Raw genomic sequence first — 54,372 nt, 5'->3', positions numbered from 1 at the left:
AGCTGCCACAACTCCATCGGCGCCCCGCGCTCCCAGCGCTTCCACTTGCGCGAGCGCCGATCCCGCACGCTCGGGTCGATCAGACCGGCCCGCACCAGCGCTCGATACACCGCCGACTCCGACGGCACCGGATGGACACCTCGCTTGGCCAACTCGAACACCAGCCGCCGCGGTCCCCAATACGGCCGCGACCGCCGCAACTCCAACACCGCCGCCTCCACTATCGCCGGCATCTGATGCGGACAACTCACCGGCCGATGCGACCGATCCACCAGCCCCTCCAGGCCCGCGGCTTCATACCGGGCCAGCCATCGGTGCAGCGTCTGACGCGCCACCCCGAACTTCTCTGCGGCCTGCGACACCGACAATCCGTCACTGATTACCGCCATCACGGCCTGATACCGCTGCTCAGCCACACTTAACTCCCTCATCTAGGGAGTGTCACCGATCAGCCGAAACAACTGTCACGCATCAGCCGAAACACTGACACGCATCAACCGAAGGCGAAATGTCACGCATCAGCCGACGTCATACATTATACGTCTGGTGCCCCCACTAGGACTCGAACCTAGGACCTGCGGATTAAAAGTCTGGATCATGCGGCGTGAGTTACGGAAAAGTGACGGACGCCACAATGGGATCCGGAGGCCTTGACGTAATTGCGATGCAACCGTCACCAAACTCAAAGAAAACTCATGATTTAGTTCCGGCCGTGACAATTAGACATCCGTTGATTGAGCAGTGGGAGCTATGGCAATTCGCTGCCAGGCGGTCCGACGTAACCATTAGCGAAAGGATCCGAGTCGTCACTCTGTTTGCGGAAGAGACTGGCTGCTCACCGGTTTCGGCTCAGCCCATCGAGATAATCCACTGGATGAACAGGCACACAGAATGGTCTGGCGCGACAGCAGCGACTTACCACAGCTATTTGCGGGCGTGGTTCAAGTGGCTAACAATTATGGACCACCGAATCGACGACCCAATGGTCAAACTGGGGGCACCCCGTTATCCAGAAAGGGTTCCCCGCCCCGTCAGCGATGACGATTTAGTCCGCTTGTTGCTGACCCCAATGCACCACCGCACGCGGGTGATGATTCTCCTCGCGGCGCTCGGCGGCCTACGCGTCGCGGAGATCTCACGGGTCCGCGGCGAGGACATCGACATCGCCAAGCCCGCGATCCACGTCGTCGGCAAGGGCAAGCGCAGCGCTTGGCTGCCGCTGCACGTGCTTCTCGTCGATGCGGCCTTGACGATGCCGACGCGGGGGTGGTGGTTCCCGGCGAACTCGCGGCGCCCGGGCGACCATGTGCATTCCAAATCGGTCAGCGACATCATCGGCAACGCGATGCGCCGCGCCGGCGTGCGCGGCACACCGCATGGGCTCCGGCACTGGTACGGCACCACACTGCTCGATGACGGCGCCGATCTGCGCACCGTGCAAGAGCTTCTGCGGCACCGCTCGCTGTCGACCACCCAGATCTACACCTGTGTGACCGACGAACGCCGAGCCGCGGCGGTCGGTCGACTGAATCCTTTCCGGGGTGCCTCCTAGATTTGTCGCGCGTACAACAGGAAGGAGTTACGATCCCGCTGTGAGGACCCACGCGCTCCTGCTGGCTTGCGCCCTAACCGCATTCGCAGCCACGCCATCAGCCCGAGCCGACAACGGCGATGCTGACTTCATCAGTTTCCTCGAGCAACACAACCTCGGGTGCGGCGAGGGCGCGCTGAAATGCAGCAGCGATACCGAGCTGATAGGTATCGGCCACTCGGTCTGCTACGACATCGACAACAACGGCCAGACCCCCGGCGAAGCCGCCAACAAGCTCGTCGCCATCGGCGATGGGTGGCTCAACCGTGAGCAGGCCTCCGTGATCGTCGCGGCGTCTCTGGTCAATTACTGCCCATGGGACAAGTTGTGAGCGAAGAGACCGAGACTGCGGAATCGGCCGATGAGACCGTCGCGGGGACGTCGCATGGCGCGGGTGGTGACGAGACCGAGGTCGTCCCGCCGGTCACCGAGGTAGCCCCGGAGTTGGCGTGGTCGGCCTGCGAAGACGAGGCCGGCCTGGAGCCGGCGCCGGCCGCCGGCCGATCGTGGGCCCGCACCTGCGGCTACGCCGCGCTGATCGGAGTGGTGCCGGCCGGCCTGTTGATCCTGATCTTCGGCTTCCCGTGGTACTGGTTCAGCCCGCGCTCGAGCGCACCTGCGCCGAGCGTGGCGGCCCCGACGCCGGCGCCCACGGTCGCGGCGCTTCCACCCGCCGGCAGCGCGCCCCCGCCGGCCGTCCGCACGCTGGGGCCTGTGGCTGTGCCACCGCCGTCAACGGTGACCGTCACGGCAGTGCCGCCGGCGACAGTGACCGTGCAAGCAGCGCCTACGCTGCCGCCGACGGACAGCAGCTGGACGCCGGAGCAGCTCGCAACCTCGACGTGCGATGTGCTCTGGGGCGGGGGCAGCCAAGCCGATGCGATCCAATTCGTGCGGAACAAGACCGGGTGGGATTTCGGGCCCGCTCAACGCTGGACCGCTCAGGCGACCTCGATCACCTGCCCGGGAGCCGGGCACTGACCCGGCCGGCTCACCACCGGTCGAGGATCATCGCGAGGATCGCGCCCATGAGCACCACCACCGCGGTCCAGCCGGCCACCAGCACCAGCAGCGGGTGATCGGCCGGCCTCATAGTTCGATGTCGAGTTCGGGAGGGATCGGCGGGTAGTCGGCGCCGGGCAGGTTCTCCTTGATCCAGCGGATTGTGCGCCGCATCCATGCCTCGGCGATCCGGAACTTCTTCTCCGCGACGTCGCGGGCCTGGCGGTCGGCTTCGGCGAGCCTCTCGGCCTTGTCGATGCGTTTGGCGTTCTCGACGATCTCTTCGCCCTGCTCTTGGAGCCGCTTCTCGATGGCGTCGGTGTAGCGGGCCCAGTTCTCGCTGGCCGCCGCGTAGGCCTTGGTGAAGGTGTCGTTGATGGCCGCCTGCGCGGTCGCCTCGGCGGTCTTCGTCGATGCGCGGGCGGCTTCCAGCGCGGCGTTGGCTTGGATTGTGGCGGCGTTGGCCTGTTCCTTGAGGGTGTCGATCTGCTCCAGTGAGGCTTGGTGGTTCTTCTTGGCTTGGAACAGCACCCCGAGTAGGCCGATGACGGCGACCACGAGGGAGCCGAAGACCGGCCCCCAGATCGTCCAGTTCACCGGCCGGCGCTGCGGCGTGGCCTGGCCACGACGTTGCGCAGCCAGCTGGCCGTCCGGTTGGGCACCTTCAACCCGACGACCGCGTACAACACCACGCCGAGGGCTTCGTAGCCGCCGTGGGAGAGCGCGTGTGGCCAGTCGAGGGCGCCGAGGTCATGTCGTGGGGCGTCCTGCCACGCCGCCAGCAGTGCGGCGGCGAACGCCACTCCCGCGAACTCGAACGTGTTGGCCGCCCAGGTCCAGCCGGGCCACTTCCAGTTGATCGCCACGTTGGCCTTTCAGGTCTAGGAAACCCCGCGGGGCGGCAGGTGTTTGTCGCCCGGCGGGTTTCCAGTCAGGTCAGGCCGACAGGAAGGCGTCGACGTCCTTGACGAACACCTCGGCCTTGGCGATGAACGCCTTCACCTGCTCGGGCAGCGGCAGGTCTTCGATCACTTGGAGCACGGTTTCGGCGTCCTTGACGAGGGTTTCGGCGTCGGCCTTGAGCTGGGCGGGATCGATAGTGGTCATGACGGTATTTCCTTTCAGGAGAGGGTGATTCGACTGCGCGGGCGACGCTGCCCGCGCAGGGCTCTAGGCGAACTGCGGTGCGACCACCTGGGTCAGGTAGTTGATCATCGGGGTGATGTCGTACGCGTAGTGGTCCGCTGACGGGCCGGCGGCCACGAATTGCAGGCCGTTCCAGATCGCTTCGGCCATCGCGATGACCATCGTGATCGGGTTGACGAACTGCTCGACCGCGGCCTCGATCAGCGCGACGAGGCCTTCGATGGTGCCGCCGAAGTCCTGCGACACGATGATGTTGTAGATCAGGGTTTCGTCGTGTCCGACTTCGGTTTCCGCGGTCCACGGGTCGGTGCCGATGGGCGCGTTGGTGTACAGCTCGGTGGCGCCCCCGTCGGTGCCGAGCCACACGAAATCGAGCCAGTTGGACGGGGTTTGGGCCGGGGTGAGGCAGTCGGGGCCGGAGATGCCTCCGGTGACCTGGCCGTCGCGCAGGCCGGGCATTCCCCAGCCGGCGTAGGCGTTGCCGTTGGCGTAGCCGGGTGAGCGCAGCGGGTTGCCCCACATCAGCGCGGCCGGCACCCGGGCTTGCAGCCCGTTGGCGAGGATGAAGTCGCGCCACCACCAGCTGCCGCAGATCGCGCCCTGGGAGTAGCCGATGGGGATGATCAGGTTGTTCGGCCACACGTCGGTCGCCAGCCGGACCCCTTCGTTCTTCCCGTCCAGCGCGGAGGCGCCCATGTTTGGGTTGAAGATCGACGCGGGGTAGTTCCCGACGGGCTGCCAGGTGAACACGTTCGGGAACGCCGCGGCGGCGGCCTGGGCGACCGCGGCCGGCTGCGGCCATCCGGTGTTGTCCATCGCCGACCCGGTGCCCGCCCACGTCATCAGCACGATCGGCAGCTCACCGCTGATCGCCCAGGACACGCCGGTGTGGTCGACGAACGCCGACGTCGACGAGACACCGGCCAGGGCGTCCATGATGTTGGCCCAGGTGACCGCAGCGGTCACGACGCGGCCTTCGGGGTGGGCTCGCCGGCCTGCTGGTACAGCGCGACGATCATGTCGAACCAGTCCAGCCCCTTGTACAGGCGCAGCCCGACTTTGCCGCTGGTCGTCTCGACGTCGAGCACCGACGAGGTGGTCTGGCCGGGCGCCTCGGGCGGGAAGTAGACGCCCGGGCCTTCGTACTCGTGGAGCTGGTCGACCTGACGGTAGGACAGCGGCGCCCCGGTTTGGGCGTCGATGCCGGCCAGCGCGCACATGACGGTCTGCGCGATCGCTCCCGCATTCGGGCTCATGGCGCCGAGCTTCGCCGGGCCGCCGATCGTCGCCAGGGTTTGCACCGGCAGCAAACCGAAGATGTGCGCGGCGACCGCATCGACCAGGGTCAGATCGTCGCCGTCGGCGATCTTCTGCGCCAGCACCGCCAGGGCGTCGGGCTTGCCGGCCAGCTGCGGCCACGCGCCGAGCTGCCCAGCGATCGCGTCGATTTCTTGCTGCTCGGTGGATTCTGGCTGTGTCACGGTTCCTCCTGTAAACAGTTGTGCGAGCTGGTCTTCGGTGCCTTTGAAGGCGTTGCAGTCGACGGTGATCCCGGCGACCAGGGCTTGGTCGGTGAACTGCCAGCAGGTGGGTGTGACGCCCCCGTAGGGCGCCCAGCCGGAGCCTTCGTCACCGCCCGCGGCTTCGTAAATCTGTGAGGCGTAACCAGTGCCGCCCGGGTAGGCCGAGGAGACGATCGCGCCGGCCTGGGACAGGTCGCCGCCTCCGACCTCGTCGAAATACCAGCGCGGACAGTAGCCGACCCCGACGGTGATGCCGGCGGCGTTGAACGCCGAGGCGACGGCGTAGTAGTTGGCGAGGTCGCCGCCGTTGGCCTCCCAGTCGAACATCGCGTTGGGCAGGCCGCCGGCCGCCAGGTAGGTCTGCGCCTGGGCGCCAAGGTTGTTGGTGGTGACGTAGTGGTAGCCCAGCACCGGAAGGTTGGCGTCCCGGCAGGCCTGAAGGACGACCGGCCAGAACGGATCCTCGTAGTAGTCGCCCTCGGAAACCTTGTGGCACATGCCCGAAAAGCCCTGCGGGATCAGCTGGTTGACGAAGTCGACCGCGTCCTGCTCGGAGTTCCAGTTGTTGTTGGAGCAGTCCGGGTAGAACAACGTGCCGCCGGCCGGCCCGCCGAGGCGCGGGAAGTCGGCGACCGGCGAGCGCCGCAGCGCGGACAGTTCACGTTCGGTTGACCAGTGGCTGATGTGTGCGAGGCGGTCGGTGTAGCGGACGTGGTCGTCGCCGTGGCGGCGCACCTCCCACTGCAGTCGCCCGTCGACGACGACAGCGGTGGCGGTAGCGCCGGCCTGGTAGCGGGTTTCTCCGACCAGCTCGGGGTGACCAGACGATTTCATAGCAGATTCCTTTGCGTGAGTGCGTGATTGGGGAGGTTCAGTCCATCAGCCGGCGCTGATCTGCTCGCCGGGGTCGGCGTCGTCCGGGCGGATCCCGCTCGGCGGCTCGCCGGCGTCGGCGTCGTCGACGCTGACCCGGCCGCGCTTGCCGCGCGGCGCTTTTGACATGACCGGGCCGGTGTTGAGCAGGTTCAAATCCGTTGCCAGCCGGTTGAAGTCGACACCCTCCGGGGACTTGCCGCCGGTGAACAGTTCCTCGGTGAGCGCGACGACCGCGACCGTGTTGTACGTCGCGTAGAAGGGGGCGGTGATGCCGCCGTGACCGCCCCACGTGAACAGGCCGGCCTCGGTGCGGCTCGCGGCGTCGACGACGGGAATGTAGTGGCCGCCTTCGATGCGATGCCGGCCACGGAGCAGATGCCAGGGCTGGCCGGCCTCGAACTCCGCCTCGCAGTAGTCGGGCACCTGGATACCGATGCCGACCATGTCGAACAGCGACAGGGCGATCAGCAGCTCGTCGAAGTCACCCGGGGTCAGGCCGGCGTAGGCGACGATCTTGTGCCGGTTGCCGTCGGCGTCGACCAGGCCGGTGTTCTGCCGGAACTCGTACAGCTCGTGCACGTCGGTGCCCTGGTCGGTGCTCGGGTCACCGGGCACGTAGCCGGTGATCTCGGAGTAGTTCTGGACCGCGGTCTCGTCGGTGAAGTTGACCGTAACGCCGCGCAGCGCGTTGGCCAGCCGGATCTCTTCGATGCTGCCCGCGATTGCGCAGTCGCCCAGCTGGTCGTTCATGAACATGTGCGGCTGGATCGCATCGGCGTGGCCGAGTGGGTATTTCAGCGACTCGACCGACGGGAGGTCGCTGGTGTAGTAGTCGCACAAGCGGACTCGGGGTTGGGCCACAACGGGTTTGAGGCCAAGGCCGTATTTCACGAGGGTTCTCCTTCTGTCAGCCGCCGGCTGGCGGTCTGGTGACGAATCGGACGAGGCCGCCGTATTCGGGTTCGGGGCGCGGCTGCTTGGGCGGTGTGCCGCCGCGCGCGGGGATCGGGGTGGGCAGCGGTAGCGGTGTCGGGGTCTCGGTGGCCGGTAGCGGTCGCGCGGCTGCCGGGGCCGCGGGGACGGTGTTGTTTGGTGGCTGCGTCCACCACTGCTGTGGCGCCGACAGCGGCCCGACCCGCGTGGCGTTGCCGAACGCTGCCCGGACGCTGCTGACCGCGACCGCCGGCGCGGCTACCGCCCCGGTGGCTTCCGCCGAGAGTCGGTTGAGCGCGTTGGCCACCGCGGTGCCGGGTGCGCTCATCGCCCACAGCGAGGAGAACAGGCCCAACACGGCGAACGGGACGTCGTAGGGCCCCGACGACAGGAACGACTGCAGGTATTGGCCGAGCAGGCTGCCGTTGTCGAGCCCGAAGATCGGCACATTGTTCGGGTTCAGCAGCGACACGATTTCCTGCGCGATGCCTGCCGTGGTGGCCGACTGCGGTTTAGCTGCTAAATGGCTGATCTGCGAGGGCGCGGTGAACGGGGATAGCTGGGCTGCTGCGGCCGAATTGGCTTGGTAGTGCGCCATCGCGGCGGTGTCTTGGGCCCACATCTCGAGGTACTGGGCTTCGAGGGCGGCGATGGCTGGGGTGTTCTGGCCGAGCAGGTTGGTCGCGACCAGCACGCGTAGTTGGGCCCGGTTGGCGGCGACCAGCGCGGGCGGCACGGTGGCGGCGCGGGCTGACTCGTACGCTGCGGCCGCGGCGCGCGCGGCGTTGGCGGTGTGCTCAGCTTGCGCGGCGGTCGTGGTCAGCCACGCCGCGTAGGCCAGCGCGCTTGCGGTCATCGCGTCGGCGGACGGCCCGCGCCAGGATGCGGCGAGCCCAAGCACCGTTGAACGGAAACCGGCGGCGCTTTCGGCTAACTGCGCAGAGATCGCATCCCAGGCGTGTGCTGCGGTTAGGAATGGGCCAGAGCCCGCACCGGCATACATGCGGGCTGAGTTGATCTCTGGCGGCAGCAGCCAAAAGTCCACCCGCTTAGGTCTGTTGGATGATCAGGTTGAAGGTCTGGTCGTACTGGCGGCCGTACTCGGTGACGATGTGCACGATCACCGGGTAGACGCCGCCGGTGACGCCGCCGGTGAGCCACCCGGTGGCCTGCGTGGTCGTGACGTTGACCGACACCACCGTCAGCCCCGGGCTGACCGGGGTGAAGGTGGCCGCCGCGACGCTATCCCCTGTTCCGGCAAGCCAGTTCGTGAAATCGAAGGTGTAGTCCAGCACCGCGTCGGCGGCCTGGGTCCAGGTCGGGCCGACCCGGCCGAAGCTGGTCACCACCTCGGTGCTTCCGACCGGCACCGAGTAGGTGCGCAGCGGCGACGGGGTGTGCACCCGATAGTCGGCCAGGCTCGCCGATCCCACGATGGGGCCGATGACGGCCGAGACGTTGAGCGTCACCGGCGCCGGGAGTAGGTTCACCGCGACGGCACCCCAGGCCGGCGTGTAGGCCGACATGCTGGCCGCGGACACCACATACGGCGCGCCGGCCGCGTCCCCGAGCAGCAGGATCTGGTCGGCGCTGCTCGAGTTGACGATCGCCCGTTTCGTCTGGTTGTAGCCGAACGCGTTCGCCCGCGGCGTGATCCCGTGCGCGGCCACCAGCCTCGCGGCCGGCTTCGTCGACGGCGCGGTCAGCTGATTGAGCGCACCGTTACTCGAGACCGGGGTGTCGAATCCCAAAGCGCCGATGTAGGACACCGACTGCGCCGTCATGTACACGGGCGCTGAGGAATTCACCTTGATCGTCTGCGCCCCCACGGGTGGGTCGATGACCCCGAACAGGTACAGCGAGCCGAACGGGTAGAGCCACGGGTTGCTGCTGTAGAGACCGTACGTTTCGCTGGCGAGCAGGGTCATCGGTTTGCTGCCGACTTCCGCGGTCAGGGTCACCGCCGCGGTGTTGTAGATGTTGACCGCGGCGAGCAACGCGGTGGCGTCCGCGGCGAGGGTGTGCGCGATGCTGCCCTCTGCGAGGTAGCCGGCTGCGTCGGTTCCGACTGCGTCGAAACTGATTGCGTTGCCCAATAATCCGACACCGAGGCCGGCCCATTCCTCACTGGCGGCGGGCGCGGTCGCGGTGAAGTCGACCAGGCCGCTGCCGGCGGCGTCGCCGATCAGCAGCGGCTGGTTGGTGTTGGCGACCGAGGCGATGTTGGCTCGGCTGGTCTGGTTGTAAGAGGCGAACGAGTCGCCCCCGGCGGCGACGGTGCAGCCGAACGCGTTGACGAACAGCGGCGCGGTCGGTGAGGTGACCGCCAGCGCTGCTGACGCCCCGGATGCTGTTGTGCCGGAACCGACACCGGCGACTCCGGAGTAGCTGGCGGTGGCCAGCGCCAGGGTGCGGGCACCGGATTCGGTGCCCATGCCCGTCACGGACGCTGTCACGGTCTGCGCGCCCGTCGGCGGGTTCAGGAGGTAGAACAGCTGCACCATGCCGGTGTTGGAGTTCCAAAACGCTTGGGCTTCGGGGACCGGCGTCATGGCTTGGCCGCCGAATTCGACGGCGAACGTGGCCCGGATGCGTCGACCGTCCCGACCCATTCGACCGCCGCGATCACGGCGGGATTGGGGGCGCTGCGGCTGACGTTATGCGTCGTCGCCGGTGTGCTGCCGGTGGTGGCCGATCCCGCGATCGATGCGATTGCGGTGGTCGACGAGTCGAAGATGACTGCCATGTCAGGACGCCATCCCGGTGGTGGTGAGGTTGCAGACGTTGAGGAGCAGCACGTCGCCGTCGGCGACGGTGACGGGCGGGTTGGCGGCCAGCGTGAACATGCACACCGCGGAGGCGTCGCCATCGAAACCCGTCCACAGGCTGACGGCTTCGATGGTCTCGCCGGTGGTCATGTTCCACGACGGCGCCGCGCCGGTGAGCTCGGTGGCCCCGTTCGTGGGGGTGTCGACCGCGAGCTGCTGACGCGACGTCACCGCGGACAGGTTGGACGTTCCCGCGTTGCCGGGATCCCCGTTGTGCAGCTGCGCGCAGACGATGGGGACGGTCAGCGGCACGTTGTTCAGCGTCGCGAGAAAGAGATCCGCGAACGCGGGGGTGATTCCGTAAGCCATGAAATCCGCCTTAGGAGTGGGTGATTTGGAAGATCCCGGCGGCGTTCCAATCGATCTCGAACGTGCCGTCGGTGTCGGAGACGAGCTCTCCGTAGTTCACGTAGCCGATGAGCGGGTTCGACGCGGCCGCGCCGGGTGTGACGTCGACGATCGCGGCGTACTGGGCCGAGATCGTGGAGTCCGGTCCCCATGAGATGTTGTTGGCCGTAAATGTCAGCGTGTTCGACGCGTAACTGGTAGTCACGCTTGAAAGTGCTTGCCCGCCAGCGGTGTATCCGGTTCCAGTGATCTCCTGGGCGGCGATGTCGGACTGGTAGCGGTGCGCATCCGACGGGGTGTAGCCGGAGCCGAGCAGCATCACATGGAAGCTGTCAGTGTTGAGGTTGATCTGTTTGTTGGCAAGGGATTGCAGAAAACCGCCGTAGAGGGCTGCTGTCATAGTCATCGGATTGTGTTGGCCTTTCGTGTTATTGCCATTCGACCAAGAGGTGTCCGTCGCTGCCGGGGCGAATGCGCCGCCGACGCCGCCGTTGGAGTTTCCGTTGCCGCCGCTGCCGCCGCCGGCGCCCGCGTTGCCGCCTTTGCCGCCGGGGCCGCCGTGCCCGGAGCCGAAGATGACGATGCCGACACCGCCGCCGCTGCCGCCGCCGCCGGCGTCATGGCCAGCAGCGGCATCCGCGCCGGGTTGGCCGCTGCCGCCGACGGAGCCGCCGCCCGTGCTGGCTGCACCGCCGGCCGCAGACGGTGAGTTGCCGCCCGCCCGCCGCCGCCGCTGTTGCCGGAGCCGCCGCCCGCCGCCGCCGCCGACTTCGTTGACGGTGTCGCTGGCGCCGCGCCGCCGCCGCCGGCGGTCGTGCCGGTGCCTCCGGCGCAGCCGGGATGGGTGACCACCCCGGTCACACCGGCCGCCGTCGGGGTGCCCCCGGCGCCGCCGGTGGCTCCGCTGCCGGGCTGGCCGCCGCCGGCGGTGAGGTTGACGTTGCCGGACCGGAAGAACGTGTCGCCGCCCGCGGCCGCCGCGGTTGCGCCGCCGCGGCCGTAGCCGGTCGAGTAGGTGGTGCCAAGCAGCGAGCGGGGAATCCAGACGCGGTCGATACGGGCGCCGCTGCCGCCGCCGCCCATGCCCGAGGCGAGATGGTTGCCGACACCGTTTTGGCCGGCCGCGCCGCCACCATTGGCGGTCACCCAGCAGCCGTTGCAGCCGGCCGGCACCGCCTGGTTGGTGTGCTCGACGTTGGTCTCGGTGAACGGGGTGAACGTTGGCCCGGCCGCTGACGGGACACGCATCTGCGCGGCTGCGGCGGCTGCCGGCGCGGCGATACGCGCGCTCGCCGAGACGGTGGGCGCCAGTTCGGTGGCCCTGGCTTGCGCGGTCATGACCGGGATGACCGCGCTGCCAGCCAATCTCGGCATCAGCGTTTGCGCGGCGGCAGCCATCGTCGGAACCGAGACGACCGACTTGGTCGTGGCGGTCGGCGCCAGCGCGGCCGCCGTGGCTGTCATCAGCGGCGCCGCGACAGCCTCGCGCGTTGCCACAGTGGGCGCCAACGCCGCCGCCGCGGCCATAGCCAACGGCACCGCCACCTTGGCGCCGGCCGTGACCGATGGCGTCAGCATCCCCGCGTTGGCGTGCATCGTCGGTGCGGGCGTCCGGTACGTCCGCACCACCGGCGCCAACATGGCCGCGGCCGCGTTCATCGGCGGCACGGCGACAACACCGTCAGCAGTGACCCTGGGCGCCAGCATCCCGGCCGCGGCGCGCGCGGTCGGCGCCGTCACGGTCTTGGCCGGCGCCCACAGGCCGGCAGCTGCGGGCGCCCACTCCAAGCCGCACGACCCCAACACGAGCGTGTCCCCGTCAGCCACGGTGACCGGCGGCTGCGCCGGGAGCGTGAACATGCACATCGCGCTCGGATCACCGTCAAACCCCGACCAGAGACTCACCGCCGCGACCGTTTCCGCGGCGGTCACCTCCCAAGACGGAGGCACGCCAGTCAGCCCGACAGCGCCCGTGTCCGGCGCGGTAACGGTCAGCTCCTGGCGCGCCGTGATCGCCGACGGGTTGCTCAGTCCAGCCGAGCCCGGAGCGCCGTTGTGCAGCTGGGCGCACACGATCGGTACCCGCGGCCGTCCACCGCTCAACGCCGAGAGAAGCAGGCTGGCGAACGCCGGTGTCATACCGTAACTCGCCAACCCGCTCCTCCTCTCAATGGTGATGCGTTGTGTTCCAAAGCCATTCGAGAAGCACCCCGAGAAGCACAGCGGCGCCCAGCGTCCAGGCCGACGTCACGATGTCGGCGACCGCGGGGCCCATCGCGAACGGTCCTACGCGGTGGCGGTGATCGGGGTGCTGGCCGCCGATGTCGCGGTGATGCCGTCGGCGCCGGTGACGGTGTAGGTGAACGCGAACTCGTGCCCGTCGACGAGCCCGGTCACGGTGAGCGTGACAGTGTCGCCGTCGACGATCGGGTCACCCGAAAGTTCCGCTGCGCCAGTGGCGTCGGCGGTGAGGTCGGTTTGGGTGACCTCGTAGTTGAACGGCCCGGTCGCTGTGTTCGGTTGCGGAAAAACGATTTCGGCGCTCAGACCAGGCTGCGCTGATACTGTCGGCGCGATCATCATGAATCCAGTGATCACGATTTATCCTGCCGTTCCGGTGTTAGCGATTTCGCAGAAGAAGTCGGCGGATCCGCCGCCGACGATGGTGTTGCGGTAGGAGCTGGAGTTGCTGTAGGACACGAACCCCGGCTGGACGTAGTCGCCGGCGTCGAGCTGCACACCGATGAACGATGCACCCTTTTGGATGTAGTACGGCAGCGCTCCCGGGGAAGTCAGGCAGATGACGTCGGTGTCATACAGCAGACCGTTTTTGAAGATCCCGACACCGAAATAGGCATAGCTGGCGCCACTTTTCGGCACCCACTGGGTCATGACCCGCACGTTGTAGATGGCCGACTTGTGGACGGTGAGCTTATTGGTGGACGGGTCGTAGGTGTAGTTCGAGGTCTGCGCCTGGATGTTGTTGAAGTAGTTGGCCGGCGCCAACGTGCAGTTGATGTTGTTGGCCAACGTGATCGTCGACAGGTTGCCGGCTTGGAACACGTCACCGATGATCGGGCCCGGAGCGTCGTCGACGAACCCGAACGACGCCATCTGGGAGGGCGCCATTCCCGCGTACTGGGCCAGCCCGAAGCCGCAATACCGGTATGCGGCACCGTAGTTGGTCACACCCGAGGTGTCGAGGTATTCCAGGATCGCGACACCGTTGACGATGATTTGAAGCAGCGGATGGTTGTTGCCGTCGAACCCGCAGGACAGCGAATACGCGGCGCCGGCGTAGAACGTCGGTTCGCTGGGCGTCCACTGCGCCAGCACCGTGTCTGTCCCGTTGACCACGTTGTGGATCGAGTACAGGATGGGGCTGATCTCGGCGTAGACGTAGGTGGTCATCGACGCGTTGGAGCGGCCGATCAGGATGTCATAGCCGGAGCCTTCGGACAGGTTGAAGTAGTTGTAGGAGCCGGGCGCGTTGTAGTAGACGGCGGAGACGATCTGGTCGTCGGTGTTGGTCGGGGTCGGGTGCAGCGCCAGCCCGGTGAAATTGGCTGTGCCGCTGGGGTTGAGCTGCGCATAGCCTGAGCTGTTGATCCCGAGTGTGCCGTAGCCGGCCGGGGTGTAGGTCTCGGTGAATCCGGCCAGTGTGGCGGTGGAGAAGTTCAGGAAGACGTTGATGCCGTTGTTGGAGTCGGCGGCGTCTTGGGCTTGCATCGACTGCACCGCGGTGTTGGTGGCGGCGATCGTCGCGGCGGTGGCCTGCAGCACGAGCTGGGCGTCCGCGGCGGTCCCGGTGCCGCCGAGGATCCCGCCGAGTCCTTGGATGATGGCGCCGATGATGTTGGCGACGCCCTGCACGGCGGAGACGATGAAGTTCGCGACGTCGTCGATCACCTCGGCGCCGGTCTTGAGGATCAGCGTGGCGATGTCGGCGATCGCCTGCAGGGCTTCGGCCCCGAACGACGCCAGCGCGGCGAACGGGTTAGCGCCGGCGCCCAGGCCTCCGACCAGCGCCGAGGCCACCCCATTCGCGGTGCCGGTCGACAGGTTGTGCGCGCGGCCGATGACCCCGATTTCCTGGGTGGACGGCGAGTCCTGGGGCGGAACGTTGTGGATCGCCGGGTTCGGGGTGATCGCCGGCGGGTCCGACGTCGCGTAGGTGGGGTCGATCGTCATAGCGGCACGAAGCTCGGCCGGACCTGGAAGCTGCAGCGGGCGGTCGTCGACCACTGGTTCGCCGACGCCGTCTGGTTCTCGGCGTACAGGTAGATCGTGGCGGCCTGCCCCGCGGGCACGATGTTGGCGCTGCCCGGCCCCAGCCCGTAGGAGATGGCTTGAACGGTGCCCGGGGATGCGCCGGGGTTGCCGTAGCCGTAGGCGCAGATCTGCCCGGAGGGACCGTTGACGCGGGCCACCAGGTCGACCATGGTGTCGACCGCGCCGACGACGTTGGCTTGGGCTTTGACTTCCGGCCACCACGCCAGCAGCTGCGCGGGTACCTGGATGGCGCCGATCTGCTTCTGGGAGTTGGTGTTAGCCGGGGAGGCGACGATACCTGTTGCGTAGTACCAGTTCCCGACCGGGACGGGCTGCCATTGCGCCTGACCGCTGCCGGGATCCCAGCCGATCATGTATCCGGCCGCCGCGGTCACCCCCCCAAGAACCTGCGAGATCGTCGTCTGGCCGTCTTGTCCCGGCGGGCCGGCCCAGTTGTAGAAGGTGAGGCTGAGCGCGACCGGGTTGCCGTTGGAATCCCATTCGGTTTCAACGACTTCGGGGTTGGGTGAGGGCAGCGGTGTGCCGTAGGCGACCGGGATCATCTGGAAGGTGAACTTCACCGCGGGCCCGGGGGGGCCGGGCTGCACCGCCGGGAACGAGGCTCTGCCACCACCCGGGCCGAACACCACGATCCCGGCGCCGGAGGCGTTGTTGAACGCGGCCGGGAACCACACCGAGCCGTTGAACGTCACCGACCCGTCGGGGTTGGTCGACCACGTATTGCCCGGCAGGTAATAGGTTTGGCCGTTGTACGTGACGTACATGCCGTTGGGGTCGGCATAAAACGCTGGTGCTGTCACGTCAGGTTGCCTCCTGAAAGAATGATGTTCACATAGGTTTCAAGGCCCGAGATTTTCCGCAGGATCTTCGTCGGTGCGCCTTCTTCGCTTTTGCCGTCACCGATCTGCAGGGTTACCCGATTGCGTTCGGTGCGTGAGTCTTTGATGTCGAGCAGCTCGACGTAGTCGATATAGAGCGTGCCGCGGCGAATGTAGAACACGAGGGTTCCGCGCCAGATCTCGCGGCCGACCGCGAACGGCTGGTTGTCGATGAAACTGATTTTCGCCGAGGGGTATCCGCGGATATTCCACAACGCCGAGGCCTGCGAGAACAGGGAGTCGATCGACAGCGCGCCTTCACCGGAGGGAAAGAACTTCTCGGCGAACATGTACGGTCCGCCTTTGAGTTTCGCGTCGTAGTTCTCCGCGACGGAGAAGGCGAACAGCACGTTGTCAAAGATGCCGTCCAACAGGCTGTTCGGTACGCCGGTGACCCCGAGGACGATGGTGATCGCGTCGATAAGCCACTCCAAGGTGGCGTTGATCAGATCGTTGATCCACTTCGGGGACTGGCCACCGATGACCGCCTGGTAGGCGAGCGGGGCGTGGTGGTCCACGCTGAAGTCGATCATCCCCGATTCGACGACGTCGAGGTTGAAATACACGCTCGGCGGTATGAAGTCCACACCGATCGTCGGGGCGATGTACTCGCCCAAATCCGGTGTCAGATAGGAGGCTTCGTTGTTCGGGTTCAGCAGCGGCGCCAGCGCGTTGCCGAGCAGTGAGCCTTCGAGCTGGGTGAGGTCGACCACCAAGCCCTCGAACGGGCCCCACGGGCCGGTGAACCCGGAGCGGTCACGCAGCGTGATCACACAGGTGGCCACCGTCAGCGGGAACCACAGCCCTTCGGGCTGGGGGTCGCCGGGCACCCACATGGTGGCGTCGATGTCGAACCCGTTGTCCTGGACCTGCTGGTTGACCAGTTTCCAGATCGAGTCCATGCGGCCGTTGATCTCGATCCACGCCGAGGTGTCGTTGAGGACGTCGGGTGAGATCACGCAGATCGGGGTGACCAGCATCTGCATGAGGTCCATCGGTTTGGCGCCGTCGCCGTAGAGGGTTTCGGTCAGCCACGCGATGAAGTCCGGGTGCAGGGAGGTGATGTTGTTGACCAGTTCCCACAGCCGGAACTGCAGCCGGAAGGCCTGCTCGCGGATCAGGGTGGCGATCACGGTAAGGCCTGGTCCGATGCCGAACCATTCGCCTGGTTCCTGAATGAATATGGGCAGGAAAGGATTTGGCCACGTCAGGATCCGGTCGAGCCATGTTTTGTCGCCGACGAGCTCGCAGGCGACGGTTTGGATGCCCTGTTTGGATTGGTCGTGGGCGACGTCGATGCGGCCGGACCACCGGTAGCCGGGGTCGGTGGGATGCCACGGGGAGTTGCCCTTGGTGTAGATGACCGGCACCACGATGGTGTCGCACTGGATCGCAACCTCGGCGAGGTCGTCGTCGCCGTCGAGGGTCAGCGATCCCGCCGGCAGATCCTTGCGCGGGTCCATCAGATGCAGGTCGACGTAGCGGCCCGAGCAGTCCGGATCGATGCACGTGTAGTACTGGTCGTAGACGGCCAGGGTGGCCTTCGGTGACGGTATGAGCTGCGGTGTCGCTGCGGCTTTCGCGGTCTGGATCGCAGTCAGCGGGTTGCCGCCCCTCAGTGCTTGGATCAGGGCGGTCGCGGTGGGGGCGGTCACGCCGGGTGAATCCTGCGCGGGGTCAACGACATAACGATCTGGGAGGACGCGGTGCCGCCGGTGATCGACACCGGGATCTGTGACAGCGTGACCTGATCCGGTGTGGCCACACCCGGTATCGGGGTGTCATAGACCCCGGACAGCAGTTTCTGGAACGAGGTGTCGGTGAGGTTGTTCATGTTCACCACTCGCTGCTGGCGCGGCAGCGTGGACAGGAACGCGACGTCTCCGGCCTTCAGCGGCCCGACGGTGATCATGTTCGTGCTGTTGGGGCCGTTGCCGAATCCCCACGTTCCGGGCCCGTAGAACAGGATGTCGGGCCAGCCCTCCTGGGTGCCCTGGTTCGACAGGCCGACATACCCGGTTTCGGCGGCCTGGTTGTTGTCGGCGCCGGCGAAATAGGCGATCGGGGCGGGCTGGGCTTCGTTGAAAATGCCTTGCCCAGTGGTCATTCCGAATCCGGTGTAGCGGTTGTCCGGCCCGAGGGGGCTGGTTTCGCCGGCCTCGGTGAACGAGACGACTTCGGTGCCGTCGAAGCGGGTCACCGCGAAGCTGCGCGGCACGCCCGGGACCGCGCCTGCGATGAACTGCCAGGTCTCCCCGGGCAGCGGCGCGGAGAACAGGTCGATCACCCGGTAGAGCATCGTCACGACACCGTCGACGACGCAGTAGACTTCGATTCCGCCCCAACCGAAGTCGCAGAACACGCCGTTGCCGTTGGCGTCCATTCGGGCGCCGATGACGGTGGTGGCTTCGCCGAACAGCACCACACCGTCCCAGCCGGCGCCGAGGGTGACGGTCACGACTTGGTTGTCGGTGTCGGTGGGCTGGGCGGTGTAGATGTTGAGCACGCCCTGGGTGGAGTTACCGGAGTCGGCCCAGTGGACTTGGCGGTCGGCGCCGACGTACTCGTAGCCGGAGCCCTTCGGGTTGTAGATGGTCGACCAGCCCGGCCCGAGCCCGGATTCGGTTGGAGTGGCGAAGTTGTCGGAGAAGTCGGCGTAGGTGGGCCGCCAGGAGTCGACGACGGGGATGGTTGTCCAGAAGCTGTCGTCGATGCGGCAGATGTGGGTCATGTCCCACACCCCGATCTCGCGGGGGGTGAGTTTCATTGCGTCGCCCCAGGAGTCGGGCATCAGCCGGACCTGGGCGGTCCAGTAGCCGCCGTCGGGGGTGATGTATTCCATCGTCAGGGTGGTGTCGCGTGGGGTGGACCAGGCTCCCATCCATTCGTCCATGATCTGTTGCAGCACTTGGGGTGTGCGGGCATGGACTTGCAGCTTCAGCTTGATGATGGCCGGGTCGTACACCTTGCCCTGGTAGGTGACCCCGTCTTGGCGGGCGGCCTGCAGGTCAAGGTTCTTGAACTTCGCGGCCATCCCGACCGGGTTCTCGACGCACAGGATGCCGTCGGTCACGCCGGGGAACGGCGCCAAGCCGCCCATCAAGTAGAAGATGTGCTGGCGGTCGGCGCTGGTCACCCACAGGTTCGGGAGATCACCTGCGGCGAGCTGGTCGGCACCGTAGGGGGTGATGGTGCCGTTCGGCCACATGCTCACCCTGTGTATGCCTGCGATGCGCCCCACGTCGTGCCGACCGCGCGGGCTGAGTTGTTGATGGCCATCTGCGAATTGATGTCCTCGTGCAGCTGCTTGGGGTCGTTGGCCTGCACGTGCACGGGGCCCATGATCTGGATCGGCGCCTGCGGCTGCGTGTTACCGACGTTGGCGTACTGGTCGGAGGAGGCGTTGGAGGCGAACGGCTGCTGGGTTTGGCCGGCGGTGTTCTGCTGGCCGGCCGGCCGCACACCGGTCACACCCATCAGCAGGCGGCCGGGGATGGTTTTCGACCAGTCGGCGCCGGTGGCGTCGGAGTTCGGGATGAGTGCCTCCAAGATGCCTTCGACGCCGATGCCGGCGGCTTGGGCGCCGTAGGCGGCGGCGCGGTTGAGTTCTTGGAAGCCGATGTTCATCGCTGAGGAGACGGCGCCGCCGGCGCCGCCGAAGGTGCCCATGTCGGCGCCCATCGCGGCGGCCTGGGTGGCCGCGCCTTCGAGGCCGCCGATGATGCCGCCGGAGAAACCGATGCCTGGCAGGGCTCCTTGCCCGGTTCCGGGCTGTTGAACATCAGCACCGGGTGTCGCGGTGTCGGACAGTCCCTGCTTGGATCCGGGGCTGACAGCGCCGGGGCCGGTGGGTTCGTGGATGCTGGCGTTGTCGCCGGGCTTCGGCGCGCCCGGCGGCGGCTCGATCGCGGGCCCGCCGGGGGCGCCGGGCGCCTTGACCATGTTCTGCGGCTGCTGGGCCGGCGCCTGCTGCTGCGGCGGAGGCTCCGGTTGATCGGTCACCTCGCCGCCGGGCGCGTAGTAGCGCACCGACGTCGGGTCGATGCGGCCCTGCCGGATCGCGTCCATGAAGCCGGGTCCGTATTTGTCGACGGCCTCGCTGGGCTCGACATACTCGTGAGGCGACAGCCACGCCGGGATCGTGTCCGTGCCGGACGGGCCTCCGGTGGCGAAGTAGCCGGGCTGGCGGAGGTCGAAGAACTGGCGTGCCTGGTTGCCGAGCTTGGGAAGGTTGAGCCCTGTATTCCACGACGGGGCGTTCGGGTCGTGCCACCAGCTTTGGCCGCGGGTGGACTCAGTCCAGGGCGTCGGCGGCGCTGAGGGCGGCCCGGGCGGCTGCGGCCCCTTGGTGTTTCCGCCCAGCCGTGACAGGTCGGGTTGCATCTTCACCGGAGGCGCAACGGATTTCGGCCCCAGGTTCGGCAACGCCGGGCCGGAATAGTTCCCGTCGGGCCCGATCATGCCGTGCTGCTGCGCCCACGCCCGAACCTCCGCAGGCAGCATGTCGGCGTCGGGTTGCGGCCTCGGCGCCGCGGGCGCGGGGGCCGGCGCAGGCGGTGCGGGATGCGCGAAAGCGTTGCGCAGCAGCCGAAGTTGCTGATCCGGTGGCAGCTTCGCAATCTGGTCGGCGGTCAGCGGCCCGTTGAGGTCGGCCGGGGCGGATGGCGCACCGCCGCCGGACGCGCCAGCACCAGCACCAGCCCCGCCGCTGCTGGGTGTCGGTCCGATGGTGTTGCCGCGGGCTGTGTCGAGCCCGGCGGCGGCCGCGTCGTCAGCGCCCGGCGCGCCTGGCGGCGCGGCGAGCGGGGCGGGATTCGGGAAGCCGAACCGCGCCGCGCCGAGACCACCGGGGACGCCCAGGCCGCCGAAGCCGCCACCAGCGCCCCCCGCGCCGGGTGGGGCTTGGCCGATCGCGGCCCACGCCGCGGTCTCCAACGGCCCCAGCACCAGGTCTTCGAGGAACCCGACGGTCCACTCCGCGAGCCCGGGCAGCCCCTTGGACAGCCCGAAGCGGTCGGCCAGCGGCACCGGCAGGAACGGGTTCTCGCCGCCGCCGGCGCCGCGGCGGCCGTGCATCGCGTGGAACGTGCCGCGCTCGGCCTCGGCCAGCCGCTGCTGCTCCTGGGTGCGTTCGGCCTTGAGGTGGCGGATCTCTTCGTCGAGGCGGTCGCGTTCGGACTGCTTGGCGGTGGCCTTCAGCTCCGAGCGGCGTTTCTCGGCGTTGTCGATCTCGGCGTCGAGGTGCCGCAGCCGTTCCTCGGCCGCCGCGACGCGCTGCGGGTTGGCCGTGTAGTAGCCCGGCTGCCCGCCCGGGCCGGTGCCCGGTGTCGCGCCCGGCGGAATGCCGCCGCCCATTCCGCCGAAACCACCCGCGCCCATGCCGGCGGCGAAACCGGGCATCCCGGTGGCCGCGCCTTCCCCGTACAGGGTGGGCAGGAACATGTGGTAGTCGAACTGGGAGCTGGCCGCGCCGGCCGCGCCGGCGCCGACCCGGAAGTCGCCGTGGCTGCCGCCAGCCTCGGCGTTCTCCCCGTTCGACAGGGTCATCGCGGCGTGCCCGTCGTTGGGGTTAGGGCCATGGTCGTACCAGCCCACGCTGATGGAGCCGGGGCCGCCGATGCCGGGCTGGAAACCCAGCGCGGCCAGCCACTGGCCCATGTTCTTCGTCGTCGGCAGGTTCGTCGCCGGCAACCCCATCGCCCCGAGAATGACCCGGCCGACCATCCCCGAGCAGTCGTCCCGGGCGCCCTGGCTGTAGGGGGTTCCGGCCAGCGACGAGGCGACCGCAACGTCGGGGGCCATGCCGCCGTAGCCGAGCGCGCCGCCGCCGGCGCGGCCGAGCACGATGCGGCCGTTCATCAGATCGGAGCGGAACTTGTACACCTCAGAGTGGCCGCCCATCTTCTGCACCTCCTGGTGGGTCAGGACGTGCTCACCGTCGGCGCCCCAAAACAGCGCGGAGTCATGGCCTTTCGGGCCGGGCGCGTGCAGCGGGCCGCCCTCGGCGTGACTGGTCAGCTGGTTATACAGGCCGACAGCGAAACCACCTGCGGCACCAACACCGGCGCCGATCGCGGTGCCGACGCCGGGAATGATCGAACCAGCGGCCGCGCCGAGCGCCGCACCAGTTGCGGTATCGGTGCCGACCACGGCCGCGCTGTGCAAGAAGCTGTTCGGGTCGGTGTGATCCTGGGCCCACTGGCCGCCGAGCTGCGCCCCGATACCGAGGATGCCGGCGGCCTTCAACCCCGACAGCGCGGTGCTGAGTCGGCTCGTGGCCACCTCGGCGCCTTCCTCCTGGGCGATGATCGTGCCCAGTCCGGACGCGATGGGACGAAGGATGGTGCCGACGATGTCGATCGCCTTGAACGTCAACCACGCTCCGCCGAGGCCTTCGAGCGCAGTGATGACGCCGTGCGCTATGCCCGGGTGCTTGGCTAGTTCGTCACCAACCCACTTCGCATCCTTCGCGACCTCGGTCATCACCGGGACGAAAGCGCTGCCGATCTCTGCTTCGGCGGCGCCGAACGCCGCATGGGCGTCACGCATCTTCGCGTTGAGCGTGTCCTGGGACTCGTGGAAGCCCTTTACCGTGCCGTCGGCTTCGGTGTACGTGGTGGCAATCGCCTTGATGCGGTCGTTCGTCTCTTGCGCGTGATCGCCGGAAACCTGCAGTGCCACAGACTGGCCCGCGACCGTGCCGGTCATGTCACGCATCGCCTTGCCGAGCGTCTCAATCGTGTCGCGCCCGATACGCAACGCCTTGCTGTAACCGTCGACTTTGTCGTTGAGCTGCGCAAACTCCATGAGCTTTGCCCGGTCCTCGGCGACGCTGTCCCGCGCGGCCTTGGTGTAATCCTTGACAGTGATCTCGTTGTTCTTCAACGCCGTCGCCAACTGCGCGGCGTGCGGCGACATCTGCGTGATCATCTCGTCGAGATCGGCAGCGGCCTGCGAACTCTTGAAAAGCTCACCCTGATTGAGCTTCATGCCCGGCAGCAACTTCGACTGCACCGTGTCGAACAGGTACTGCATCGTCCCGGCCAGACCGCGCTCCGAAAACTTCTGACTCACCTCGTCGGCGTTGATTCCGAACTGCGCCATAGCATCCCGCGCGGGCTGAGACTGCCCGGTGAACGCGTTGATCGCGTTGCGCATGTTCTCGGTCGCCTGCTCCGGTGATGTACCGGATTGGGTGAGCTGCGCAAGCGTGCCCCACACGTCTTCGAGCTTGAGATGCGCTGCGGCAGCGACAGGTTCGACCGAATGCAACGCGCCAGCGAAATCCTGGAAACTGGTTTTCGCCGATCCGACAGCGGTCACCATCTGCGACATCAGCCGTGCTGCTTGCTCCGGTTTGACGTTGAAGTCGGTCATGGACGTGGTGAGGCCATTGACCACTTCCATCAGGTCGGCTTGTTCCGAGCCGGCCCCCTGGGCCGCGGCGTCGAGCACCTTCAGGCCGTCGGCCCCCCGGAAACCGGCCTTCTCGATGGTGTACATCGCGTTCATCAGCTCAGTGGTGGTGTAGCCGACCTTGCCGGACATCTGCAGTACGCCGTCAGAAATCGTCTTCAGGTTGCCGCTGAACTGGCCGCCGATCATCTCGCCGGTCTCGCCGGCAGCGGCATGCAGCTTCATCAACTGCTGCTCGAGATCGCCTGCTTTGCGGGTGGTGAGATCCATCGCGATTCCAACGCCGGCCACCGAGCCGATGCCGGCGGCGTTGAAGATCGGGTTCGCCCCGAGCTTCTGCAGCCGGCTGACCGAGTCCGCGGTCTCGTTGCCGGCCTTGGCCAGCCGGCCGTGCGCGGCTTCGGCCGCGATCATCGCGTCGATATGGTCGCGCTGCGAGCGGGCGAGCATCGCCTGCGCCGCCGCGGTGCGGCTGCTGTCGTCCCCGTACTTCACGGTGGCCTCGGCGAGCCGGCGCTGATCGCGGATCATCCGGGCGGCCGCATCCGCTTCCACGTCCGCGGCGCGCCGCCACTCCTGCTGCAGCGCCAGCAATTCCCGCCGGGCGGCGGTGCCGTCCACCGCGGCGAACGCCTTCGACAGCGACCCTCCCAGACCGTGGGAAATGTCGTTGCCGACGCGGGCGAAGTGATCGACCAGCGCCCGGGAGGTCGCCATGAGCGCGCGCTGGTCTATCCGAGATTCAACGTCGAGGTATACAGGCACGGCTCACCGCCTCTCGTATGAGTAAGCGCCTCGGTGGACATGGGCTCTGGCTTTGGCGACCAGGTCGGCGCGTTTCTGGCGCTCCCGCTGCGCGAGCACCTCGTGCAGCGGCTCGTACAGGCCCGCGAGGTCCGGGGTGGTGTCGCGGCCGTCGTTGCGCAGCATCACCAGCTCACGCACGTTGCGGGCCGCGATCTTGCGGTCGAGCGTCCAGTCGACGTATTCGCCCACCACGGCAACGTCTTTCGGCAGTTTGCCGTAGCCGGGGATCAGCAGCAGCTGGTCCTTCAGGTTCGGGTCGGGGCCGCGGTATTCGACGACCCGGAAGGTGCGCTCGGCAGCCTCTTTGAACCGTGAGGTCTCCGGCAGCTCGGCCAGCAGCTCGAGCAGCTCCCGGCTGGACATGCGGCCTTGGTGCCAGTCGCGGATGTGACAGCCGGGGTAGTAGCGGCGAAGGTCAGACGCTATCTGGGTCGGGAACAGCCGCCACAGCTTGATCGCTTCCAGCACTTTTGGAATCGGCGGCCCGCTTGTTCGCGATGACCCGGTTCATCTTGGCCCAGATGAACGACACGTCGTTGGCGCGGCCGCCGGCGGCCTTGAACGCTTCGTAGCGGTCACCGAAGATCGCTTTGGCCAGCTGGATGCTGTAGTTCTCCACCAGCACCGTGTTGCCGTCTGCGTCGGTCTTGCGTGCCGGATCCTTCAACGCGCCACGGGTTTTCACGGTGCCGTCGTCGTTGAGGACGTCGGGGTGGCGGTCCCAGGACTCGACTTCGAGCTGCAGGGCGTCGTAACGCTGCTGCTGGTCGTCGTCGAGCAGGGACGGGTTGGGGATCTCGAACACGTCACCGCGGGGGGTGCGGATCTTCTCGCTGGCGACGTAGCCGAGGTAGTCGGCGGCTTGTTCGCGGGCGGCCTCGAACGAGTCGTATTCGGACACGAGGGTTTCCTTGCTGCGTGGGCGGTTGCGTAGGCATCGCCGGGGCGAGCGGCCCACGCAAGCGCTCGCCCCGGCGATGGATGGGTGTTACGAGTCGGTCGAGGTGAACGCGTTGGACACCGGCGACGTCACCGTGGTCTCACCGCTGGTCGCCGTCACCTGCACACCGCCGTACGCCGTGGAGGCGGTCAGGCCGGTGAGCTGGATCGTGGTGAAGCCGCCGGCGACCGTCGGGGAGGGCGCGACGGTGGCCGCCGCCCAGGTGTTGCCCTGCTGGATCTGCGCGGTGTAGGCGGGGCTGGCCACGTCGGTCGGCGTCGGGAACTGCACGTTGGCCGTCAGCCCGGTCACCGGCGTGGCGAGAGGCGCGAAGGTCTCGAACTCGAAGTCACCCGAGGCGTTCCACTGCGACCCGGCGTAGCACGTCCACTCCGCCTGCTTGGAGAACGGGTCGGGCAGCACCTCGTAGGTCAGCTGCGAGCTGTACGGGTTCTTGCGGGCGAGGTCTTCCTTGCCCTTCTTGTCGGTGATCACGTGCGGCAGCACCCGGGCCAGCAGCTGGCCGTCGGTGTCGACGATCATCGCGATGATGATCCGGTCGACCGGCACATCGGTGTTTCCTCGCGGGATGATCAACCCCGGAGTGCCCAGCGCGGGAACACCGTTGACGAGCGGCAGCTCGTACTTGAGGTAGCGGGTCAGCGGCGTCTCCTCGAGCGGCTCGAACACGATCTTGTCGTCGAGCTTGGTCAGCACGTTGCGCGCCGAGCGGACCTGCTGGGCGCTCGGGGTCTGCTGCATCGTCTGATCCGGGGTGATCGACGTCGAGTCCTCTTTCAGCAGCCCGACATGGTGGAAGCCCAGGTTCGCGCCCGGCGCGGTCACCAGCAGGTCGGGCCGGATCGACACACCATCGGCGGCGAACGGCGTGAACAGGTTGACCACCTGGCCGTTGGGCAGCGTGGCCGGGCCGAGGCCCTTGGCCGGGTCGGCGAGGTTGAACACGCTGCCGTCGGCGTTGAAGTAGTCCCGGATGAAGATGTCGGTGATCTGGCCGTAGCGGATCGCCAACGGGTTCAGGCCGGGCTGAATCAGCTGAGCCCAGCTGGCACCGGTTGCGGGCAGTCCAGTCATTGCGATGGTTTCCTCTCATGCGAAACTGCCCGCACCTGAAATCAGGTGGGGCTCAACAGGGTTCGTTGCTAATTACGTGGTCGGTGTGAAACGCAGCAGCGCATCGTAGCGCGCCACGTACCGCTTGATGTGGGGGTCGCGGTATTCGGCGAACACCGGCGGCATGTGCGGGCAGATCCACGCCCCGGCCGGCCGGCCGTCGGGCATGATCACCACATCGCCTGGGGTTTGGGACAACAACAGCTCGTCGGCGTTCCAGGCGGCGTCGCTGGCCGCCGCGCGGCCTTCCGCTTGGTTGGTGCCCTTGGCGTAGGTGTGCACCGACACGGTCGCGTCCAGCACGTATTTGTCGGACTTGTTGACCACCGAGGTCACCACGTAGCACGGCAGCGGCGTCTCCTGGTCGCGCTCCGGGCCGACCGGCAGCCCCAGCGGTTCCAGCTTGGCGATGAAAAACGCCTCCGGGGCCGCGGGGCGCCCGTACTTGAGGGTCATCGGCGACCCCGCCGGCCGCGGCCGCGGGCGGCTTTGAACGCCGCCGACCGCGCCGTCCGGGCCTGCTCCACAGCGCGGCGCTGCGCCGCGATGTGATGAGCGCCGGCGCCGGCCGCGGCCAGCTTCTCCAGGCGCTCCAGCTCGCCGCGCAGACGCCCCTGCGCGTGCTGCACGCCCTCGTCGATGATCGGCCCGGTGCCGCCGAAGTACTTGGCGGTCTTGGCGAAGATGGCGTCCTCGGGAAAGTGGCGGGTGCCGACCTCTTGCCACAACGCGATCGGGCTGTTCGACCCGACCCGCAGATGACCGGGCTTGCCGGTCGTGCGGACCTTGATCGACTCGCGGAAGTCCCCCGGCGCGCCCTCCGGCGGGGCGGTGCGGCGATCATCACGGCCGGTCTCACCGAACACCGGCGCCAGGTCGCGGGCGTAGTCGCGGACCTTCTCGGCGAACTTGTGCAGCTCGTGCTCAATCTCCACCGAGTGCAGCCCGGCGGCGATCTCCGCTTCGATGGTCATCGGTAGACTCCGTCCGTCCACGAGATCCACGTCCAAGGGCGGCGCCAGCCCATCCACATCCGTCCTGGACGTCGGCGATCGCGCTTGCTGGTTCTCATCCGGCCTGCCATTCGCACACGATCCACGCGTACGACGGAGAGCCGTCGATGTCGTACTCGATCTCCGGCAGCCCTTGGACCTTGTAATTGCGTTGCGCCAGAGCGTCATTCGGGCGCTGAGGCTGGATCCACATCGAGTTGTCGATCGCCACGGGGATCGGATCGTCGTTGCTGTCGAGAAGCGGGTTGCCGGACTGGTCGAACGTCGGAATGCCGAACCCGGCCACGTACGGCAGGAACGCCCACGCCCGCTCGTGGCTGGTGATGGTGTCGGATTGCTCCTCGACCGGGCCGCGGGTGTAGGGCTCGAACGCGCAACCGAACACCCAGGCCACCACCGTCGGCGCCTTGACTGGCTGGAACAGCGAGTCTGTCGCGCCGGTGGGCTGAAACTGCACGACCGCAACGGTTTCCCCGCCGGGATAGTCACTCATTGTTGACGTCCCAGTAGTCCCAGCCCTGGTTGCCGAATTGGTCGGACCACCAGGTGGGCCAGCCCTGATCCGGGTCGTCGGCGTCGAAGTCGTTCGGGCAGCACGACGTCATCGGCACCGCTTCGAGGGGAATGCCCAAGAGCTGCTTGTGGACGTTGGTGAACTCCAACGCCCGCATCGGGTCGCTGAAGCTGCCGCCGTCCATGCGGTGGCCGGTGGTGCGGGAGAACGACGCGAGCTTGCTGTACCGCTGATAGCGCACAGCGCTCGATACGACGTCCCACACGACGAACTGCGCCGACGGATCATCGGCCGGAAGGTTGGCGCCCTGCGGCCCGTTGTTGTAGATCCAATTCGACGCCACCTGCAGCAGCAACGTGACGATCGCCCGCTGCTGGACGGTCAGCGGCGGCCCGTCCCACAACGCCGTGAACCCGGCCAGATCGAGAAACGGCGTCGGCGACGGCGCGGTCATCTCACCCGAGCAGGTCGATGAGCTCTTGCTTGTTCTGCTTGCCCAGGGCGAGCAGCTCATCGCGGTCATGGCCGAGCGACGCCCCGTAGTCCGCCCACTTCTCGACCGGGGCGGTCTTGGCGGGCTTGGCCGCCCCGGCGCCCCCGGCCGCGGGGCTGTCGGCGGCGGCCGCAGCGGGGGGCGTGTCGCCGATCTCCTCGACCAGGCCGAGCCGCAGCCAGCGGTCACGCTGCTCGGGGCCGAGCCAGTGAATGATCGCGCCGGCGTAGCAGTGGTGGTTTCGGCCTTCGCGGTCCTTGGCGACGACCAGCGGGGCGGTGACGCGGTAGGCCATCACACACCCTCGATCTGCACGATCGCCTTGGGCTCGATGATGATCGGGGTGGTGACGCGCCGGGCCCGGATGCGCCACCGGTCATTCTTGTCCTCGCGCATCGTCTTGACCTGGATCATCGAGCGGCCGTCGTCGTTGGCTGAGCCGTCGGACTGTGAGCCGACGTATCCGGGGGCGGGCAGCTCCTCGTCGACGAACGCGCCGAAGACCGTGGCGTCGAGGACCGCGGCGAACGGCTCGAACGGGCCGCCGGGAAGGTTCGGCGTGGACAGCCACGTCTTGCCCAGCATCCGCACCGCCAAACCGGTTTCGATGCCCTCGAAGATCGGGTTCTTCGTCACGCCCTGGGCACCCATGTCCTCCCGCGGCAGCGCGGCGGTGATGTTGGGGTCGCCCATGACCGCGGCGAAGGTCTGCAGGTCCAGCACGACGGTGTTGGCGCGGTAGCCCTGCTTGAGGGAGCGCATCAGCTCCTCGGCGAACATGACGTCACGCAGGATCTTCGGCGCGTTGCTGCCCGAACCGTTCCAGTTCGCGCCGCCGGCCGGGCTCGAGCCGCCGATGGTGGATGCGCCGGCGTTCACCGACTGGGTGATCGCGGCGACCATCGCCGACATGACCACCGAGTCGATCTGGGCGACCATGCTGTTGACGATCTTGATGAACGCCCGCGCGACCACGTCGAAGTTCTGCCGGGCGATCGACTCGTCAGTGATCGGCGTGTCCAGGCCCCACTTGACGACGTTGGCCATCTGCGCGGGACCGGTCGGGACCGGGGTCAGCGGGTACTCGTCGCCGGGCTGCACCGCTTGCGGGGTGTTGGCCGCGAAGATCGACTCGATCTGTTCGTAGATGACCGACCCGTCTTTGGTGTAGAACTGCCCGGTCAGCACCTTGTTGCCGATGAAGATTTGGTCGGCGATCAGGCGCAGCGCGCGCAGCACGGTCGTCGGGTCGTTAAGGTAACGACTGATCGAGTAAACGTCTTGCGTGGCAAGGTTTCCGGTGGGAAAGCCAGGAGGCTCGAGAATGGGCATCTCGACCTAGTCCTTTCTGGAAGTGCTGCGGCGCAGCGGGTTTCGGGGTTGAAAAAACCCCGACCCACTACGGGAGTCGGGGTGCGTGTGGCTGGTGCTGGCGGCCGGTCAGAACTCGCCGAGCCGGACGGCGACCTGGCCGTTTGCGGCCGCGCTCCACGCGTGGCCGATCACCTGGTCGTAGGTGGTGCCGTCGCCGAGGTCGGCGACTGCGCCGTTCGCGGCGGCCACGACGGGGTCTCCGGCGTTGATCGCGCCGGCGGCGGCCAGCAGGTGCACGCCGCCGAAGTACACGCTGACCGGGGCGCCGGAGGCGGCGCTGGCCGCGGCCACACCGACCTGGGCTGAGGTCGCCGCTGAAGTCGGTACGACGGTGGGGTTCACCCCGCCGCCGACCAGCGTGCCGCCGGTGATCACGACCAGCTGACCCTGGGTGATCGCCGCACCGGCGATGCAGGATGCCTGGGTGCCGGCGAGATAGAGGGGGACGTAGTCCTGTCCAGCCATGTCAGTTCACGCTGCCTTTCGTGGTGGGGAATCCGAGACGGGCCATGACCCTGCCGTGGGCGTAGTCCTTGGCCTGCTGCTCGGGGTCGGGGGCGCCCTCGAAGCCGATCTGGCCGGCCACGCCCTGGTGGCCGACCTCATTGACGGGGATCAGGCCGGCCGCCAGGCTGGCCAGCACCTGCTTGGTGCCGTCGCGGTCGGCCTTGAGCGCGGCCAGCCAGTGGTCCTTGCGGGCCGGGGCGATCTTGCCCTGGCCGATCGCGGCCATGACGGTGCGCTCGTCTTCCTCGGCGATCTGACGGGCGCGCGCCTCAACACCTTGCGCGGCAGCGGCTTTCAGCTCGTCGAGGGTGGCCTGCTCGATCTGCACCAGCCCGTTGACCACGCCGGCGGCCGCCGCGACCGGCGCGGGCTGCGGCTCGGGTTCAGGTTCGGCCGCGGGCGCCGGAGGCTTGAGCTCGGCGATCTTGGCCAGCACGGTGTCCTCGTCGGCGGATGCGTCGATACCGAGCGCTTCGGCGACCTTTTCGGGTAGAGCCACGATGGCCCCTCCTTCTGTTTCGGAAGCCTCGCCGGCTTCGATCTTGATTCCGAACTTCTTCGCAGCAGCCTTGATGCGGTCCTTGATCTGGGCCAATTCTGCTGCGCTGTAATCCTTTTGGTTCTTCGGCATGTTGATGTACGACCACGCCGCGCGAACATGCTCAGCGGTGTCGATCGGGTACTTGCCGTTCTTCGGGTCCGCATACTTGACGTCCCCGTACGGCTTCGGGGCGTCGGCGGCTTCGATGGTCAGCTCGATCGCCTTGCCGCCGACCTGGCCGGCCGCGGCGATGTCGTACAACCGGGCCACATCCTGCAGGCTCTGCAACGACTCCACACCCGGGCGGGTGGCCCCGAGCAGCGCCAGCCCGGTCAGCACGAACTCGTGCTCGCTGCCATCCGGCGCGGTGTAGTCATACAGGCCTTCGATCGAGCGCGACGGGTACGCCGACGGCAGGATCTCGGCCAGCCACTCCGGGACGCCGACCATGTCACCGATCAGCGCCTGCCCGTCCTCGGAGGCCCGCAGGTTATCCAGCCAGCCCACCGCCGGGTCACCGGAGAAGCGGGGGTCGTTGTGGCCCAACCGGATCACCGGCTTGCGCAGCAGCCCCTTGTCGTGCGCGTCGATCGCCGCGGCGATCTCCTTGGTCGTGCATTCCCACTCGCCGGTCGACAGATTCCACTTGCCCACCCGCATCAGCTCGACGCCGGGCACGGTCACGAGGTTCACCACAGTGTCAGCTCTCCTCTTTCGGCATTGATGGTCAGCCGGCGGCCGCGGCGCCCGGCCGAGGCGTTGGCCGCGCCCTTGTACGGCAGCGCCGGCAACGCGGTATCAACCGGCTCGGTATCGGCCGGCACGTCCGGCTCAACCACCGACGACGGGGGCTTGGGGAACTGGGCCGGGTTCTCGGCCTGCAGATCCGGGTCGGCGGCCGGCAAACCGAGCTGCTGACGCTCGAACGCCTCAAGCTCGGGGTCCGCGGTGAGCAGCCCGGCGTTGACCAGCATCTGCAGCGCCGCCGCGGAGGCGTCTTGGCGGGAACCGATCTCGTCGACCACGAGCATCGGGCAGCCCGCGTCGACACCGAAGTTGATGTCCACCAGATCCTCGACCACGTGGGCCTGGGCGGTGTCGCGGATGTCGTCGGCGACCTGCTGCACACCCTGGGTGAACGTCGACTCCTGCACCGACGCGAGCGCATATGAGCCGCCGCGGTCCAGGTTCAGGAAGTGCGCCAGGGCGCACAACGCCATCTGCTTGTCGTGGTACTCGATGGCCATCCGGATGAACCCCGACGGCAACTGTCCCTGCACGCCCATCAGTTCCATCTCGGCGCCGAACGGCAACGCCACACCGGCCGTGTTGCCGCCCCGGAACTGCCGCGCGATGTTCAGATACGGCTGCAGATCCGAGCTACCGATACTGGCCTCAGAAACCGACTGCGGGGCAATGACTTTCGGGACACCGACACCGTTGCGGCGCGCCGCGGTCGCCTCGATGCGGATCAGCTCGTCCTTGAGCAGCCAGTGCTTGTAGGCCGGCCGGAACAAGCTGTTGCCGATCCACTGCCCCGGGTCCGGGTCACGCACATACACGACGAGCCGCGACACCGGGATCTGCAGCTGCAAACCACTCATGCCGCCCTGCATCGTCCCCATCGGAGCCCCGAACGCCGTCCCGGGCGGGTACTGGGTGATGCCCACCAGGCCCCCGTCGAGGGCGACGTCCCAGTAGGCGATCGTCGAGGACGGCCTGGGCGCCAACTTCCGCAGATAGGCTCGCCCGTCATCACCGATCCGGTACACCTGCTCGAACACCTGATGCCCGAACTGCTGATGCCGCAACGCGAGTTTCAGGTGCTTGGTCCACGAGAACCGGTCCCTGGTGCGCGGTTTCGGCTGGGGGTCGTTGTCGCCGACGATCGGCAACCCCAGGTTCGTCGCGACGAAGTCGACGATCTCGTCCTCGGCACCGTTCGGGTCGATCCGCCACGGCGTGCGCAGGATCGGCAGCGCGATCGCGTAATACACGCTGGCCAGCCGGGAATCCTCACGCCACATCCGGGTGTAGGTGCGAACACTGTTGGGCCACAACAGCTCCGGAACCTGCTCGAACTGGTCCCACTGGCTGAACGCCGACAGCATCCCCGGGAACGGGTTCGCGAACCCTGTCTCGGTGACCGGCGCCGCGGTCTTGGTGTTGTGCCCTGCAACCTTGCGTGGTAGGCGCTGCCTAACGGCCGGTACGCGCGTGTTCGGCGCCACTCAGCCTCCCTAACAGGTCAAAACGGAGCGTTCATGGCGTCGAATTCACGCTCAAAATCGGCTCCGGATGTCTCAATTTCGTTGTCCGCCAACGGCGCAGCCGACCGCGTCGGCGGCGCAGAGAACGTCAGCAGACCCCAATGCGCCAACGTCGCAGCCATCAGCTGCACGATCTGCCCGCCCGGCTTGCGGTCCCACGCGAACCGGTCGCCCGGCAGGTCTCGTTTCGACGCCGAGATCACCGCTTCGTTCAGCACGGCCTGGTTGGAATGGGTGATCTGGGCCGCTTCGACAGCCTCGACGATGCCTTCGCAGGCCAACGCCAGCTCGGAGGTGTTCGTCATCACCGGCTCGATGCCAGCCTCGATCAGATACGGCTTGAGGACCGCCGCCGGCGACCGGGACTCGATCACCAACGCTGCCGGGTCAGCCTGGGTGACGATGTCGACGAGCTTCTCGACCACCTCAGTCGCCGACGCCGCCTGGTTGTAGCCGATCTCGATATGGGCGTGCCCGTCAGCAGTGCGCGTCGCCCCGGCGATCGCCCACAGCTTCGTTACCGGATCGCGGTCCACCGCAATCACCTGCGGATAGATGTTCACCAGATCCGGCGATCCGTCCCCTAGCGCGTCCCACTTCTCGATCGGGAAGATGTGGACGTCGGTGATGTCCTTCGGCCACCGGCCGACTGAGAGCCGCTCGACCTCCCATTTCGCCAGATCACGCCGGAACGCCGCCAACTCATCTTCGATGTACTCCTCGGTCACCAGGTAGTCCATCGACGGATTCGCGGCAGCCCAATTCGCGCGGTCCTCACGCCAAACCCGACGCGCCGCCGGATCTTCCGGCGGCTCTGGCGCCGACCATTCCAGCCACAACAGCTTCGGATCATCACCAGCTAGCGCGCGGGCCCGCAGCGACGCCCACTTGCCGCAATACTCGTGCGTCTCCTCATCAGCCGCGGAACCCAGATACCAGATCTGCGGGTTCTTCGCCGTGGTCAGCAGCGGCATGATCGCCGCCTGCGACGCCGGCGACCAGATCATCGCCTCGTCGATCACCAGCCGGTCCACCGAGAAGCCACGGCCACCGGATTTCGTGCGCGTCCGGAACCGGATGATCGACTCGTTCTTCAGCCGAATCGACTCCCGGCCGTTCCCGCGGCGGATCTGCGCGACCTCGTTCTCCAACAGCGGGTGCGACAAGATCAGCGCTTCGAGCTTGTCCATCGACTCCATGGCCGTCTGGAACTCGTGCGCAGTGTGCAGGATCGACACGCCCGGCTCGTTGATCATCCAACCGAGCTCGACGACCTCGATGCCGCCGTTCTTGCCGTTCTGCCGGGCCACCAGGACGCCGACCTCGAACGCCAGCCACCGGCCCGCGTCGTCGGTGGCCATGCCCTCGCGGACCACCAGCTCTTGCCAGGGAATATTCTCCCGGCCCGCGATCTTGGCGCACTCGAGCGCATCCAAGCCCGCGGTGTAGTCCCGGGCGATCTCCGGGCGCGGGAAGTGACTAACCCGCGGCGTCTGCTTGCCGCGCGGCTCTGCGGGCCGCGATCTCGTCAGCAATCGTGGTGGCCTTACTGGTCGCAGGGGGATCCTCCGCCGCGCCGGCCGACGCTCCATGCGTCTCGTACGACAAACCGTTCAAGATCCGGTGCAACGCCGACGCCGCCAGCCGGGCCTCGCTGCGAACCGGATCCATCGGATCAGCGCGCAGGATCTTGTCGTACTTGTCGAGCCGATCCGTCAGCCGGCAGGCTTCAGCGACGAGCACCTTCGTGTCGATCGGTGTCTCGGGCCGCACCAGATCGCGCCACAGCGCAGCTGCGCGGCGACCAAGCTTCACCGGCCGAATCGGATCAATCGCCATGAGCTGCCAAAATGGTGCGTTTTCCGTCCGGGGGAGAGAAAAAAGCGACCGGGCGGCGGTCGCCGTGGCCCCCCTCCCCCTCGATTTTTTCGGCCGGGGGGTGGTACAACGGGCGGCACATTGTTTGCTGGGAGGGTCGGGGCGGCTGGGGCCGGCCGCGCCATGGTGACCGTGGGACCGGTGACCGGTTGCATGGGTCCATGCAGGTGTTAAGGCCAGGTCATGGCCGTGTGGCCGAGGTCGGGCTGATTGTGTGTCGCGCGTCTGCCGGTGAGTGCTGGGCGTTGGTGGTCGCGGGTTCCGTCGCCGCGTTCGCTGTTGCAGGTGCCGTGGAGTAGGCGGTCGGCGAGGGTGCCTCCGGCTGAGCGTGGGATGGAGTGGTCACCGGAGAGCGCCTTGTGGTCCCAGTTGAGTGTGGGGTCGCGGTACATGGGTTGGCCGCACCACCAGCATGGGGTGCCGTCGATGTGGTGGTGTTTGAGGCGGGCGACTTGCTGTTTGTGCCTGTGGCCGAGGCCGCGTTGTGTGGTGGTGCGGTGATGGGTGCCGGGCACGGGAGGGAGCGTCCCGGGGAGTGGTGTAAGTGATGGCGGCGTGTCGGTCCCTGACGTAAGAGGGCCATCGCGTGAGTCTCTGTGGTGAAACGACCAAGAATCACTACCGAGAGGAACATCGCGATGGCCCTGGACCAGTCTGCCTTGCTGGAGGTGCTCGACGCACTGCGCACCGCCGATGCCGGTGAGCGGATCACTCAAGCCGCCGAAACGATCTACCAAGCCTTGATCGACGCGGAGTTGACCGCGTTCATCGGGGCTTCTCCCCATGAGCGCACCGAGACCCGCTCCAATCAGCGCAACGGCTCGCGTCCGCGCACGCTGTCCACGGTCGCAGGGGACCTGGAACTGCGGATTCCCAAGCTGCGCACCGGGTCATTTTTCCCGGCGTTGTTGGAGCGGCGTCGCCGGGTCGATCAGTGCTTGTTCGCGGTGGTGATGGAGGCCTACCTGCACGGCACCTCCACCCGCAAGGTCGACGATCTGGTCAAGGCACTGGGTACCGATACCGGGATCTCCAAAAGCGAGGTCAGCCGGATCTGCAAAGACCTCGACACCGAGGTCGCGGCCTTCCGGGACCGGCCGTTGGGTGATCAGCGCTTTCCGTATGTCTTCCTCGACGCCACCTACTGCAAGGCCCGGGTGAATCATCGGGTGGTGTCGCAGGCGGTGGTCATCGCCACCGGGGTGGCCGCTGACGGGCGCCGCGAGGTACTGGGCTTTGAGGTCGGAGACTCCGAGGACGGGGCGTTCTGGACCGCGTTTTTGCGGTCGTTGAAATCCCGCGGTCTGGCCGGAGTCCAACTGGTCATCTCCGATGCCCATGCCGGACTGCGCAGTGCCATTGACGCCGTGCTGATCGGGGCCGCCTGGCAGCGGTGTCGAGTGCACTTCCTGCGCAACGTGCTCGCCCAAGTGCCCAAGGGCTCCGCAGAGATGGTCGCCGCCGCGATCCGCACCGTCTTCGCCCAGCCAGACGCCGAGCACGTGCGCGAACAACTCGACACCATCGCCGGCATGCTCGGCCGCCAGTTCCCCAAGGTCGAAACCATGTTGCGCGAGGCCGCCGCCGACATCACCGCCTTCGCCGACTTCCCGGTGGCCCACTGGAAAAAGATCTGGTCAACCAACCCACTGGAGCGATTGAACAAGGAAATCAAACGCCGCACCGACGTCGTCGGCGTGTTCCCCAACCCCGCCGCGCTGTTACGGCTGGCCGGCTCGGTACTCGTTGAGGCCCACGACGAATGGCAGGTCGCCGACAAGCGCTACCTCTCCGAGACCAGCCTCGCTCTGCTCGACGTCAGTGACCAAAGTGCCGAAACCATTGCCCCCACAGCCGCTCTCACGGCATAGTGGCTACCACAGAGCCACACGCGGACACGCGACCGCTCTTACACCACTCCACGGGACGTGACCCACGGGGATCAGGCTGGTGGTGTGGGGAGTTCCGGTGGGCCGTCGACGATGACGGTGAGCACGAAGGTGCGGTCGTCTTGTTGGGTGACGGTCATGGTTGCGGGGAAGCGGGGGTGGCTGGTCATGAGGTGGGCGAATTTGCCGAGCCATGCGCCGATCTGGTTGCGCTGCAGGCGTTTGGTGGCTTCGTGGAAGGGCAGCAGCTGGGCCAGGATGGGCGGCGGCTCGAAGGGGTGGTTCATTCCCAGCACCGGTGGTTGTGGCCGATGGCTTCGATGCCTTGCCGGTAGAGCTTGGCGGTGAAGTGGTCTGGCCGGTTGGGGTCGAGCTGGAGGTTCGTCAGCGTGTGGATGGCGCAGGCGCAGTGTGCGCAGTATGCGGTGGCGACGAGGTAGGGGCCGAGGTTGTCAGTGGGTGCGGGGTCGTTGGGGTGGCTGATGGTGTAGCCGGCGCTGGTGATGTGGTGGACGATGGCGCGGGCGACGTCGAGGGCGCGGCGGTTGATCTTGTCGGCCATTTCGGGTGAGTGTCCGACGGTGGAGTGGGAGAGCAGTCGGTAGCGGACGGGTTGGCCGTCGGGGCCGGGGATGGTGAGGTTGTGCAGGTTGTCGGCGATGAGTTTCGCGACGGCCTCGTTGTTACTGGGCATCGGCGTCTCGCAGCGAGAACTTCCGTCCGGATTGCTGAAGCACGTTGAGCAGTTCTTCGGTGTCTCCGTCGAAGTGGACCTTGTACGACGGCGTGAGTTCGCAGAATTCGGCGTGGCGGCGCTCGGGTGTCACGTAGTCAGCGGGCGGCTCGAATTCGACCGGGTGGATTACCAGGGAGCGCACGAACATGTTGACCGTTGCGGCGAGGCAGTTTTTGCCGTCGATTCGGCTGAGTTCGAGTACGGGTCGGTCGGCCGGGGCTAGTAGTTCGGCACCGTTGATTTTGATGCGCCGCGGCACGAGGGCGCCGACGTCGTCGTAACCGTGTCCGGCTGGCCAGTCTTCCCAGACTTCGATATCGGCGCCGCGTGGTTGGGTGTTGCCCGGCATGTCGGCCATTTGCGTGGACCTCTGTGAAATGCGAAAAGCCACCCGCGTTTGGGGTGGCTTGGGTGTTTTTGGGCGCGTTGAAGGCCCGTTGGTGTGTCACGGTAGCTGAGGGTGGCCGCAGATGCAATTCCCCGCGCCGCTTTGCGGGTCGCGTTGGTAGGGGTGCATTATGCCGATATTCCTTTGCTCTTCTGTCAAGGTTGGAGGGGCGGGACGACACCGGAGCATCGCCCCGCCCTGAAGGTGCCTTGTCCCGATGTCTAAACGGGGGCCAGCACCTAGTCTGTGGTCTTTCATGGCTCACCGATAACCGTGCGTTCCGTCAGCTGGCCATTTTGGCTTTGCCGGTCTTTCGGTCCATGTGGCGCTTGACTTTTCGGACGTCGGCGAGCCGGTATTCGGGTGTGTCTTCGCTGGAGTGGCGGGTGAAGACTCTGCGGCCGTTGGGGCGTACCCAGATCGCGGGTTTGAGTTGGTGTTCGCGGACCCAGCGGGCGAAGGTGCGCCAGTGCACGAATTCGCCGAGTTCGCCCATGATTCCGGTGGTGTAGCGGTCGGCGTCGGTGCGTTGATTGCCGATCAGCACCTCGCGGGGGAATGTCTTGTTGTCGGCGTTGTTGAGGGTGCGGTTGTAGAGGCGTTCAATGTTGTGGGTGGTGCGGCACAAGGGGTTTGGGCATGTGACTTCGATGGCGTCGCGGGGCGCGTAGAGGGCGAGGCCGCAGATTTTGCGTTCGATCATGGTGTCGCATTGGCCACAGAAGCGGGGTGCTGGTGGCCGGTTGATGACGCGTTCGATGTCGTCGACGATGGCTTTGATTTGGGCGTAGCAGGCGCCGGCGTCTGGGCGGCGGGCGATGGCGTGGACGTTGGCGGCCAGGTGTAGCGCGAGGTCGGCGGTGCTGGTCATTAGTCTGCGTCTCCTGCGGCGAGTGTTTCGGTGTTGGTGTTGACGGCGGTGACCCAGTCGAGCAGTGTGGTGTGGAGGTTGTCGAGGATTTCGGTTGGGCTTCCGGCCCATTGGGTTTCGGCGGTCGCGTTTGCATCGGGCCCGAGGCGGACGAGCAGGGGTGTGGTGCGTTCGTTGGAGCGGCGTGCCGAGCCGCCTTTGCGGGTGCGTCCCCAGGCTTCATCTTGCAGGGCGTCGATGCGGCCGGGTGATTGGTGTTCGATCCACCAGCGGCCACCGCTCTTGGTGCGGCCGCCGACCGCGGGCTCGGGCTCGCCGAGTGTTGGTGCGCCGACCCACTGGCCGATCGCGAGGCCCTGCAGCATCTCGTACAGATCCTGCTGGCATTGCGTGCACAGGAATAGTTCTGAGTGTGCTTGGCATTGTTGGCAATTCGCCACTTGTCAGCAGAACCTTTCATCCGGGACGTACCAGTCGGGTAGGCAGGATCGGCGTAGGTAGGTGACGTAGGGGACGGCGGTGATGTGCATGGTTGCGCCGTCCCAGTGGGCTTGGGTGTAGACGAACGCGAATGCTGGGTGTTCTTCGATGGTGAGTACACCGTTGAGGCCGTCGACGAGTTTGCATCGGAATTCGGGTGTGAGGCCGGTGATGGTCAGGTGGATGCCGTCGACGAGCTCGGCGGCGCGGATGATGTTGCCGGCGAGGTCGCCGACTGGCAGCAGTCGGATCTGCTGCGGTTCGACGGTGGCGACGGTGCGGGCGATGTGCTCTTTGAAGTCCTGTGACCAGAAGTTGACGAGGGTCATCGTGTCACCAGCTCGGGCCATTGCACCGCGGCGAGGTTCGCGCTGTGGCGTTCCTTGACGGCGAAGGGCATCGGGTCGCCGGCGTGGAACGCTCCGATCGCTGCGAGCACGAGGGCGTCGGCCTGGTCGTGGTTGGCGATGCGTGTTGCGGGCCACCAGTCGCGGACGGTGGCCAGGACGGTGCGTTTGTCGGCGTTGCCTTTGCCTGTGGCCCATTTCGCGCGGGCGGCGTAGAAGACGGCGAGCTGGTCGTTCATCGTGTGAATCCGGCGAACGGCGTCGTCGATGCGCTGCTGGCGTTGCGGATCAGGCGCGGTCATCGTTCGGCCGCCTGCGTGTTACGGGCTTCGGCCTTGGCGGCGAAGTACTCCCGCATGGCCGCGATCGACTCGTGCTTGCCGTGGCAGCACTGCAACGCGCGCTCCGCGGCAGTCAGCCGATCGGTGCGGTGCTTCGTCGGCCCGGTGATCGCGGCGGCGGCGAGCGCGGCCGTGAAGTCGGGTTCGGCTTTCGCATCGGCCAGCTCGCGCCGGGTGTCGCGGTCTTCGTCGGGTTCACGTTCCAGCCGTGCGCGTTTGACGATGCGGGCGTGAAAGATCAGGTCACCGATGTTGATGGCGTGCGTGCTCGGCGAGTCGTAGAACGCCTGTAGGCCGTCGAGCAGGTCGTCGCGGGTGAGCTGATGGCGGTGCACGCCTTCGGCCCACGCGGCGACGCGCGCCTTGTTCGGCGCCGGCGCCCGGGTGTCCAGCACTGACGCGAGTTGCAGCACTTCAGCGACGGCACGCACGTCGGCTTCGGTGGCGTTGATGGCGGTCGTCATAGCGTGGTTACCTCCGCTAGCAGTTCGTCGGCGGCGTCGGCGTATCCGACGGCCTTGGCTGTCGCCTTGTCGGCCAGGGCGCCGTTGTTGGCCTTGTGCACGAAGTTCGGAATCTGCGTCGGCGACCACGAGTCGGATGACGACCACGCCTTGAGGCCGGCTGCGATCGCCGGCGGCGGAATGTTCGACCGCAAGCACTTGTCGATCTGCTTGCCGATCTCGACGAGGTGTCCGCGTTCGATCGGGACGGGCAGTGACGCGCTGAACGTTTCGGCGATGCCGTACGCGGTTGTCGATCGCGCGTTGGCGTTCAGCTCGCGAACCCGGGCGAGTGCTTCCCCCGACCCGTCACGCGGCTTGCGCCGCGCGGGTAGCGCCGGTTGCTCGTTTGGGGGGTAGGGGGGTTCCCCTGTTCCCCTGTTCCCCTGTTCCCCTGTTCCAGCGCCGGGAGTTCCGTCACTGAGCGGCGGAATCTCCGCGGAATTCCGCGGAGATTCCGCGTCTGGCCGTTGAGCTGCGGAAATAGCCGCATTCGCGGCTTCGATGAGAGCCTCGTTCGGCTTGGCGCGCTTCTCGGTACGCTGATGCTTTTCCCACTCAGGAATGACGAAATATCGGCGTCCAGAGTGCTCGAAGAACACCACTCCGTAAGCTCTCGAAACTTCCGAGAGAATCCTCGGATAATCCGACACTGGTATCTCGTCGTTGGGAAACGCGAACCCGATCAGCCGAACCGGGGTCGCATCGCCGATGCCGTAGTCGTCGGCCCAGTTCCACATGGCGATGTACAGCAGCCGCGTCCGCAGGTCGGCTGCTGCGGTGTCGGGCGAATCCCAGAACTCCGGTTTGATCGTGCGAATGCGCGGCATCAGAGCATCGCTCCTCTTGGTCGGGCGGTGTTGTACAGCGGTCGTTCAGCGAGGATTGCGGCGCGCTCGGCGGCGAATCCGTCTGCGCGGCTTGGGAACCATTGCAGGCCGATGCGGTCGAAAGACTTCCCCCACGGCTTGCGGCGGTGCTTCGCGATTCTGGTTTTCGGGTCTGCGGAAACGCCGACGTATGCGAGCGTGTCGCCGGCGTACACCCGGTACAGCCAAACGGGACCGGCGATGTCATCTCGATAGTTGTGTCTGCGATACATCAGCGGCGGCGGCCTCTCTCGTTGGCGGCGTGGCATGGCTGGCAGATCGGCCGCAGCGCCGGTGTCTTGAACAGGCCGCCGCAGCGGTCGCAGAACAGGGTGAGCAAGATCGGCAGCACCATCACCGGCCCCCTTCGTTGTTGTCGTCTGGCGCCAGTTCTAGGCCGGGGCAGTCGCATTGCACGTAGTCGTTGCGGCCGGGGCCGTAGTAGTTGCGTGCGCGGCATCGGCCGAGGAACCGGTCGCCCTTCTCGTCGGCTTCGTGCTCGGATTCGAAGTCGCCGCAGAGCAGGCATTCACGCGCCATTGCCGGCCCCGATCAACCCGCCCGCGCACGCGGCGCATTGCCACCTGTAGCGGTCCCAGCGCAGCGATTTCACGGGCGTCTTGTCGCCGCAGCAGTCGCAGCGGGCCCGGCCGCTACGGTCGCGTTCACGGCGGGCCAGCTCGGTTGTGCAGTCGGCGCGGTGCGCGCCGTGGACGGCGAAGTAGTAGCCGCAACCGCAGCACATGCCGGCGCGGTCGAGCTCGCGCGGATACGGCGCGCGGTCTGCGTCATGATGTCGATTTCGGCCATCATCGGCCTCCTATTCCGGGCATAGTGAAACCCCTTCTGGGTGTCTGGGCGCGCTCGGTCATGCGTGTGCGCAGCCCAGACACCCAAAATGGGGGAGGTTCCTAGTCGGCGACCATGCGGATTTCTTCGGCCATCTCCCGCTGCCGACGAATCTCGTAGCTGCCGGGGCCGATGCCCATGTAGCCGTGCTCGGGGTGCCCCAGGTATGCGGTCGAGCCCTCCGGGACGGACAGCACCGCGACGCGCAGGCTTCGCGCCGAAGGCGTGGACACGTCGCAGTAGACGGGTCCGTCGGCGGCATAGACGGCATGGGTGTTGCCCCCGGACTCGCCGCGCACCACGGAAGTGCCCTGGGTTGGCACCGCGGTCTTCGCGGTTACTGGTGCTGGGCGGACGAGGACGTCGCCCTGGCGCTGCACCCCGGCGAGCACTGGGATCTCGACGTCGGCGAAGTCGGCCGCGGTGACGACTTTGACACCGGTGGCCTCGATCAGTTGTGTGGTTGTTGCCATTCTTGTTTCCTTTCCTGTTATTTCGGTGAACGGCTCGGACATCTAGGTGGCGCGGGCCAGCTGGGCGTATTCGCGTTCGGACAGGTCGAACGTCCACGCGGCCGCCGATACTGCGGTGCGGCAGTCGGTGGGCACGGTGAGTCCGAATGTGTGGCGGGAACCGTCGCGTTCGCGGGTGGCGTTGTGTGCGACCAGCACTCGTACGGGCCAGTCGAGGACCTTGCGCGGCACGTCGTACAGCCGCAGGATTTGGCCGGGATTGCCGGGGTCGTCGGCTTCGTCGATGAGCTTCAACCCCGCGGCGAGGACGAATTGGTCCCAGCCCATTTTCTCAATGGCGCAGCGCCGAACCTCTGCGTTCCGTTCGGCCATGATCCGTTCGACGTCCCAGCCGGTTTCGATGAGGTCGCGCGGTACGGATGTGCCGTGCCACGTGTAGAGGCCCCATCCGTCCGACCATGCGACGGACGGTCCGGTTTCGCAGTGCATGCGGTGCTGGCCAGCCGCGGCTTCGACGTGAAGGACGGCGGGGGTGTCGCAGACCATGACGAAGTCGCGGTTGGGCCACCAGTAGCCGGCGGACTCGGCATCTTGGTAGGCGCGCGAGCGGTCCCAGATGTCACTGTCGAGTTGGAGTTCGACGACATCGCGGAAGTAGGCGATGAACGCGGGCCACCAGCACCACTGGCGGCCGCCAAAAAGCTGGTGCCAGAAGGGTTTAATGGGCGCCGAGTCGACCGCCGAGTCGACCGCCGAGTCGACCGCCGAGTCGACCGCCGAGCCGACCGCCGAGTAGACCGCCGAGTCGACCGCCGAGCCGACCGCCGAGTCGACCGCCGAGCCGACCGCCGAGCCGACCGCCGAGCCGACCGCCGAGTAGACCGCCGAGTAGACCGCCGAGCCGACCGCCGAGCCGACCGCCGAGCCGACCGCCGAGTCGACCGCCGAGCCGACCGCCGAGTCGACCGCCGAGCCGACCGCCGAGCCGACCGCCGAGTCGACCGCCGAGCCGACCGCCGAGCCGACCGCCGAGCCGACCGCCGAGTCGACCGCCGAGTAGACCGCCGAGCCGACCGCCGAGCCGACCGCCGAGTCGACCGCCGAGTCGACCGCCGAGCGGACCGCCGAGCGGACCGCCGAGTAGACCGCCGAGTAGACCGCCGAGCCGACCGCCGAGTCGACCGCCGAGTCGACCGCCGAGCGGACCGCCGAGTAGACCGCCGAGCCGACCGCCGAGCCGACCGCCGAGTCGACCGCCGAGCCGACCGCCGAGCCGACCGCCGAGTCGACCGCCGAGCCGACCGCCGAGTAGACCGCCGAGTAGACCGCCGAGCCGACCGCCGAGCCGACCGCCGAGCCGACCGCCGAGTCGACCGCCGAGCCGACCGCCGAGCCGACCGCCGAAGGATCAGTAGGGAGTTCGAGCGTTCCCAACGCGCTCGGAAGCGCGCGGTGCAGAGCGATCGCGATCGCCGCGAACGGCGCCGCCAACGCGCCCACCATCGGCGAGGACACCCGAATCACGACGTTCGGCCATGGGAGCCCGGCGAATTCGTAACACTTGCGGGCGCCGGCTTCCCAAACAGCCCATTCTTCCTCGGTGAGTGGTTGTGTGCGCCAGCCGTGTTGGATCCACTCCTGGGCGAAACTGGCCATCCGGTCCTGTTGGGCTGGTGTGAGTTCGGTGAGACGCTGAGCCTTGTTCATGACTGAGCCGCCGATCGGATAAGTTGATCGACCTGCTCCGGCTGCCGCAGGTAGACGTCGGTGCCGGTTCCGAACAGCTGATCGTCGGCTGCGACGGCCCTGTAGAACGCGCCGGGGTTCGGGTCGCCGGCTTCGTCGAACAGGCCGGGCTGGTCCTCGTCGGTGCTGGGTGGCTGTTTGCCGGCTTCCCAGGCGGCCTGGATGGTGAGGGTGCGGGTGTAGCGCATCTCGCCGTCTTTGCGTTCGATCGGGCCGTGTTCGGCGGTGCAGCGCGCACGGACGATGTAGGTGCGGACTTCGCCGACGGCGGGGGGTTCGTCCATGGCGCACGGCGTCGAGCCGAACGCGAGGTAGGCTGCTGGGACGTCGAGCAGGTCGTCGGGGATGTCGTCGAGCGCGTTCGTCGATGGCAGGTCGTGGGGTTTGTCGGTGACGAGCATTCGTGGGTTCCTTTCGGGGCGTGGGCTTTTGAGTTGGCCGGGGCCGCGCAGGTCAGAACTCGCCGGGAACGAAGAAAGCGGGTCGTGGTTCTGCCTTGGGCGTGGGAGGTGAGCGCTTTGACGCGGCCCGAGGTCTCGGGTCACCGCTGCGCGTCTTCGCTGAACACGTCGATGATCTGCTTCGCCTGGGCGAGGGTCAGCGCCTTGTCGGCGGTCACGCGGGCGCCGGTGACGGTGTGCACGTAGTCGTACCAGCTGGCGTCGTCGTCCAGCTTCTCGGCGACCCGGATCTGGTTGAGCCGTGCGAGTTCCGATCGGCCGGCCATCTGGACGTCCGCCGCGGGATCGGTCGGCGGTTCGTCCGCCGGCGGGGCATCGTTGACCTGCGAGGTTTCCGGTTCTGGACGATTTTCTGAGGCACCCAGCGCAGGGTCGTCCACCACTTCGCCGTCGACATAGTCGGGCTCGGTGTTGATCGCATCTGGGGTGACGTCGACGCGGACACCGCCGTCGTGGGCGATGGCCTGCTGCTGCTCGGTCGATTTGGGCAGCAGCTTCATCAGGGTGCGGATCATCGTCTTGTCGGCCATCGCGTCGAAGTGATCCACCCACGGGCCCACAACTTTGCCGTTGCGGTCCTTGGCAGTGGCGTGCCGGTCGCGGTAGGCCTGCATGTCGGCGACGGAGACGGGGTCGGTGATGCGGTAGCCGCCGTCGACGGTGCGCCCGACCGCGTAGTACAGCTTGACGTCGCCGCGCGGCCCGTCGAGATAGGGGCGGTGCACCCATTTGTCCTCGGCTGCACCGTATTCGATCTCGAAGTAGTCGTTGGCGTAGACGCGGCGGGCGTGCAGCGACGCGATCCGGCCGGACCGGTAGGCCAGCTCGACGTAGCCCTGGTAGCCGATCACCAGCTGCGCGCGGAAGCCGCCCTTCCCGCCGTTCGGGCGCTCGAGGTTCTTGTCCCAGAAGGGCAACAGGTAGGCCTGCCCGAGCACGCTCACCCCGGGCCGCAGCCCGAGCTGCGCGCATGTCATCAGCGCACCGAGGACTGACTTGTGTTCACACTCAGCCAGTTTCGGGTTCGACTGCAGGCAGGTCAGGGCATCGCGGACCAGCTGGACGGCTTCGACACCGCGAGGCATGGCGAGCTGGAACTGCTGTTCCATCTGCCGGATCTTGTTCTGCAGGCTGTTTTCGGCCTGGGCGACGGTTCGGCGTTGCGCGACAGGCTTATAGTCGGTGGCGGTCATTACGTGGGTCTCCTTCTAGTCGATGTCGACGGGTTCGTTGAAGTCGCGCCGAAATGCCCACGGCGCGTAGCTGATCGGGTGGATGAGCGGCGGATACCCGGGCCAGGTACCGGTCTGCTGGCATTCGACGTATATGTCGATTGCTTCTCGCATCTGCTCAAGGCCAAGCTTGTATTCGTCGAGCCCGAATTCGTTGACCGAGATCAGATGCGGCGGTTCGAGTTCCTGGCAGACGTGCAGGAAGATCGGCGAGTCGTCGAGCCGCAGCGCGCGGGCGAGCGCGACGTACCACGCGAACTGCATGTGGTACCCGAACCGCAGCGCTGCGCGCCACCAAGACTTCGGGTTGGCGTCGGTGGTGGTCTTGTAGTCCACGATCAGCAGCCGGTCGCCAATGTCGATGACGTTGCCGTTGGTCAGCCAGTCCGCCCGGCCCCGCAGCCGAACAGCCGTCTCGGGGTCGTCGGCGTACATAGAGACCTCCGCGCGGCCTTCGGCGAACAGCGGCCCGGCGAGCTCGTGGTCACGCACAGCGGCGCGCATCTGCTCGGCGTTGGCCAGCTGGGATCCCAGCACCGGAACCAGGCCGAGTTCCTGCGCCTGGTCGCGGGCCTCGCGGGCGTCCTTCGTTCGCCAGTCCGGGGCGTCGACCACCACCAGATCAGCGCCCTTGCCGAGGATCAGCTTGTGCGCCAGGTGCCCAAGGTCATACTCGCGCTTGGGTTTCGGCGGCTGATCCTGGGCGCGCCGGAACTTGGCCGGCGAGGACAGCAGCAGCTTCGCCCCGGAGTAGGACAGGCTGGCGCGGTCGGCGTGGTAGACGGCCTCGGGGATGCCGCCGTGCACGCCCACACGCTGGGTGTCACTCATAGCGTGCGTCCTCCCGGTCGCCGCATAAACCCAACGCGCGCCGGCACTCGTATTCCGTTACCGCGCGGTCCATCTCGGACATGTCGGCCACCGCGGCGCGCCATTCGTCTTCGTCGGTCACGCCGCCCCCCGGGTGACGTCGCCGGTGATGTCGTGCACGCGGGCCCACAACGCCTGCACCGGCACGTCGAGGTCGAACCAGGCGGCGAACGTCATGATCAGCTGCGCGGCCTTCGCGGGATGCCAGCGGCACAGATCCGTCAGCTGGTCGAACAGCAGGCGGCGGTCGTCGTCGCGGATCTTCTCAGCCACACCGACGGCGATGCTGGCGACCTGGTCGAGATCCGGGTCCGGGCTGCGGTCGAGTCGGCGCCTCATGCGTCGCCCTCTCCGATGTCGAGGATTTCGCGGAGGAGTTCGTCGATGGTCTGGCCGGCGTCACGCATCGGGTGCTCCTTTGCGGGCCTTCTGTTCTTTCAACCGGTAGTGCGCTGTGCTGAACCAAAGCGCCGAGACGCCAAGCCAATTGGCGCTCAAGACGGCGTTGATGCCGCCTTCATGGGATAGCCACGCGGTCAGGTAGAGCGCCGAAACCGCCACGGCTGCAATGGCGTTGAACAGGGCTGCTTTCATGGTTCGACCTCCGTTGCCGGGGTGACGCATACGCTGCCGTCAGCTGGAACAGACAGGACGAGGGCGGCGCCGAAGATCAGGCCGAAGATGACCATCCACAGCGGCCACGGGCCGAGCCACCGGTCGCTCATGCCGCGGCGCCCGTCAGCTCGGCGCGCCACGCGGCGATGTCAGCGGCGGCCTCGTCCGGGAAGTCCTGGGCCACCAGGAACAGCGCGATGTCCAGGGTGGTGGACATGATCGTCGGGAACGCCGCGATCGGGGCCCGCTCATAGATGCTGCGGGTGTGGATCGCCTCGAGCAGGTCACGGAAGTAGTGCAGGTCGGAGTGGAAGTCGACGTCGTCGTCGGTCATCACCGGCTCGAGTTGCAACACCGGCTGGTGGCGTTGCCGCCAACGGGCGAGGATCCGCTTGGGGCCGGTTAGAATCGGGCTGCTCACGGGAAATGGGGTTCCTTTCCTGGTTGGGTTGGCCCGTCCCCGCTCTCTTCGGGGACGGGCCGCTTACTTGGCGGGCTGCGGGTAGGGGCTGGCTGGGCAGTCGAAGGTGTGGAAGCCGGGAACCGTCGAATTGCAGTTGCACGGCGGCGGCTGCCGCGCCAGCAGCAGGTTGCGGATGTCTTCGAGCTGCGCGCGGATCACGCCGAGGTGATCGGCCATCTCGTCGAGCAGGATCAGTTCAGCGTCGGGGCGCCGGCGGCGCTCCTCCCAGATCGCGTCAGCGGCCGGGTAGGCGATGTGCGCGAGGGCGTCGAAGGCGGCGGCGGCGAGCCAGCGTAATGCGTTGATCACGACACCGCTCCACTCACGAGCGCGACCGCGCGCTCACCAACGCCAGCTGCCCAGTGCCGCGCAGCCTCTTATGCAGCTCCGCGAGCCCCTTCGGCGTGATCCGCACGGTGGGCTCACCGGCGACCAATTCGCCGCGGCCTTCATGCCAGAACGGGCGCCCGACTTTCTCGGCCAGCCGGCCGCAGTCGACCTGGGCTTGATAGGCGCGCCACCGGCCGTCACGTTTGAACAGCCACCGCTCGGCGGACATGAACAGGAACAGCCGGTCACGACCGATGCTGATGCTCGGATCCCGGGACAGCACTTTCGCGGCGTCGGCCACCGCGTAGTCGCCGGTGGATTCAGCGAGCTCGTTCCACGCCGACGCGGGCGCGGCCAGCTCAACCACCTTCGCGGTCAGCGCCTCGACGCGGGCCTGGGTGATGGTCAGCGCCCGGTGAACGATCTCGTCCTCCGTCAGCACGGGGGCGCCGTAGCTGCCGGTCTTACGGATCGACGGCAGGACCTCGCTTGTCACCCAGCGACGGACGTCGCGGGCCCGGTCCTTGTTGCTCTGGAAGATGAGCGCGTACATGCCGGACTCGTTGACGACCGTGATCACCTGGACCTGGGCGGCGATACCCTCGAACAACTGCGGAGTATCTGACCTGTGCAAAAGCCGTTTGTCGTCGTCGTGGACCATCTTCATCGCGGAAGTGGTGTCCCGGAGGCTGAGCATCCGGCAGGCATCCGCGGCCACGAACCACGGCTCGCTTTCGACCAGCACAGTCCGTAGGTGCGCGCCCTCGTAGCGGAACAGCTCGACGGCGCTCATGCGTCGCCGCTTTCGGCGTGGCCGGGCCCGACTTCCCCAGCCGGGCCCGGCCGGTCCTCTCCTACGCTCTGGTTGTCCAGACCGAGCGAAGGAGAAGCATCGTGACTACCCCCACCCCCGACGAAGCCCGAGACGGAATCCGGGCCCTCACGAACCACGTTCCGGAGACGATGACGGCGACTCACAGCGTCTTGTATCTGCTTGAGTCCCTGCGTTCCGTCCGTGGTGACGAAGGTGATATATCCATCGAGAAACTCCACCAAGTTGTCAGTAAGTTCGCGGCGACGTTCTCCATCTGCGTCCAGACCTTGGAGAACCGGATCGAGCGACTCGAAGGACGTCCCGGAATCAATGACTCCACCTGGGAGGCGATCATGGTGGAGTTCGGCCTGCTGAGCGGCTAACTCCTCACGGACGATCTCCCGCACCCGAGCCTCGGTCAGCGCGGTCATGCGCTGGCCTCTATTTCCTCACGGACGATTTCGCGGATCGCCTGCTTGGTGAGCGCCTGCGTCTCGATCACCGTCAGCGCTTCATCAAGGTCCCGCTGGTAGATGCGATAACCGCGTCCTCCTGGGAGCCGTACGGCCCGGACGCGACCCTCTTTTATCCACCGCTGCACCGAGCGCACGCTGGTGCTGAGCTGATCGGCGACCTGCGCAACGGTGAGAGCCTGATTAGTTGGTTCTTCTGCATGAATATGGCGATCGGCCATGCGACGCACTGTATGGCGGATGGCCATAAGATGTCAAGAACGCCACAGGCATTGTGCCGCGTGTCGTCTATGGCGTATCTTGACGCTTATGACATCTATGGAAGCGCCGGACCCGAAAAAGCAGGGCAACGCGCTGATTGGTGAACGCGTCCACACGCTCATGTGGCGCGCTGGCCGCACGCAGAAACAGCTCGCGGCCGTCCTAAACGTCGACCAAGGCTCGGTATCGAACCGTCTACGCGGCAAGACCGTCTGGTCGGCAGTTGACCTCGCCGCGGTGGCGGCGTGGCTCGAGGTCCCGATCACGGACTTGCTGCCCGAAGTGGAGCTCGAACCGCCGGACCCTAACGACGGGGGTAAAGCCAGTGCCCCCACCAGGGCTCGAACCTGGGACCTGCGGATTAAAAGTCCGTAGCTCTACCAACTGAGCTATAGGGGCCGCGGAGTTTCAGGATACTTGGACCCAAAACCGGGCTCGTTTGAGGATTGGGCCCACGGTGACCTAAGCTGACGTGGCTCCCAACGAAACCACGTTGCGAGTACCCCGGAGAGATTCGGTTCTGGCCCCCTTCGTCTAGCGGCCTAGGACGCCGCCCTTTCAAGGCGGTAGCGCGGGTTCGAATCCCGTAGGGGGTACGCAACGCGGCGACGCGGAGCAGCAGCAAGGCCCTGTGGCGCAGTTGGTTAGCGCGCCGCCCTGTCACGGCGGAGGTCGCGGGTTCGAGTCCCGTCAGGGTCGCCAGCGCGGCGAGGCACTCGCTGCCTTCCGGCCAGGTAGCTCAGTCGGTACGAGCGTCCGCCTGAAAAGCGGAAGGTCGGCGGTTCGATCCCGCCCCTGGCCACCAAGTATCTGTGCATTTCAGCGCCCCTTTTCGCTCTGTCTACGAACTCGTCATCACCGATTCGGACTCGGCGATGGGGCCAATATGGGGCCAAAAACGAGGTGCCGTCGCTGCCAACTCTGTATCGGATCCGTCCCCCTCGACTCTCCGCTGTCTTCGAGCGGAGCCCTACGCGACATGCGCGTGGCCAGTGGCGATTGCACTAGCACCTGCGAGGCACAATTGCGTCGTGCCCGTTCGCTGGTCAGTCGTGGCTGCCGACGACTGGGCTGTCGCTGGCCTCGAGAGCCAGGGCCAGCATCCGCACGACTGGCTCAAACATCCGTCGAGAGAGCGTACCTGGCTGTTCAAACCCGCACGGCCAGAGCGCGATCGTTCCCTCGGGGAAGACACTGTGGAGAAGCTCGGAAGCGAGATGGCTCGGCTGGTCGGAGTGCCGGCGGCCACGGTCGAACTAGCCACTCGGGGCGGGGTGCGTGGCGCATTGGTTGAAGACGTGCGATTGCCAGAGTGGGAATTGCAGGCAGGGCAGGCGCTAATGCCAGAGGTGGTTATCGATTACGACCCGACTGATCCTGAAGCGCGCGGATACAATGTCGGCTCTATCAGGCAGGCACTCACACGGTTTGGATCACCGCCAGGCTCATCGATGCCTACGTCGTTTCGGGCTTTCGATGCGTTCGCAGGATATCTCCTGTTTGACGCGTTGATCGCGCATGGAGATCGCCACGACCGCAACTGGGCCGTCCTTGTGCCGCCGCCGGACGTATCCGAGCCCTCTTTCGACCACGCAGCTAGCCTCGGCTTTACGTTGAGCGACGAACTGCGCGCCGAGCACTTACGCGACGGAACAGTGATGAAATGGGCAGAACGTGGGCACGCGAGCCGATTTGAGCATCGCAAGGGCACGCGTTGGCAGACACTCGTGGACCTGGCAGGCGACGCCATCAGACTCTGTGGACCGAGCACCCGCGAGTACTGGCGTGAACGGATACTGTCGCTTGAACGGCGGACCGTTGAGGACCTATTTGCTTCTGCCCCAGGGATGACGGAGACTGCGCACCGTTTCACGGTCGAACTCGTCAAGATTAATCGAGAGAGGTTGCTCGATGTCCTCGCCTGAATTGCTGTTATCGCGGACGTCAATGGCCACGCGACGCTTCGCTGTCGCATGGCGGAACCGGCGGCGACGCTTAAATTACGCCGGTGGCCGTACTAGACCACGGTGCCAAAGGCTATCGATTCCAGTACCTAGTTGCGTCCAGCAGAGTGGTGTACGAGCCGGTGATGACCGGCGTGTCGTAGCCGGATGAATGAAGGTCATCGCGTGATTCTTCGAGGGACCGACCAAAGTCACTCGAGCAAAGGAATCAACGCGATGACCATTGCCCACGATATCGACCTGTCTGCCGTGCTGGCCGAACGACTCACCACCACGCACCCTGATGTGCTGCGCGAGTTGTTGGCCGCCTTCATTCACGCCCTGATGGGCGCCGAAGCCGACGCGGTGTGCGGTGCCGGCTACGGCCAGCGCAGCAGCGAGCGCACCAATTCCCGCAACGGGTATCGGCACCGCGAGTTTGACACCCGCGCAGGCACATTGGATCTGGCGATTCCCAAGCTAAGGCAAGGTTCGTACTTCCCGGACTGGCTGCTGGAACGGCGCAAACGCGCCGAGCGGGCCCTGACCACGGTGGTGGCTACCTGCTACCTGCTGGGCGTTTCGACGCGGCGGATGGACAAACTCGTCGAGACTCTGGGCATCACCAGCTTGTCGAAGTCCCAGGTCAGCGTGATGGCCAAAGAGCTCGACGCCGCGGTCGAGGCGTTCCGGACCCGGCCACTGGATGCAGGCCCGTACACGTTCATGGCTGCTGACGCCCTGGTGCTCAAGGTTCGCGAAGCAGGCCGGGTGGTCAACGTGCACGCGCTGATCGCCACCGGGGTCAACGCCGAGGGCTACCGCGAAATCCTGGGCATCGACGTCACCACCGCCGAGGACGGGGCCGGCTGGCTGACCTTCCTGCGGTCGCTGACCGCCCGCGGCCTATCAGGGGTCCGTCTGGTCACTTCCGACGCCCACGCCGGTCTGGTGGCCGCGATCGGCGCCACCCTGCCTGGGGCATCGTGGCAACGGTGTCGCACCCACTACGCCACCAACCTGATGGCCATCACTCCGAAATCATCGTGGCCGTGGGTACGCACACTACTGCATTCGGTCTTCGATCAACCTGACGCCGGTTCCGTTGCAGCCCAATATGACCGCATCATCGACGCACTGGCCGACAAGCTCCCCAAGGTCGCCGACCACCTCGAAGACGCCCGCGCCGACCTGCTCGCCTTCACCGCCTTCCCCAAACAAATTTGGCGGCAGATCTGGTCCAACAACCCACTATCCGTTAACCGGCTCTCCGGGGACACGGTTCGGGCTGCAGCGTGAGGTTCACGCACAAGCGCTGAGCACGGATGGATGCTGTCTGCATCTCGGTGGGGGAAGGCGGAGCGGCGATGCGGGTACTCAAGAGCGACAGCGGATATGTCCTGGAGGGCGACTGGGACGGGCAGGACGCGGTGAACGCGTTTCTCAACCATTTGGCGGGACGGGGGTTCAGCGCGGCCACGGTGCGGGCCTACGCATTCGACGTCGCCAATTTGAGCCGGTTCCTCGTCCAGCAAGCGGTCGGGCTCGCCGCGGTCGATGCGCCGTTGGTGTTCGACTGGATCGACTGGCAAGGCGTCCGCCGAACGGACCAGCCCACCGGCGGTCACCGCTCGTCGACCCCGCCGGCAGCTTCGACGGTGAACCGCCGGGTCGCGGCAGTGCGCGCGTTATTCGAGTATCTGGTGATGACCGGTGTCTGCACCGACAATCCGGTGCCGTCGCCGCGGCGGGGACAGGGGCTGCGCCAGTCGCAGCGGGGGTTGCTCGGTCATCTGGGTCCCGGGCGTGCACGCAGTGGCGGTAGGTTGGTGCGTCAGCCGCAGCGTCTTCCGGAATCGTTGTCCACCAACGATGTCGACGCGTTCCTGGCGACACTGGCAACGCACCGGGACCGGGCGATGGTGCTGGTGATGCTACTCGGAGGGCTGCGTTCGGCCGAGGCGCGTGGCCTGCTGCTCGCCGACGTCGATATGGGCCGGCGCCGGCTTCGGGTGATCGGCAAGGGCGGCAAGGAACGTCATGTCCCGGTCGATGCGGCGTTCTTCACCGAGCTCGCCGCCTACCTGCGATGGGAGCGGCCGCCGGGGTTGGCGACGCCGCAGTGCTTCGTAGTGCTGCGCGGCCGACGACCGGTGCACCGGTCAGCGAGGCCGGGCTGCGCAGCCTGTTCCGTCGGCACCGGGAGACCTCTGGCGCCACAAGAGTCCGCCGCACCGTTTACGGCATACCTACGGCACCGAATTGTCGGCGGCCGGAATCGATCTGCTGGCGTTGCGGGCGTTGATGGGGCATGTCTCGCCGGAGACCACGGCCCGCTACGTGCATTTGTCGATCGAGCAGCTCGCCGCCGAATACGGTGCTGCTCGTGCGACGTTGGCCGGAGCCCGGCAGTGACCACGGTGTTGGTCGGCCAACCCGTAGGCGCCGACGAGGTGGTGGCGGATTATCTCGACCACGTCGCCACCCTGGGTTTGAGCGGGCGGGCGGTACGCGACCGGATTCGGATCGCTCGCGACTTCACCGCACGCCACCGCGACCTGCACGCCTGGATGACGCTGCCGGCAGCCGAGCGGATCGCCGAGATACGGGACACCGGGGCGTGGCCGCTGATCTGTCACACGATCGGCACCGGCCGGTTACGGCTGGACGTCGAGCTGGCCGCGGTCAAACAGTTGACCGGGCTGGGCCGCGCAGTGGAGGACCGGGATCCGAGCGGATTCGCCGCGTTGCGGAATGCGGGAATTCGGTTGGGCTGGAGGAGTTCCTGGGTCGAGACGGTCCTCGGCGAATGTCTGGCGGTAGTGCTGGCACACCACGGCGGAATGGTCGCCGACCTGACCGGCGACGCGCTCGACGACTTCGACGCCGCGCTGTCACGTACCGTGGTGCCGCCATCGTCGCGGCGGGCATACAGGGGGCGGCTGGCCAGCCTGCGGCAGCTGTTGTTCGAGACCGCGGTCATCGACACCGCGCCGAAACGCCGGCGGTGGGCCCGTAGCCTCGAGCAGCGCTTCACCGAGGTGGAGATGCCCGACCCGATCCGTCAGACGTTGCTGCGCTACATCGGCGTGCGCGCGGCGGTGCTGCGGCCC

63 protein-coding genes, 5 tRNA genes and 4 pseudogenes (1 of these 72 only partly in view) are annotated in these 54,372 nt (G+C 66.9%); 13 read left to right on the top strand and 59 right to left on the bottom strand.

Annotated elements, in window-relative coordinates; genetic code table 11:
• A pseudogene (locus NF20_RS25775) lies at positions 1-431 on the bottom strand (IS481 family transposase); it reaches 758 nt to the left of the window's first position.
• Between the two features lie 113 nt (positions 432-544).
• Positions 545-649, bottom strand: a tRNA-Lys gene (locus NF20_RS27510).
• 225 nt (positions 650-874) lie between these two features.
• Between NF20_RS27510 and NF20_RS25770 the strand changes: the two genes are divergently transcribed.
• The 3 genes from NF20_RS25770 to NF20_RS25600 are packed head-to-tail and all read left to right on the top strand — an operon-like array spanning position 875 to position 2,572.
• Positions 875-1,552: a tyrosine-type recombinase/integrase gene (locus tag NF20_RS25770; RefSeq protein WP_255343248.1), complete on the top strand. Its 678-nt coding sequence runs from the start codon at positions 875-877 to the stop codon at positions 1,550-1,552.
• 40 nt (positions 1,553-1,592) lie between these two features.
• Positions 1,593-1,922 (top strand): DUF732 domain-containing protein, encoded by a 330-nt coding sequence (locus tag NF20_RS25605; protein WP_011723751.1) that lies wholly within the window; start codon positions 1,593-1,595, stop codon positions 1,920-1,922.
• Positions 1,919-2,572, top strand: coding sequence for a hypothetical protein (locus NF20_RS25600; RefSeq protein WP_033711313.1), 654 nt, complete (start codon positions 1,919-1,921; stop codon positions 2,570-2,572). The genes NF20_RS25605 and NF20_RS25600 overlap by 4 nt, the downstream gene beginning before the upstream one ends.
• Before the next feature lie 108 nt (positions 2,573-2,680).
• Here NF20_RS25600 and NF20_RS25595 read toward each other — a convergent pair whose 3' ends face one another.
• The 12 genes from NF20_RS25595 to NF20_RS27500 all read right to left on the bottom strand — a co-directional run bounded on the left by NF20_RS25595 (position 2,681) and on the right by NF20_RS27500 (position 11,495).
• Positions 2,681-3,190, bottom strand: a complete 510-nt coding sequence (locus NF20_RS25595; protein WP_003921237.1) for a hypothetical protein — start codon at positions 3,188-3,190, stop codon at positions 2,681-2,683.
• Positions 3,187-3,459: a hypothetical protein gene (locus NF20_RS25590; protein WP_003921239.1), complete on the bottom strand. Its 273-nt coding sequence runs from the start codon at positions 3,457-3,459 to the stop codon at positions 3,187-3,189. Before NF20_RS25590 ends, NF20_RS25595 begins: the two co-directional genes overlap by 4 nt.
• A 70-nt stretch (positions 3,460-3,529) precedes the next feature.
• Positions 3,530-3,700, bottom strand: a complete 171-nt coding sequence (locus tag NF20_RS27835) for a hypothetical protein (RefSeq protein ID WP_003921240.1) — start codon at positions 3,698-3,700, stop codon at positions 3,530-3,532.
• A gap of 63 nt (positions 3,701-3,763) precedes the next feature.
• Positions 3,764-4,705, bottom strand: a complete 942-nt coding sequence (locus NF20_RS25585) for a cutinase family protein (RefSeq protein ID WP_003921242.1) — start codon at positions 4,703-4,705, stop codon at positions 3,764-3,766.
• Positions 4,702-6,096 carry a GH25 family lysozyme gene (locus NF20_RS25580; protein ID WP_003921243.1) on the bottom strand — a complete coding sequence of 465 codons (1,395 nt, stop codon included), beginning with the start codon at positions 6,094-6,096 and terminating at the stop codon, positions 4,702-4,704. The genes NF20_RS25585 and NF20_RS25580 overlap by 4 nt, the downstream gene beginning before the upstream one ends.
• Before the next feature lie 45 nt (positions 6,097-6,141).
• The gene (locus NF20_RS25575) at positions 6,142-7,029 is read right to left on the bottom strand and encodes a hypothetical protein (RefSeq protein ID WP_033711315.1); all 888 of its coding nucleotides are present in this window, start codon (positions 7,027-7,029) and stop codon (positions 6,142-6,144) included.
• Positions 7,030-7,045: 16 nt separating this feature from the next.
• Entirely contained in the window at positions 7,046-8,116 is a 1,071-nt protein-coding gene (locus NF20_RS27830; RefSeq protein WP_033711316.1) for a PPE family protein, read from the bottom strand.
• A 4-nt stretch (positions 8,117-8,120) separates the two neighbouring features.
• Entirely contained in the window at positions 8,121-9,623 is a 1,503-nt protein-coding gene (locus NF20_RS25765; RefSeq protein WP_050594195.1) for a hypothetical protein, read from the bottom strand.
• Positions 9,620-9,817 carry a hypothetical protein gene (locus NF20_RS25560; RefSeq protein WP_033717599.1) on the bottom strand — a complete coding sequence of 66 codons (198 nt, stop codon included), beginning with the start codon at positions 9,815-9,817 and terminating at the stop codon, positions 9,620-9,622. Before NF20_RS25560 ends, NF20_RS25765 begins: the two co-directional genes overlap by 4 nt.
• Before the next feature lies 1 nt (position 9,818).
• Positions 9,819-10,208 (bottom strand): hypothetical protein, encoded by a 390-nt coding sequence (locus NF20_RS25555; protein WP_011723759.1) that lies wholly within the window; start codon positions 10,206-10,208, stop codon positions 9,819-9,821.
• 10 nt (positions 10,209-10,218) lie between these two features.
• The gene (locus NF20_RS25550; RefSeq protein WP_224133280.1) at positions 10,219-10,647 is read right to left on the bottom strand and encodes a hypothetical protein; all 429 of its coding nucleotides are present in this window, start codon (positions 10,645-10,647) and stop codon (positions 10,219-10,221) included.
• A 2-nt stretch (positions 10,648-10,649) separates the two neighbouring features.
• Positions 10,650-11,495, bottom strand: a complete 846-nt coding sequence (locus NF20_RS27500) for a hypothetical protein (RefSeq protein ID WP_155947485.1) — start codon at positions 11,493-11,495, stop codon at positions 10,650-10,652.
• On the opposite strand from NF20_RS27500, the gene NF20_RS27005 reads away from it, so the two are divergent.
• Entirely contained in the window at positions 11,452-12,393 is a 942-nt protein-coding gene (locus NF20_RS27005; protein WP_155947484.1) for a hypothetical protein, read from the top strand. The genes NF20_RS27500 and NF20_RS27005 overlap by 44 nt on opposite strands.
• 140 nt (positions 12,394-12,533) lie before the next feature.
• Here NF20_RS27005 and NF20_RS25535 read toward each other — a convergent pair whose 3' ends face one another.
• From NF20_RS25535 to NF20_RS25440, 20 genes are all read right to left on the bottom strand, one after another.
• Entirely contained in the window at positions 12,534-12,845 is a 312-nt protein-coding gene (locus tag NF20_RS25535; protein ID WP_033711318.1) for a hypothetical protein, read from the bottom strand.
• Between the two features lie 3 nt (positions 12,846-12,848).
• A complete protein-coding gene (locus NF20_RS25530; protein ID WP_033711319.1) occupies positions 12,849-14,438 on the bottom strand; it encodes a hypothetical protein in 1,590 nt (529 codons plus the stop codon).
• Positions 14,435-15,340 (bottom strand): hypothetical protein, encoded by a 906-nt coding sequence (locus NF20_RS25525; protein WP_142276890.1) that lies wholly within the window; start codon positions 15,338-15,340, stop codon positions 14,435-14,437. The genes NF20_RS25530 and NF20_RS25525 overlap by 4 nt, the downstream gene beginning before the upstream one ends.
• On the bottom strand, positions 15,337-17,073 hold the full coding sequence (locus NF20_RS25520) for a hypothetical protein (protein WP_050593682.1): 1,737 nt from the start codon (positions 17,071-17,073) through the stop codon (positions 15,337-15,339). The genes NF20_RS25525 and NF20_RS25520 overlap by 4 nt, the downstream gene beginning before the upstream one ends.
• Positions 17,070-18,632: a hypothetical protein gene (locus NF20_RS25515; RefSeq protein ID WP_155947483.1), complete on the bottom strand. Its 1,563-nt coding sequence runs from the start codon at positions 18,630-18,632 to the stop codon at positions 17,070-17,072. Before NF20_RS25515 ends, NF20_RS25520 begins: the two co-directional genes overlap by 4 nt.
• Positions 18,629-23,551, bottom strand: coding sequence for a phage tail tape measure protein (locus NF20_RS25510; protein ID WP_033711322.1), 4,923 nt, complete (start codon positions 23,549-23,551; stop codon positions 18,629-18,631). The genes NF20_RS25515 and NF20_RS25510 overlap by 4 nt, the downstream gene beginning before the upstream one ends.
• 51 nt (positions 23,552-23,602) lie before the next feature.
• Positions 23,603-24,109, bottom strand: coding sequence for a hypothetical protein (locus tag NF20_RS25505; protein ID WP_224112138.1), 507 nt, complete (start codon positions 24,107-24,109; stop codon positions 23,603-23,605).
• Positions 24,057-24,542: a hypothetical protein gene (locus tag NF20_RS25500; protein ID WP_033711323.1), complete on the bottom strand. Its 486-nt coding sequence runs from the start codon at positions 24,540-24,542 to the stop codon at positions 24,057-24,059. Before NF20_RS25500 ends, NF20_RS25505 begins: the two co-directional genes overlap by 53 nt.
• 87 nt (positions 24,543-24,629) lie before the next feature.
• A complete protein-coding gene (locus NF20_RS25495) occupies positions 24,630-25,676 on the bottom strand; it encodes a hypothetical protein (RefSeq protein ID WP_033711324.1) in 1,047 nt (348 codons plus the stop codon).
• A 72-nt stretch (positions 25,677-25,748) separates the two neighbouring features.
• Positions 25,749-26,171: a hypothetical protein gene (locus NF20_RS25490; protein ID WP_011723771.1), complete on the bottom strand. Its 423-nt coding sequence runs from the start codon at positions 26,169-26,171 to the stop codon at positions 25,749-25,751.
• Complete coding sequence (locus NF20_RS25485) at positions 26,168-26,689, bottom strand: hypothetical protein (protein ID WP_033711325.1); 522 nt, start codon at positions 26,687-26,689, stop codon at positions 26,168-26,170. The genes NF20_RS25490 and NF20_RS25485 overlap by 4 nt, the downstream gene beginning before the upstream one ends.
• A 94-nt stretch (positions 26,690-26,783) precedes the next feature.
• Positions 26,784-27,221: a hypothetical protein gene (locus NF20_RS25480; protein ID WP_033711326.1), complete on the bottom strand. Its 438-nt coding sequence runs from the start codon at positions 27,219-27,221 to the stop codon at positions 26,784-26,786.
• Positions 27,214-27,696, bottom strand: coding sequence for a hypothetical protein (locus NF20_RS25475; RefSeq protein WP_011723774.1), 483 nt, complete (start codon positions 27,694-27,696; stop codon positions 27,214-27,216). The genes NF20_RS25480 and NF20_RS25475 overlap by 8 nt, the downstream gene beginning before the upstream one ends.
• A 1-nt stretch (position 27,697) precedes the next feature.
• Complete coding sequence (locus NF20_RS25470; RefSeq protein WP_033711327.1) at positions 27,698-28,030, bottom strand: hypothetical protein; 333 nt, start codon at positions 28,028-28,030, stop codon at positions 27,698-27,700.
• Complete coding sequence (locus NF20_RS25465; RefSeq protein WP_033711328.1) at positions 28,030-29,067, bottom strand: hypothetical protein; 1,038 nt, start codon at positions 29,065-29,067, stop codon at positions 28,030-28,032. The genes NF20_RS25470 and NF20_RS25465 overlap by 1 nt, the downstream gene beginning before the upstream one ends.
• A 108-nt stretch (positions 29,068-29,175) precedes the next feature.
• Entirely contained in the window at positions 29,176-29,574 is a 399-nt protein-coding gene (locus tag NF20_RS25460) for a capsid cement protein (protein ID WP_033711329.1), read from the bottom strand.
• Position 29,575: 1 nt separating this feature from the next.
• Complete coding sequence (locus tag NF20_RS25455) at positions 29,576-30,850, bottom strand: phage protease (protein WP_224112137.1); 1,275 nt, start codon at positions 30,848-30,850, stop codon at positions 29,576-29,578.
• On the bottom strand, positions 30,847-32,268 hold the full coding sequence (locus NF20_RS25450) for a hypothetical protein (protein WP_050593683.1): 1,422 nt from the start codon (positions 32,266-32,268) through the stop codon (positions 30,847-30,849). The genes NF20_RS25455 and NF20_RS25450 overlap by 4 nt, the downstream gene beginning before the upstream one ends.
• A gap of 137 nt (positions 32,269-32,405) precedes the next feature.
• Positions 32,406-33,683 (bottom strand): hypothetical protein, encoded by a 1,278-nt coding sequence (locus tag NF20_RS25445; protein WP_155947482.1) that lies wholly within the window; start codon positions 33,681-33,683, stop codon positions 32,406-32,408.
• A 223-nt stretch (positions 33,684-33,906) separates the two neighbouring features.
• On the bottom strand, positions 33,907-34,266 hold the full coding sequence (locus NF20_RS25440; RefSeq protein ID WP_033711331.1) for a hypothetical protein: 360 nt from the start codon (positions 34,264-34,266) through the stop codon (positions 33,907-33,909).
• Between the two features lie 677 nt (positions 34,267-34,943).
• On the opposite strand from NF20_RS25440, the gene NF20_RS25430 reads away from it, so the two are divergent.
• Positions 34,944-36,176 (top strand): IS256-like element IS1245 family transposase, encoded by a 1,233-nt coding sequence (locus NF20_RS25430; protein WP_011725525.1) that lies wholly within the window; start codon positions 34,944-34,946, stop codon positions 36,174-36,176.
• 71 nt (positions 36,177-36,247) lie between these two features.
• On the opposite strand, the gene NF20_RS25425 is transcribed toward NF20_RS25430, so the two are convergent.
• The 23 genes from NF20_RS25425 to NF20_RS25310 form a co-directional block, all read right to left on the bottom strand.
• Positions 36,248-36,481, bottom strand: coding sequence for a hypothetical protein (locus NF20_RS25425; protein WP_011723783.1), 234 nt, complete (start codon positions 36,479-36,481; stop codon positions 36,248-36,250).
• The gene (locus NF20_RS25420; protein ID WP_011723784.1) at positions 36,478-36,888 is read right to left on the bottom strand and encodes a hypothetical protein; all 411 of its coding nucleotides are present in this window, start codon (positions 36,886-36,888) and stop codon (positions 36,478-36,480) included. The genes NF20_RS25425 and NF20_RS25420 overlap by 4 nt, the downstream gene beginning before the upstream one ends.
• Complete coding sequence (locus NF20_RS25415) at positions 36,878-37,288, bottom strand: hypothetical protein (protein ID WP_011723785.1); 411 nt, start codon at positions 37,286-37,288, stop codon at positions 36,878-36,880. Before NF20_RS25415 ends, NF20_RS25420 begins: the two co-directional genes overlap by 11 nt.
• A 313-nt stretch (positions 37,289-37,601) precedes the next feature.
• Positions 37,602-38,189, bottom strand: coding sequence for a hypothetical protein (locus tag NF20_RS25410; RefSeq protein ID WP_033711042.1), 588 nt, complete (start codon positions 38,187-38,189; stop codon positions 37,602-37,604).
• On the bottom strand, positions 38,189-38,554 hold the full coding sequence (locus NF20_RS25405) for a hypothetical protein (protein ID WP_033711044.1): 366 nt from the start codon (positions 38,552-38,554) through the stop codon (positions 38,189-38,191). Before NF20_RS25405 ends, NF20_RS25410 begins: the two co-directional genes overlap by 1 nt.
• 78 nt (positions 38,555-38,632) lie before the next feature.
• On the bottom strand, positions 38,633-38,998 hold the full coding sequence (locus NF20_RS25400; RefSeq protein WP_033711047.1) for a hypothetical protein: 366 nt from the start codon (positions 38,996-38,998) through the stop codon (positions 38,633-38,635).
• Positions 38,995-39,318 carry a hypothetical protein gene (locus NF20_RS25755; RefSeq protein WP_050593667.1) on the bottom strand — a complete coding sequence of 108 codons (324 nt, stop codon included), beginning with the start codon at positions 39,316-39,318 and terminating at the stop codon, positions 38,995-38,997. Before NF20_RS25755 ends, NF20_RS25400 begins: the two co-directional genes overlap by 4 nt.
• Complete coding sequence (locus NF20_RS25385; protein ID WP_033711050.1) at positions 39,315-39,821, bottom strand: hypothetical protein; 507 nt, start codon at positions 39,819-39,821, stop codon at positions 39,315-39,317. Before NF20_RS25385 ends, NF20_RS25755 begins: the two co-directional genes overlap by 4 nt.
• Positions 39,818-40,690: a hypothetical protein gene (locus NF20_RS25380; RefSeq protein ID WP_033711052.1), complete on the bottom strand. Its 873-nt coding sequence runs from the start codon at positions 40,688-40,690 to the stop codon at positions 39,818-39,820. Before NF20_RS25380 ends, NF20_RS25385 begins: the two co-directional genes overlap by 4 nt.
• Entirely contained in the window at positions 40,690-40,905 is a 216-nt protein-coding gene (locus NF20_RS27495) for a GIY-YIG nuclease family protein (RefSeq protein ID WP_011723791.1), read from the bottom strand. Before NF20_RS27495 ends, NF20_RS25380 begins: the two co-directional genes overlap by 1 nt.
• Before the next feature lie 56 nt (positions 40,906-40,961).
• Entirely contained in the window at positions 40,962-41,084 is a 123-nt protein-coding gene (locus NF20_RS28630) for a hypothetical protein (protein WP_023870750.1), read from the bottom strand.
• Complete coding sequence (locus tag NF20_RS25370; RefSeq protein WP_033711055.1) at positions 41,084-41,269, bottom strand: hypothetical protein; 186 nt, start codon at positions 41,267-41,269, stop codon at positions 41,084-41,086. Before NF20_RS25370 ends, NF20_RS28630 begins: the two co-directional genes overlap by 1 nt.
• A 371-nt stretch (positions 41,270-41,640) precedes the next feature.
• A complete protein-coding gene (locus NF20_RS25360; RefSeq protein WP_003921296.1) occupies positions 41,641-42,051 on the bottom strand; it encodes a hypothetical protein in 411 nt (136 codons plus the stop codon).
• A gap of 42 nt (positions 42,052-42,093) precedes the next feature.
• Complete coding sequence (locus NF20_RS28625; RefSeq protein WP_050594193.1) at positions 42,094-43,758, bottom strand: DUF6745 domain-containing protein; 1,665 nt, start codon at positions 43,756-43,758, stop codon at positions 42,094-42,096.
• Positions 43,755-44,198: a hypothetical protein gene (locus tag NF20_RS25345; RefSeq protein WP_033710552.1), complete on the bottom strand. Its 444-nt coding sequence runs from the start codon at positions 44,196-44,198 to the stop codon at positions 43,755-43,757. The genes NF20_RS28625 and NF20_RS25345 overlap by 4 nt, the downstream gene beginning before the upstream one ends.
• A 140-nt stretch (positions 44,199-44,338) precedes the next feature.
• The gene (gene recT, locus NF20_RS25340; protein ID WP_033710553.1) at positions 44,339-45,451 is read right to left on the bottom strand and encodes a recombination protein RecT; all 1,113 of its coding nucleotides are present in this window, start codon (positions 45,449-45,451) and stop codon (positions 44,339-44,341) included.
• Positions 45,452-45,466: 15 nt separating this feature from the next.
• Entirely contained in the window at positions 45,467-46,321 is an 855-nt protein-coding gene (locus NF20_RS25335; RefSeq protein WP_033710554.1) for a PD-(D/E)XK nuclease-like domain-containing protein, read from the bottom strand.
• Positions 46,314-46,442, bottom strand: coding sequence for a hypothetical protein (locus NF20_RS28620; RefSeq protein ID WP_011723797.1), 129 nt, complete (start codon positions 46,440-46,442; stop codon positions 46,314-46,316). Before NF20_RS28620 ends, NF20_RS25335 begins: the two co-directional genes overlap by 8 nt.
• A complete protein-coding gene (locus NF20_RS25330; RefSeq protein ID WP_033710555.1) occupies positions 46,439-46,699 on the bottom strand; it encodes a hypothetical protein in 261 nt (86 codons plus the stop codon). The genes NF20_RS28620 and NF20_RS25330 overlap by 4 nt, the downstream gene beginning before the upstream one ends.
• A gap of 60 nt (positions 46,700-46,759) precedes the next feature.
• Positions 46,760-46,954, bottom strand: coding sequence for a hypothetical protein (locus NF20_RS25325; protein ID WP_033710556.1), 195 nt, complete (start codon positions 46,952-46,954; stop codon positions 46,760-46,762).
• A gap of 127 nt (positions 46,955-47,081) precedes the next feature.
• Positions 47,082-47,396 (bottom strand): hypothetical protein, encoded by a 315-nt coding sequence (locus tag NF20_RS25320; RefSeq protein WP_033710557.1) that lies wholly within the window; start codon positions 47,394-47,396, stop codon positions 47,082-47,084.
• 63 nt (positions 47,397-47,459) lie between these two features.
• Complete coding sequence (locus NF20_RS25315; RefSeq protein WP_003921311.1) at positions 47,460-47,747, bottom strand: hypothetical protein; 288 nt, start codon at positions 47,745-47,747, stop codon at positions 47,460-47,462.
• 13 nt (positions 47,748-47,760) lie between these two features.
• Complete coding sequence (locus NF20_RS25310; protein WP_033710558.1) at positions 47,761-48,561, bottom strand: phage antirepressor; 801 nt, start codon at positions 48,559-48,561, stop codon at positions 47,761-47,763.
• A 101-nt stretch (positions 48,562-48,662) separates the two neighbouring features.
• Between NF20_RS25310 and NF20_RS25305 the strand changes: the two genes are divergently transcribed.
• Entirely contained in the window at positions 48,663-48,965 is a 303-nt protein-coding gene (locus tag NF20_RS25305) for a hypothetical protein (RefSeq protein WP_104158194.1), read from the top strand.
• Between the two features lie 44 nt (positions 48,966-49,009).
• On the opposite strand, the gene NF20_RS25300 is transcribed toward NF20_RS25305, so the two are convergent.
• A complete protein-coding gene (locus NF20_RS25300; protein WP_011723805.1) occupies positions 49,010-49,276 on the bottom strand; it encodes an excisionase family DNA-binding protein in 267 nt (88 codons plus the stop codon).
• Between the two features lie 366 nt (positions 49,277-49,642).
• Positions 49,643-49,715 (bottom strand) — tRNA-Lys (locus NF20_RS25295).
• A gap of 124 nt (positions 49,716-49,839) precedes the next feature.
• Between NF20_RS25295 and NF20_RS25290 the strand changes: the two genes are divergently transcribed.
• The 7 genes and pseudogenes from NF20_RS25290 to NF20_RS28830 all read left to right on the top strand — a co-directional run.
• A tRNA-Glu gene (locus tag NF20_RS25290) sits at positions 49,840-49,912 on the top strand.
• Between the two features lie 29 nt (positions 49,913-49,941).
• Positions 49,942-50,018, top strand: a tRNA-Asp gene (locus NF20_RS25285).
• A 26-nt stretch (positions 50,019-50,044) separates the two neighbouring features.
• A tRNA-Phe gene (locus NF20_RS25280) sits at positions 50,045-50,121 on the top strand.
• 247 nt (positions 50,122-50,368) lie between these two features.
• On the top strand, positions 50,369-51,241 hold the full coding sequence (locus tag NF20_RS26985; RefSeq protein ID WP_224113137.1) for a hypothetical protein: 873 nt from the start codon (positions 50,369-50,371) through the stop codon (positions 51,239-51,241).
• A 255-nt stretch (positions 51,242-51,496) separates the two neighbouring features.
• A pseudogene (locus tag NF20_RS25275) lies at positions 51,497-52,510 on the top strand (IS256 family transposase); the annotation flags it as partial.
• 116 nt (positions 52,511-52,626) lie between these two features.
• A pseudogene (locus NF20_RS28835) lies at positions 52,627-53,674 on the top strand (tyrosine-type recombinase/integrase).
• Positions 53,671-54,372, top strand: a pseudogene (locus NF20_RS28830) (integrase); the annotation flags it as partial. The pseudogenes NF20_RS28835 and NF20_RS28830, both read left to right, overlap by 4 nt.

It is taken from the genome of Mycobacterium sp. MAC_080597_8934, assembly GCF_000523975.1.
In the GTDB taxonomy this organism is placed as follows: Bacteria; Actinomycetota; Actinomycetes; order Mycobacteriales; family Mycobacteriaceae; genus Mycobacterium; species Mycobacterium avium.
Note: the sequence above shows the minus strand (reverse complement) of the source record. Positions and strands in the feature narration are given on the sequence as shown.

What these genes read in the sequence shown, in the direction of transcription:
- NF20_RS25480 (WP_033711326.1), bottom strand. Translation starts at nt 27,221, where the DNA reads ATGAGTGACTATCCCGGCGGGGAAACCGTTGCGGTCGTGCAGTTTCAG.
- NF20_RS25405 (WP_033711044.1), bottom strand. Translation starts at nt 38,554, where the DNA reads ATGCTGCAGGGCCTCGCGATCGGCCAGTGGGTCGGCGCACCAACACTC.
- NF20_RS25330 (WP_033710555.1), bottom strand. Translation starts at nt 46,699, where the DNA reads ATGAGGCGCCGACTCGACCGCAGCCCGGACCCGGATCTCGACCAGGTC.
- NF20_RS25410 (WP_033711042.1), bottom strand. Translation starts at nt 38,189, where the DNA reads ATGACCAGCACCGCCGACCTCGCGCTACACCTGGCCGCCAACGTCCAC.
- NF20_RS25770 (WP_255343248.1), top strand. Translation starts at nt 875, where the DNA reads ATGAACAGGCACACAGAATGGTCTGGCGCGACAGCAGCGACTTACCAC.
- NF20_RS25360 (WP_003921296.1), bottom strand. Translation starts at nt 42,051, where the DNA reads ATGGCAACAACCACACAACTGATCGAGGCCACCGGTGTCAAAGTCGTC.
- recT (WP_033710553.1), bottom strand. Translation starts at nt 45,451, where the DNA reads ATGACCGCCACCGACTATAAGCCTGTCGCGCAACGCCGAACCGTCGCC.
- NF20_RS25325 (WP_033710556.1), bottom strand. Translation starts at nt 46,954, where the DNA reads ATGAAAGCAGCCCTGTTCAACGCCATTGCAGCCGTGGCGGTTTCGGCG.
- NF20_RS25310 (WP_033710558.1), bottom strand. Translation starts at nt 48,561, where the DNA reads ATGAGCGCCGTCGAGCTGTTCCGCTACGAGGGCGCGCACCTACGGACT.
- NF20_RS25370 (WP_033711055.1), bottom strand. Translation starts at nt 41,269, where the DNA reads ATGGCGCGTGAATGCCTGCTCTGCGGCGACTTCGAATCCGAGCACGAA.
- NF20_RS25560 (WP_033717599.1), bottom strand. Translation starts at nt 9,817, where the DNA reads ATGGCAGTCATCTTCGACTCGTCGACCACCGCAATCGCATCGATCGCG.
- NF20_RS27835 (WP_003921240.1), bottom strand. Translation starts at nt 3,700, where the DNA reads ATGACCACTATCGATCCCGCCCAGCTCAAGGCCGACGCCGAAACCCTC.
- NF20_RS25430 (WP_011725525.1), top strand. Translation starts at nt 34,944, where the DNA reads ATGGCCCTGGACCAGTCTGCCTTGCTGGAGGTGCTCGACGCACTGCGC.
- NF20_RS27500 (WP_155947485.1), bottom strand. Translation starts at nt 11,495, where the DNA reads ATGCGTGTCCCGTCAGCGGCCGGGCCAACGTTCACCCCGTTCACCGAG.
- NF20_RS25580 (WP_003921243.1), bottom strand. Translation starts at nt 6,096, where the DNA reads ATGAAATCGTCTGGTCACCCCGAGCTGGTCGGAGAAACCCGCTACCAG.
- NF20_RS25425 (WP_011723783.1), bottom strand. Translation starts at nt 36,481, where the DNA reads ATGAACCACCCCTTCGAGCCGCCGCCCATCCTGGCCCAGCTGCTGCCC.
- NF20_RS28630 (WP_023870750.1), bottom strand. Translation starts at nt 41,084, where the DNA reads ATGGTGCTGCCGATCTTGCTCACCCTGTTCTGCGACCGCTGCGGCGGC.
- NF20_RS25765 (WP_050594195.1), bottom strand. Translation starts at nt 9,623, where the DNA reads ATGACGCCGGTCCCCGAAGCCCAAGCGTTTTGGAACTCCAACACCGGC.
- NF20_RS25490 (WP_011723771.1), bottom strand. Translation starts at nt 26,171, where the DNA reads ATGACCCTCAAGTACGGGCGCCCCGCGGCCCCGGAGGCGTTTTTCATC.
- NF20_RS25475 (WP_011723774.1), bottom strand. Translation starts at nt 27,696, where the DNA reads ATGACCGCGCCGTCGCCGACGCCGTTTCTCGATCTGGCCGGGTTCACG.
- NF20_RS25380 (WP_033711052.1), bottom strand. Translation starts at nt 40,690, where the DNA reads ATGCCGCGCATTCGCACGATCAAACCGGAGTTCTGGGATTCGCCCGAC.
- NF20_RS25510 (WP_033711322.1), bottom strand. Translation starts at nt 23,551, where the DNA reads ATGGCGACCTCCCGGGCGCTGGTCGATCACTTCGCCCGCGTCGGCAAC.
- NF20_RS25415 (WP_011723785.1), bottom strand. Translation starts at nt 37,288, where the DNA reads ATGGCCGACATGCCGGGCAACACCCAACCACGCGGCGCCGATATCGAA.
- NF20_RS25385 (WP_033711050.1), bottom strand. Translation starts at nt 39,821, where the DNA reads ATGACGACCGCCATCAACGCCACCGAAGCCGACGTGCGTGCCGTCGCT.
- NF20_RS25755 (WP_050593667.1), bottom strand. Translation starts at nt 39,318, where the DNA reads ATGACCGCGCCTGATCCGCAACGCCAGCAGCGCATCGACGACGCCGTT.
- NF20_RS25345 (WP_033710552.1), bottom strand. Translation starts at nt 44,198, where the DNA reads ATGCTCGTCACCGACAAACCCCACGACCTGCCATCGACGAACGCGCTC.
- NF20_RS25470 (WP_033711327.1), bottom strand. Translation starts at nt 28,030, where the DNA reads ATGGCCTACCGCGTCACCGCCCCGCTGGTCGTCGCCAAGGACCGCGAA.
- NF20_RS25465 (WP_033711328.1), bottom strand. Translation starts at nt 29,067, where the DNA reads ATGCCCATTCTCGAGCCTCCTGGCTTTCCCACCGGAAACCTTGCCACG.
- NF20_RS25400 (WP_033711047.1), bottom strand. Translation starts at nt 38,998, where the DNA reads ATGACCCTCGTCAACTTCTGGTCACAGGACTTCAAAGAGCACATCGCC.
- NF20_RS25530 (WP_033711319.1), bottom strand. Translation starts at nt 14,438, where the DNA reads ATGACGATCGACCCCACCTACGCGACGTCGGACCCGCCGGCGATCACC.
- NF20_RS25450 (WP_050593683.1), bottom strand. Translation starts at nt 32,268, where the DNA reads ATGCTGTCGGCGTTCAGCCAGTGGGACCAGTTCGAGCAGGTTCCGGAG.
- NF20_RS25495 (WP_033711324.1), bottom strand. Translation starts at nt 25,676, where the DNA reads ATGACTGGACTGCCCGCAACCGGTGCCAGCTGGGCTCAGCTGATTCAG.
- NF20_RS25445 (WP_155947482.1), bottom strand. Translation starts at nt 33,683, where the DNA reads ATGATCAACGAGCCGGGCGTGTCGATCCTGCACACTGCGCACGAGTTC.
- NF20_RS25460 (WP_033711329.1), bottom strand. Translation starts at nt 29,574, where the DNA reads ATGGCTGGACAGGACTACGTCCCCCTCTATCTCGCCGGCACCCAGGCA.
- NF20_RS25485 (WP_033711325.1), bottom strand. Translation starts at nt 26,689, where the DNA reads ATGACCATCGAAGCGGAGATCGCCGCCGGGCTGCACTCGGTGGAGATT.
- NF20_RS25440 (WP_033711331.1), bottom strand. Translation starts at nt 34,266, where the DNA reads ATGGCGATTGATCCGATTCGGCCGGTGAAGCTTGGTCGCCGCGCAGCT.
- NF20_RS25555 (WP_011723759.1), bottom strand. Translation starts at nt 10,208, where the DNA reads ATGGCTTACGGAATCACCCCCGCGTTCGCGGATCTCTTTCTCGCGACG.
- NF20_RS25300 (WP_011723805.1), bottom strand. Translation starts at nt 49,276, where the DNA reads ATGGCCGATCGCCATATTCATGCAGAAGAACCAACTAATCAGGCTCTC.
- NF20_RS25550 (WP_224133280.1), bottom strand. Translation starts at nt 10,647, where the DNA reads ATGACAGCAGCCCTCTACGGCGGTTTTCTGCAATCCCTTGCCAACAAA.
- NF20_RS25420 (WP_011723784.1), bottom strand. Translation starts at nt 36,888, where the DNA reads ATGCCCAGTAACAACGAGGCCGTCGCGAAACTCATCGCCGACAACCTG.
- NF20_RS28625 (WP_050594193.1), bottom strand. Translation starts at nt 43,758, where the DNA reads ATGAACAAGGCTCAGCGTCTCACCGAACTCACACCAGCCCAACAGGAC.
- NF20_RS25335 (WP_033710554.1), bottom strand. Translation starts at nt 46,321, where the DNA reads ATGAGTGACACCCAGCGTGTGGGCGTGCACGGCGGCATCCCCGAGGCC.